Origin of the sequence: Streptomyces sp. NPDC045431 (assembly GCF_040646655.1) — a bacterium.
Classification (GTDB): domain Bacteria; phylum Actinomycetota; class Actinomycetes; order Streptomycetales; family Streptomycetaceae; genus Streptomyces.
The window spans coordinates 1-57,671 of the sequence record NZ_JBEZAQ010000015.1; the positions used below are offsets into that span (position 1 = coordinate 1).

At 71.1% G+C, this 57,671-nt stretch carries 43 protein-coding genes and 1 pseudogene (1 of these 44 running past the window's edge); 17 read left to right on the forward strand and 27 right to left on the reverse strand.

Annotated features, from left to right (window positions below; genetic code table 11):
* Window positions 1–128: 128 nt before the first annotated feature.
* On the forward strand, window positions 129–650 hold the full coding sequence (locus AB0A69_RS25445; protein WP_361426371.1) for a hypothetical protein: 522 nt from the start codon (window positions 129–131) through the stop codon (window positions 648–650).
* Between the two features lie 138 nt (window positions 651–788).
* Complete coding sequence (locus AB0A69_RS25450) at window positions 789–1,181, forward strand: Imm7 family immunity protein (protein WP_361426373.1); 393 nt, start codon at window positions 789–791, stop codon at window positions 1,179–1,181.
* On the opposite strand, the pseudogene AB0A69_RS25455 reads toward AB0A69_RS25450, so the two are convergent.
* From AB0A69_RS25455 to AB0A69_RS25465, 3 genes and pseudogenes are all read right to left on the reverse strand, one after another.
* A pseudogene (locus AB0A69_RS25455) lies at window positions 1,117–1,416 on the reverse strand (hypothetical protein); the annotation flags it as partial. The gene AB0A69_RS25450 and the pseudogene AB0A69_RS25455 overlap by 65 nt on opposite strands.
* Before the next feature lie 7 nt (window positions 1,417–1,423).
* Window positions 1,424–2,101: a restriction endonuclease gene (locus tag AB0A69_RS25460; protein ID WP_361426376.1), complete on the reverse strand. Its 678-nt coding sequence runs from the start codon at window positions 2,099–2,101 to the stop codon at window positions 1,424–1,426.
* A 47-nt stretch (window positions 2,102–2,148) separates the two neighbouring features.
* The gene (locus tag AB0A69_RS25465; RefSeq protein WP_361426378.1) at window positions 2,149–2,358 is read right to left on the reverse strand and encodes a hypothetical protein; all 210 of its coding nucleotides are present in this window, start codon (window positions 2,356–2,358) and stop codon (window positions 2,149–2,151) included.
* Window positions 2,359–2,656: 298 nt separating this feature from the next.
* Here AB0A69_RS25465 and AB0A69_RS25470 point away from each other — a divergent pair, with 298 nt between their 5' ends.
* The gene (locus tag AB0A69_RS25470) at window positions 2,657–2,779 is read left to right on the forward strand and encodes a hypothetical protein (protein ID WP_361426381.1); all 123 of its coding nucleotides are present in this window, start codon (window positions 2,657–2,659) and stop codon (window positions 2,777–2,779) included.
* Between the two features lie 92 nt (window positions 2,780–2,871).
* Here AB0A69_RS25470 and AB0A69_RS25475 read toward each other — a convergent pair whose 3' ends face one another.
* Window positions 2,872–4,248, reverse strand: coding sequence for a S41 family peptidase (locus AB0A69_RS25475; protein ID WP_361426384.1), 1,377 nt, complete (start codon window positions 4,246–4,248; stop codon window positions 2,872–2,874).
* Between the two features lie 336 nt (window positions 4,249–4,584).
* Between AB0A69_RS25475 and AB0A69_RS25480 the strand changes: the two genes are divergently transcribed.
* Window positions 4,585–5,601 (forward strand): LacI family DNA-binding transcriptional regulator, encoded by a 1,017-nt coding sequence (locus AB0A69_RS25480; protein WP_361426387.1) that lies wholly within the window; start codon window positions 4,585–4,587, stop codon window positions 5,599–5,601.
* 58 nt (window positions 5,602–5,659) lie between these two features.
* Here AB0A69_RS25480 and AB0A69_RS25485 read toward each other — a convergent pair whose 3' ends face one another.
* From AB0A69_RS25485 to AB0A69_RS25495, 3 genes are all read right to left on the reverse strand, one after another.
* Window positions 5,660–6,574 (reverse strand): carbohydrate ABC transporter permease, encoded by a 915-nt coding sequence (locus AB0A69_RS25485; RefSeq protein WP_361426390.1) that lies wholly within the window; start codon window positions 6,572–6,574, stop codon window positions 5,660–5,662.
* On the reverse strand, window positions 6,571–7,485 hold the full coding sequence (locus AB0A69_RS25490; protein ID WP_361426847.1) for a sugar ABC transporter permease: 915 nt from the start codon (window positions 7,483–7,485) through the stop codon (window positions 6,571–6,573). Before AB0A69_RS25490 ends, AB0A69_RS25485 begins: the two co-directional genes overlap by 4 nt.
* Window positions 7,486–7,707: 222 nt before the next feature.
* Entirely contained in the window at window positions 7,708–9,027 is a 1,320-nt protein-coding gene (locus AB0A69_RS25495) for an ABC transporter substrate-binding protein (protein ID WP_361426393.1), read from the reverse strand.
* 280 nt (window positions 9,028–9,307) lie between these two features.
* On the opposite strand from AB0A69_RS25495, the gene AB0A69_RS25500 reads away from it, so the two are divergent.
* The gene (locus AB0A69_RS25500) at window positions 9,308–11,785 is read left to right on the forward strand and encodes a glycoside hydrolase family 2 protein (RefSeq protein ID WP_361426396.1); all 2,478 of its coding nucleotides are present in this window, start codon (window positions 9,308–9,310) and stop codon (window positions 11,783–11,785) included.
* Window positions 11,782–12,813 carry a LacI family DNA-binding transcriptional regulator gene (locus AB0A69_RS25505; RefSeq protein WP_361426399.1) on the forward strand — a complete coding sequence of 344 codons (1,032 nt, stop codon included), beginning with the start codon at window positions 11,782–11,784 and terminating at the stop codon, window positions 12,811–12,813. Before AB0A69_RS25500 ends, AB0A69_RS25505 begins: the two co-directional genes overlap by 4 nt.
* A 103-nt stretch (window positions 12,814–12,916) precedes the next feature.
* Here the strand turns inward: AB0A69_RS25505 and AB0A69_RS25510 are convergent, their stop codons facing one another.
* From AB0A69_RS25510 to AB0A69_RS25530, 5 genes are all read right to left on the reverse strand, one after another.
* Window positions 12,917–13,900: an acetylxylan esterase gene (locus tag AB0A69_RS25510; protein WP_361426402.1), complete on the reverse strand. Its 984-nt coding sequence runs from the start codon at window positions 13,898–13,900 to the stop codon at window positions 12,917–12,919.
* Between the two features lie 164 nt (window positions 13,901–14,064).
* The gene (locus AB0A69_RS25515; protein WP_361426405.1) at window positions 14,065–15,696 is read right to left on the reverse strand and encodes a cellulase family glycosylhydrolase; all 1,632 of its coding nucleotides are present in this window, start codon (window positions 15,694–15,696) and stop codon (window positions 14,065–14,067) included.
* A gap of 372 nt (window positions 15,697–16,068) precedes the next feature.
* Window positions 16,069–17,256 carry a mannose-6-phosphate isomerase, class I gene (gene manA / locus AB0A69_RS25520; RefSeq protein ID WP_361426408.1) on the reverse strand — a complete coding sequence of 396 codons (1,188 nt, stop codon included), beginning with the start codon at window positions 17,254–17,256 and terminating at the stop codon, window positions 16,069–16,071.
* A gap of 60 nt (window positions 17,257–17,316) precedes the next feature.
* Window positions 17,317–18,291, reverse strand: a complete 975-nt coding sequence (locus AB0A69_RS25525; protein WP_361426411.1) for an ROK family protein — start codon at window positions 18,289–18,291, stop codon at window positions 17,317–17,319.
* 273 nt (window positions 18,292–18,564) lie between these two features.
* On the reverse strand, window positions 18,565–19,479 hold the full coding sequence (locus tag AB0A69_RS25530) for a LysR family transcriptional regulator (RefSeq protein WP_361426414.1): 915 nt from the start codon (window positions 19,477–19,479) through the stop codon (window positions 18,565–18,567).
* Window positions 19,480–19,606: 127 nt separating this feature from the next.
* Here AB0A69_RS25530 and AB0A69_RS25535 point away from each other — a divergent pair, with 127 nt between their 5' ends.
* From AB0A69_RS25535 to AB0A69_RS25560, 6 genes are all read left to right on the forward strand, one after another.
* Window positions 19,607–20,605: a fumarylacetoacetate hydrolase family protein gene (locus AB0A69_RS25535; protein WP_361426417.1), complete on the forward strand. Its 999-nt coding sequence runs from the start codon at window positions 19,607–19,609 to the stop codon at window positions 20,603–20,605.
* Entirely contained in the window at window positions 20,584–21,558 is a 975-nt protein-coding gene (locus AB0A69_RS25540; protein WP_361426420.1) for a cyclase family protein, read from the forward strand. The genes AB0A69_RS25535 and AB0A69_RS25540 overlap by 22 nt, the downstream gene beginning before the upstream one ends.
* A 40-nt stretch (window positions 21,559–21,598) precedes the next feature.
* The gene (locus AB0A69_RS25545; RefSeq protein WP_361426423.1) at window positions 21,599–22,732 is read left to right on the forward strand and encodes an FAD-dependent oxidoreductase; all 1,134 of its coding nucleotides are present in this window, start codon (window positions 21,599–21,601) and stop codon (window positions 22,730–22,732) included.
* Window positions 22,729–23,748, forward strand: a complete 1,020-nt coding sequence (locus AB0A69_RS25550; RefSeq protein ID WP_361426426.1) for an amidohydrolase family protein — start codon at window positions 22,729–22,731, stop codon at window positions 23,746–23,748. Before AB0A69_RS25545 ends, AB0A69_RS25550 begins: the two co-directional genes overlap by 4 nt.
* Window positions 23,745–24,686: a VOC family protein gene (locus tag AB0A69_RS25555; RefSeq protein ID WP_361426429.1), complete on the forward strand. Its 942-nt coding sequence runs from the start codon at window positions 23,745–23,747 to the stop codon at window positions 24,684–24,686. Before AB0A69_RS25550 ends, AB0A69_RS25555 begins: the two co-directional genes overlap by 4 nt.
* A gap of 186 nt (window positions 24,687–24,872) precedes the next feature.
* On the forward strand, window positions 24,873–25,844 hold the full coding sequence (locus AB0A69_RS25560) for a fumarylacetoacetate hydrolase family protein (RefSeq protein WP_361426432.1): 972 nt from the start codon (window positions 24,873–24,875) through the stop codon (window positions 25,842–25,844).
* A 73-nt stretch (window positions 25,845–25,917) separates the two neighbouring features.
* On the opposite strand, the gene AB0A69_RS25565 is transcribed toward AB0A69_RS25560, so the two are convergent.
* Complete coding sequence (locus AB0A69_RS25565) at window positions 25,918–26,472, reverse strand: ABATE domain-containing protein (RefSeq protein ID WP_361426435.1); 555 nt, start codon at window positions 26,470–26,472, stop codon at window positions 25,918–25,920.
* Window positions 26,473–26,591: 119 nt separating this feature from the next.
* Here AB0A69_RS25565 and AB0A69_RS25570 point away from each other — a divergent pair, with 119 nt between their 5' ends.
* The gene (locus AB0A69_RS25570) at window positions 26,592–27,458 is read left to right on the forward strand and encodes an NAD(P)-dependent oxidoreductase (RefSeq protein ID WP_361426438.1); all 867 of its coding nucleotides are present in this window, start codon (window positions 26,592–26,594) and stop codon (window positions 27,456–27,458) included.
* A gap of 642 nt (window positions 27,459–28,100) precedes the next feature.
* Window positions 28,101–30,185: a SpoIIE family protein phosphatase gene (locus AB0A69_RS25575; protein WP_361426441.1), complete on the forward strand. Its 2,085-nt coding sequence runs from the start codon at window positions 28,101–28,103 to the stop codon at window positions 30,183–30,185.
* A 62-nt stretch (window positions 30,186–30,247) separates the two neighbouring features.
* Here AB0A69_RS25575 and AB0A69_RS25580 read toward each other — a convergent pair whose 3' ends face one another.
* Window positions 30,248–34,888: a tetratricopeptide repeat protein gene (locus tag AB0A69_RS25580; RefSeq protein WP_361426444.1), complete on the reverse strand. Its 4,641-nt coding sequence runs from the start codon at window positions 34,886–34,888 to the stop codon at window positions 30,248–30,250.
* A gap of 54 nt (window positions 34,889–34,942) precedes the next feature.
* Window positions 34,943–35,284, reverse strand: a complete 342-nt coding sequence (locus AB0A69_RS25585) for a trypco2 family protein (protein WP_361426447.1) — start codon at window positions 35,282–35,284, stop codon at window positions 34,943–34,945.
* A gap of 233 nt (window positions 35,285–35,517) precedes the next feature.
* Between AB0A69_RS25585 and AB0A69_RS25590 the strand changes: the two genes are divergently transcribed.
* Window positions 35,518–36,447: an alpha/beta hydrolase gene (locus AB0A69_RS25590; protein ID WP_361426450.1), complete on the forward strand. Its 930-nt coding sequence runs from the start codon at window positions 35,518–35,520 to the stop codon at window positions 36,445–36,447.
* 471 nt (window positions 36,448–36,918) lie between these two features.
* Here the strand turns inward: AB0A69_RS25590 and AB0A69_RS25595 are convergent, their stop codons facing one another.
* Together AB0A69_RS25595 and AB0A69_RS25600 are read right to left on the reverse strand one after the other, a co-directional pair.
* A complete protein-coding gene (locus tag AB0A69_RS25595) occupies window positions 36,919–39,117 on the reverse strand; it encodes a CehA/McbA family metallohydrolase (RefSeq protein ID WP_361426453.1) in 2,199 nt (732 codons plus the stop codon).
* Window positions 39,118–39,165: 48 nt separating this feature from the next.
* A complete protein-coding gene (locus AB0A69_RS25600; RefSeq protein WP_361426456.1) occupies window positions 39,166–40,143 on the reverse strand; it encodes a phytanoyl-CoA dioxygenase family protein in 978 nt (325 codons plus the stop codon).
* Window positions 40,144–40,344: 201 nt separating this feature from the next.
* Here AB0A69_RS25600 and AB0A69_RS25605 point away from each other — a divergent pair, with 201 nt between their 5' ends.
* Window positions 40,345–43,503 (forward strand): family 78 glycoside hydrolase catalytic domain, encoded by a 3,159-nt coding sequence (locus AB0A69_RS25605; protein WP_361426459.1) that lies wholly within the window; start codon window positions 40,345–40,347, stop codon window positions 43,501–43,503.
* Between the two features lie 51 nt (window positions 43,504–43,554).
* On the opposite strand, the gene AB0A69_RS25610 is transcribed toward AB0A69_RS25605, so the two are convergent.
* Window positions 43,555–44,457, reverse strand: coding sequence for an AraC family transcriptional regulator (locus AB0A69_RS25610; protein WP_361426462.1), 903 nt, complete (start codon window positions 44,455–44,457; stop codon window positions 43,555–43,557).
* Between the two features lie 116 nt (window positions 44,458–44,573).
* On the opposite strand from AB0A69_RS25610, the gene AB0A69_RS25615 reads away from it, so the two are divergent.
* Complete coding sequence (locus tag AB0A69_RS25615) at window positions 44,574–45,317, forward strand: phytanoyl-CoA dioxygenase family protein (protein ID WP_361426465.1); 744 nt, start codon at window positions 44,574–44,576, stop codon at window positions 45,315–45,317.
* A gap of 17 nt (window positions 45,318–45,334) precedes the next feature.
* On the opposite strand, the gene AB0A69_RS25620 is transcribed toward AB0A69_RS25615, so the two are convergent.
* The 9 genes from AB0A69_RS25620 to AB0A69_RS25660 form a co-directional block, all read right to left on the reverse strand.
* Window positions 45,335–46,201, reverse strand: a complete 867-nt coding sequence (locus AB0A69_RS25620) for an AraC family transcriptional regulator (RefSeq protein WP_361426468.1) — start codon at window positions 46,199–46,201, stop codon at window positions 45,335–45,337.
* A gap of 76 nt (window positions 46,202–46,277) precedes the next feature.
* A complete protein-coding gene (locus AB0A69_RS25625; RefSeq protein ID WP_361426471.1) occupies window positions 46,278–48,452 on the reverse strand; it encodes a hypothetical protein in 2,175 nt (724 codons plus the stop codon).
* Window positions 48,449–50,602: a glycoside hydrolase family 36 protein gene (locus tag AB0A69_RS25630; protein WP_361426474.1), complete on the reverse strand. Its 2,154-nt coding sequence runs from the start codon at window positions 50,600–50,602 to the stop codon at window positions 48,449–48,451. The genes AB0A69_RS25625 and AB0A69_RS25630 overlap by 4 nt, the downstream gene beginning before the upstream one ends.
* Before the next feature lie 37 nt (window positions 50,603–50,639).
* Window positions 50,640–51,389, reverse strand: a complete 750-nt coding sequence (locus AB0A69_RS25635; RefSeq protein ID WP_361426477.1) for a hypothetical protein — start codon at window positions 51,387–51,389, stop codon at window positions 50,640–50,642.
* An 11-nt stretch (window positions 51,390–51,400) separates the two neighbouring features.
* Window positions 51,401–52,084, reverse strand: coding sequence for an SUMF1/EgtB/PvdO family nonheme iron enzyme (locus tag AB0A69_RS25640; RefSeq protein WP_361426480.1), 684 nt, complete (start codon window positions 52,082–52,084; stop codon window positions 51,401–51,403).
* A gap of 49 nt (window positions 52,085–52,133) precedes the next feature.
* Window positions 52,134–55,391 (reverse strand): hypothetical protein, encoded by a 3,258-nt coding sequence (locus AB0A69_RS25645; RefSeq protein WP_361426483.1) that lies wholly within the window; start codon window positions 55,389–55,391, stop codon window positions 52,134–52,136.
* Window positions 55,392–55,490: 99 nt separating this feature from the next.
* Complete coding sequence (locus AB0A69_RS25650; protein ID WP_361426486.1) at window positions 55,491–56,414, reverse strand: carbohydrate ABC transporter permease; 924 nt, start codon at window positions 56,412–56,414, stop codon at window positions 55,491–55,493.
* The gene (locus AB0A69_RS25655; RefSeq protein ID WP_361426489.1) at window positions 56,398–57,297 is read right to left on the reverse strand and encodes a sugar ABC transporter permease; all 900 of its coding nucleotides are present in this window, start codon (window positions 57,295–57,297) and stop codon (window positions 56,398–56,400) included. Before AB0A69_RS25655 ends, AB0A69_RS25650 begins: the two co-directional genes overlap by 17 nt.
* A 71-nt stretch (window positions 57,298–57,368) precedes the next feature.
* A protein-coding gene (locus AB0A69_RS25660; RefSeq protein WP_361426492.1) for an extracellular solute-binding protein crosses the window boundary here: on the reverse strand, window positions 57,369–57,671 show its end. The gene runs 1,263 nt beyond the window's last position; only the last 303 of its 1,566 coding nucleotides appear in the window; its start codon lies off the right edge, out of view; it ends in the stop codon at window positions 57,369–57,371.

Sequence of the window (57,671 nt, forward strand, 5' to 3'; positions counted from 1 at the left end):
GGCATCGCCCGCCTGCACAACCTCGTTCTCGCCGGATGACGGGCAAACGAGCAGGCCATGCAGACGTCAAAGATCATTTACGGGACAGCCCTTAGGGCGTGTGTCGGAAGTGCTCTAGGTTGGCCGACGTGAGCGGATGGGGGCGGAGTTATCGATATGTCGGACCCGGCGAGCTGAAGGCTGCGTTCCGACCTGGTAGCGGCGGGCGCCGGATCCGCTCGGCGGCTGACTTCGGTGACTGGATCATGGAGCAATCGGCGGCGGAGCTGGCCGAACCGTTCACCTTCGTGGTCGGTGTGGACGGTGTACTTCGGCTCGCGCCGCGACGAAGCGAGCATGTGGCCTGTGCCGGCGGAGACATGGTTCTGAGCGCCGGCGAGATCAGCTTCATGCGCGAGGCAGACCGATGGACCGTAAACGAGGTCAGCAACCAGTCCACCGGGTACTGCCCGGACGTCAGCTCTTGGGCGGAGGTCGCCCGTGCCCTGGATGCTGTAGAGCTCCGGCGGCCTTCGGGCTTCACCCACGAGGTGGTGTTCCGGCGGTGCCCCGAGTGCCAGGAGCACAACATCGTGCGCGAGGACGACTTCGTCTGCGTCTTCTGCGGCAGCGACCTTCCCACGGCGTGGAACGTGGACCCCACCGCGTGACAGGTGAGGGTCACAGCCACTCACTGATTGCAGCGATGAGGACGGTCGCCTGAAGCGGACCGCGAGCTAAACACTGTCCGGCGGATCATGCCGTGGACGGGGCTGCTGAGGCCCAGCTGACCTCACTAGAATCGCGGTGTGTTCGAATACCACGGCTGGATCACCGTCAGGGAGACCGCAGTTAATGACGACGATGACGTCCGACTGCGGCAGGTCGTGGATGAGCTTCGGCTTCGCATCACCCGGATCGCTAGTCCCTACCTCCTTGACCTCAGGTGGATGAACGGCGAGCCGTTCATCCACCTGGGGGGCCATTCCAATCACCGCTCGTCGCTTGATGTCGTCGGTCTGTTCGAGCATGTCGCAAAGGTTGCCCCCGGCTCCTACGGGCTGCTGCACATTCGCGACGACGAGGACCCAACCCATGAGAACGAGGTACGTGTACTGAGACTCGCTCGGGGCACGGTCACCGAGCACACGGAGACACTGCTGTCCCCATGCATCCCGACGCTCGAAGACCCCCTTCAGTGATTAGCAGCCGGAGCCATAGGCGGATCACCGCGACCGAGATGGTGCCGTGAAAGACGAAAGGCCTCTTGTCGAAGCGGGCTGCGATGGCCCGGGACTTCTTGAGTCGGTTGATCGTTCGCTCGACCTCGTTGCGGCGTTTGTAGATCGCGCTGCCGAAACCGGCGGGTCGGCCGCCGTTGCTGCCGCGCCGCTTGCGGTTGGCCCGCCGGTGCTTCGATTCGGGGATGGTGTCTCGGGCAGCTTCAGGAAAGGGCAGTCGGCCTGCGGGGCGGCGGGACGGCGCGGAGCAGCTCCCAGAGGGGGCGTGAGCCGGATGCCCACGTTGCGAGCGTGTGGCGGTCGACCACGTAGAGGTGCTGCTGCTTGGCGAAGGCCACGGCCGGCTTGGTGACCCGGCCGTTCGTGACGATGACCGCGACGTCCGCGCCGTGGACCTGGCGGGCGGTGCCGTTGAGCACCTGGAGGTCAGGGGTGCCCACCGCTGAGCCGGCGAGGCCGTTGCGGCGGTGTTTGCACTGGATCACCCAGCGGCGTCCGTAGGGGTCGGTGGCTTTCACGTCGGCGCCCAGGTCGCCGCCGCCCCCGACACGGGCCGCGTCCTGGCAGCCGTCGCGGCGCATCAGGTCCCGTACCGCGTCCTCGAACTGGGAGTGGTGCAGGCCGTCCAGTTGGGACAGTGCGTACCGCAGACCCTGCGCACGGACCGCTTCCCACCGCGCTTGCTGCTGTTTGTGGTGGAGCCAGGCACCGCCGGCCAGCAGCGCGAGCGTGCCGATGACGATCAGGACCCACCAGTGGGTCAGCAACCAGTTGACGACGGCCACCACCAGGCCGACGGCCAGGGCTGTGACCACGAGGATGCCGATGAGCCGGTCCTCTGCATGCAGCTGCCTGCTGGTCCTGCGGGTGCGACGCCGCACCGGCGGACGCCTGCCGGCCGGCCTCCGGCCCCTGCGCGCGCGGGAGTTCACCGGCTGGCCTGTGTGACGCCGCTCGCGACCTGTCCCAGGAGATCCATGATTCCCTGGCCGACGGGGGTGGGCGCCAGCAGGACACCCAGCGCCAGGACGAGGATTGCAGTATTCCTTTCCTCCACGCGGCTGCGGGCTTGCGTACGGCGCCGAAGCCGGAAGAAGACGATGACTGCGAGCAGCACCGCCACGTTGATGGTCAGCAACCGTCCAGACCTCCCCCAACGATCTGCCTTCAGAGACGGGGCGGCAGTGCGCCACCCCAGCGTCCTTGTGTAGCCGGGCGTCATTGATGTTGGAGGCGGGTTGCCGACGAATGGCACAAAGGCATCGGACCTGGCCGGATATCGCGCGGCGCGTCTGGCGGCGATACCCATGCTGGCGTGGGCACCAGGGTCACGGCCGGCACCCCAACCGGGCTTTCGCCGCACGACCTGGCTGCCTTGGCTGTCACCACGATGCACGCGTCACCTACAGGCCGCCCCAGGGAGACGGCACCTCATCATGCTGGTCTCCGGCTGGGGTGCGTTCATCGCAGACGGCCTCGTCGCTATGTACTACCTCGGGCACGCGCTCTGGCCCGCCAAGACCGACCGTACCGCCGACAGCAGCGGCGCGGAGGCCTAGCCTCTGCAAATGCACCGGGCGAATTCGCGAGTGAGCAGGGTAGTGACTTTCCGTGATCTCCAGCGGGTTGCCCCCGTCGCGCTGCTCTTGGGTCAGCTCCTGGTGCCGCCGTAGTTCCGCAGGACGTTCAGAGCCCTGTCGAAAGCCGAGTCCCTCTTCTCGTCGAACTCCTCCTTCGTGAAGACCGGCTCTGTGAGGTGCGGTGGAATGCCCGTGCCGTCGAAGGTCCTGCCCGACCGGGTCAGGAACTCCTCGTTCGGCAGCCAGGCCGACATGCCGTTGGGGAGCTTGCGCAGCATGACGTCCGAGAAGACCCCCTGTGTGGGCTGGCCGATCCGGACCGTCTTGCCGGGCCGGTCCATGAGGGCCTGGGCGAAGGACTCCCCCGCGCTGACGGTCGAGCCGCCGGTCAGCACGGCGATCGGCCCGGTGTAACGGGGGCCTTGGGCGGGCGTGACGTACGCGGGCTGGGGGCGAGTGTGCCGGGTGGGGTCTGTGGGGTCGTTGCGGGCCCGCTTGGAGTAGGCGACGTAGGGGATGTCGGTGAGGCGCTCGGCGATGTGGATCCCCAGTGCGTCGGAGCCGCCGCCATTGATCCGCAGGTCGATGATCAGACCCTTCAGGCGCTGGGTGCGCTCCTGGCTGAGGACCGTATCCAGCGCCCTGTCGAGCTCTGCCAGCTGGGCGGCGTAGGGGGCGCCACCGCCCACGTATCCGCCGAAGCCGGAGATCCGCACATAGCCCTGCCCGCCGGGTAGGTCGGCGTAGGTGATCCGCCCGTTGGCGAAGTCCTGGAGGTTCCGGGCGTCCTTGAGGTCGCGCTCCACGATGAACTTCTTGACCTTGGTGTCCAACTCCCCGGTCGGCAGGACGGTGCCGGGCCGAACCTGCGCGAAGATGCGGTCACCGTCCTGAACGGCGACATGGGAGTCGTACAACGGCTTCACCATCTCGCTGAAGACGGCGAAGAGCTCGTCCTTGGTCGTCTTCGCGTGCACCTTGGGCCGGTACCGGTCGCGTACGGCGTGCCAGTCGATGCCCTTGGCGGAAAAGAAGGGGTAGTTCTCCTCGAAGGACTGCCAGAAGACGTCGAAGGCGGCGAGCGGCCCCTCGGGGGCCGGACGCGTGCAGGCGTCGGGCAACGCCTGGATCGGGCGCAGGTTCCGGTCGCCGACGGAGCCGTCCACCCGCATGGATCCGCGGTCGCGGCCTCCTTGGGTGCGCACCGTGAGGACAGTGCCGTCAGGCTTGGTGTAGGTGCCGGGGCCGGTCCGCTGCGCGGAATCGCCCTTGAGACAGCTGACGGCGGTGGTCTGGTACTCCTGGAAAGTTCCGTTCCGGATGGACAGGACTGTGCCGTAGCCGTCCATGCGCCAGATTCCGTCGGTGGTCGGCTGTTGGGCGGTGGCTGCCGGCGCAGCTCCGCCGACGAGGGCCAATGCGACGGCGGTGGCCGTGACAATGCGCACGATCTTGCCTTCTCTGTAGGCGACTTGCTCGGTACAGCCCCACGATCGCCGACACGGCGTTCTCCCGGCCATCCGGCTGTCCGGTTGATCTTGGGTGGGGCCAGCCCCCCGTTACCGGCGGTACTCGGGGCCGACGCTTGGGGAGTGCAGACGTGGTCGGCGCGGAAGGGCGGGCCCGCCCGAGGGCATGGCATCCGGTGGGTCCGCGAGGTCCGGCCGGCCCATGATCTCGTCGGGGATTGGACCGTGCCTCGGCGAGCGGCATGAGGATCTCGCCGCCGCCGGGAGAGGTAAGGTCACCAAGAGGTGAGGACCTGTTCAGGGCGGGAGTGACGTGTGAAGCGGCCGACGATAGCGGACATCGCACGCCGTGCCGGGGTGTCCAAGGTGGCCGTCTCCTACGCGCTCAACGACCAGCCCGGGGTCTCCGACGCGACCCGGGCCTCGATCAAGGCGATCGCGGAGGAGCTCGGCTGGCGCCCCAACAGCGCCGCGCGTGCTCTCAGCGGGGCCCGCGCCCAGGCCGTCGGACTCGTCGTACGGCGACCGGCGTCCACGCTCGGCACCGAACCCTTCTTCATGGAGTTCATCAGCGGGATCGAGAGCGTCCTCTCGGAGCGCTCGTACGCCCTGATGCTGCAGATGGCCGACAGCGACGAGCGCGAGCTGGAGGTCTACCGGCGCTGGTGGGGAGAGCGCCGGGTGGACGGCGTGTTCCTGGTCGACCTGCGGACCGACGACCCGCGCGTACCCGCGATCGAGGCCCTCGGCCTGCCCGGTGTCGCCATCGGTCCGCCGCACACCTCCGGGACCCTGACCGCCGTGTGGTCGGACGACGCGGCGAGCGTGCGCGAGACCGTGCTGTACCTGGCGGCGCTCGGTCACCGGCGCATCGTGAGGGTGGCCGGACCCGCGGGCCTCGCCCACACCGCCGTGCGGGACACCGCCCTCCGTACGGCCTGCGCGGAGGCCGGACTGTCCGAGCCGGAGATCGTCCACACCGACTACACCGGTGACGAGGGGGCCCGCGCCACCCGCCGCCTGCTCATCGCACCGGAACGCCCCACCGCCATGATCTTCGACAACGACATCATGGCCGTGGCGGCGCTGTCCGTGGCCCAGGAGCTCGGCCTCGGCATTCCCGCCGACCTGTCCCTCGTGGCCTGGGACGAGTCTCCCCTCACCCGGGTGGTCCGCCCTCCCCTGTCCGCCCTGGCCCGCGACATCCCCGCGTACGGCGCGGGCGCGGCCCGCGCGTTGCTCTCGGTCATCGCGGGTGAGGAGGTCGCGGACGTGGAGGAGGAGTACGCGCGCTTCGTGCCGCGCGGCAGCACCTCCGCTCCGCCCGCCTGACCCCCGCCCGCCTGACCCCCGCCCCGGCGGCCCGCTCGGTCGGCGGACCACGCGGGCGCTACTTCGTGGCCCCCTGGGCGAAGCCGTTGTAGATCCAGCGCTGGAGCGACAGGAACACGACGAGCGTCGGCAGGATGACGAGGATCGCGCCCGCGGAGATGGCCTCCCAGTGTGCTCCGAAAGGCCCCTTGAAGCGGAACAGCGCGGTGGAGATGGTCCCGAGGTCCTCGGAGTGCAGGTAGAGGAAGGGGATGTAGAAGTCGTTGTACGTGGTGATCCCCTTGATGATGACGACGGTGGCGATCGCCGGCTTGAGGAGCGGAAGGATGATCTTCCGGTAGATCGTGAAGGCGTTGGCGCCGTCGAGACGGGCCGCCTCGTCCAGCGATGTGGGGATGGAGCGGATGAACTGCAGGAAGATGTACACGGAGACGATGTCCGTGCCCATGTAGAGCAGGATCGGGGCCCAGCGGGTGTCCACCAGGCCGAAGCCGTTGATGACCTGGAAGGTCGCGACCTGTGTGGTCACCCCGGGTACGAGGGTGGCGACGAGGAAGAGCGCCATGACCGCCTTCTTCGCCCGGAACGCGAAGCGGTCGACCGCGTAGGCCGTCATCGAGCCGATGACCACGGTGCCGCCGATGGAGAAGAGCAGGATGAAGGCGGTGTTGCCGAAGGCCGCGAGCATGTTGCCGTCGGTGAACGCCGTGACGTAGTTGTCGACGTTCAGCCAGTCGCCCGGCAGCGAGAGCGCTCCCCCTTCGGTCACCTCCCTGGACGTCTTGAGGGAGGTGAGAAAGACGACGGTCAGCGGCAGCAGGACGACCACCGCCGCGGCGACCAACGACAGATAGGTCAGCGCGGTCCCGATGGGGAAGCGGCGGCGCCGACTCGCCGGAGCCGGGGCGGAGATGACGTGGGGAGTCGTGACATGGGGGGTCGTGACATGAGGGGTCGTGACATGGGGGGTCATACGAGGTCCACCTTGTCGTCGGGCACGAGCCGGCGCTGGATCCAGGTGATCAGCAGGATGATCGCGAGCAGCACCACGGCTGCGGCCGAGGCCAGACCGGTCTTGTTGAACTGGAAGGCGAGCTTGACCGTCTGGATGACGAAGGTCGAGGTGCCGGTCGCGCCGCCGGTCATGATGTAGGGGATCTCGAACACGGACAGGGAGCCGGAGATCGCCAGGATGATGCTGAGGCTGAGTACCGGCTTGATGCTCGGGGCGATGATGTGGCGGAACTGCTGCCACCTGCCGGCACCGTCCAGTTGGGCCGCCTCGTACAGCTCGGCCGGGATGGACTGGATGGCGCCGAGGAAGAGGACGAAGTTGAGTCCCGTGAAGCGCCAGACGGAGACTCCCGCGAGGGAGACGTTGGCGGAGGTGGGGTCGCCGAGCCAGGGGTGGTCGGTCGTCACGCCGAGCCAGGACAGTACGGAGTCGAGGGTCCCGCCGTCCTGGAAGAAGTAGAGGAAGACGAAGCCGATCGCGACACCGTTGATGAGGTAGGGGAAGAAGAGGATCCCCTTGAAGAAGGTGCGGAACCGGAGGTTGAAGCTCAGAACGGTCGCGAAGTAGAGCGCGACGACGATCTGGAAGGCGGAGGCGGCCAGGTAGTAGCCGCTGACGAAGAAGACCCGGAAGAGTTCGGGGCGGGTGAATATCCGGACGTAGTTGTCGGTGCCCGTGAAGTTCCGGTCGGGGCTCACCCCGTCCCAGTCGGTAAAGCTGTACGAGATCATGCTCGCCACCGGGACGTAGGTGAACGTGATCAACAGCGCCAGCGGCGCCGCCAGGAAGAGCCACGGGGTGGCCCGCCGGAGCGGGGAGCGGCGCCAGGAGCGCCCCGAGGCGCTTCTGCCGCCGTCGCGGCGCTTCACGGGCGCGACGTCCGTCACGGGCCCGGCTGCGTGAACGGTCGCGCGTCCCGCCGCGGGGTCGGCGGGGCCCGGTGGGTGGTCGTGTCGCGTCGGGCGCGGCCTCTTCACGGACGTCGTCCGGGAGGAGGGGGGAGGTGTCTCGGTCATGTCGGCCTTTCGTGTCCGCGGCTGCGGGAGGTGGGGCCCCGGCCTCCCATACGGCCGGGGCCCGCTCCGCCGGTGTCAGGAACCGGCGGTCTTCGCCGCCTCGTCCCACCGCTTGTTCAGATCGGCGAAGAAGCCCTGGAGGCCGCCCTCCTCTGTTCCGCGCGCGGTGTCGATGAGCTTCTGCCGGTAGTCGGGCTTGTTCAGGCCGATTTCGGCGGCGTTGTCGATGTCGTTGACCGCGGCCGTCTCGGCCTCGGAGCGCTCCACGAAGGTGACATCGTTGTCAACATAGTCCTTGAGGGTGGTCGGCATGGGAGCCGACCTCACCACGGGCACCGCACCCTCCTGCTCCGAGTAGCCCGACTTCTCGGTGAACCAGTCGATCCAGGCGCGCGCCGCGGACTTGCTCTTCGAGTAGGCGCTGACGGCCTGCTGGTAGTCGGAGACCAGGGTGGCGCAGAACGCGCCGTCCTTCTGGACGGGGAAGGGCATGAAGCCGATGTCCGCCGGGGAGCCGCCGGCCTCCTTCGCCGCCCCCTGCATCTGGGTGATCGCCCAGGACCCCAGCATCATCGTGCCGATCCTGCCCTCGGCGAGCAGCGCCTTGGAGGTCTCCCAGTTCGTGGTGGTGGGGTCCTTCTCGGCGAGTCCCTGTCGCACTATGTCGTGGACCAGCGTGTCGATCGTGTGGAGCTCACCTCCGGCCTTCCAAGGGGAGACCGGGCCGGCCAGCTTGTCGGTCGCCTTCGCGTCGCAGGTCACCGACCCCACGTTCGACGTCCACTGGACGAGCGGCCACCCGTCCTTGAAGTTCGTGTAGTACGGGACGGCGTCCGTCTTCTCCTCGATCGCCTTCAGGGCGGCGGTGAACTCCTGCGGCGTCTTCGGCCACTCGGTGATCCCGGCCTTCTTCCACAGCGCCTTGTTGTAGACGAAGCCGTTGGCCGTGCCGAACTGGGCGATACCGTAGACCTTGCCTCCCACGTCGGTCTTGTCGCTGAAGCGGTACTTCTGCGACAGCTCGGCGGTCGTCCCGAGAGGGGCGAAGAACTTCGGGTAGTCGTTCTTGGCGACCGCCGCGGGGATCATCAGCACGTCGCCGTACGCCTTGGTGTTCATGCGGATCTTCACCTCCCCCTCGTAGTCGGTGATGCCCTCGAACTCCACCTTGACCTTGGGGTAGGTCTTGTTGAAGGCCGCCGCGTACCGCTTCATCGTGCCGTTCTGGACGAGGTCGGTGCGATGGGTGAGGACCTTGATCTCGCCGGAGACCGCGTTCGGGTCGGCGGGCGCCGCCGCGGTCTCGCCGGAGGCGGTAGCGCCGCCACTGCATCCCGCCACGGTCAGCGTCGCGGCGGTCAGAAGCGCGCCCGTGAGCGCCTTCGTCTTCCCCATGTGCCCAACTCCTTCAGGGTTACGGCTCAGGTCAAAGCGGGATGTCGGCACTATGGCAGGGACGATGTGAACCGGTAAAGCTCTTGATTCCAGCGCGATGCCCAATCGTTACCAGAGGAGCCGGGATTCGCTACGGAGCGCCTGATGGGACACCTGTCTACGCAGACAGTCAGTGATCACCTTCGGAGCTTTACCGGTTCATAGACAGTGGCCGACCGGACGGCTAGGTTGTCGGGGTCGTATACGCACCGGCCGCAGACAGGCGATTGGAGCCGCACACATGAAGGACGTCACCCAGCTGACCGAGGGCTGGAGCCTGCGCCATGGGGACGCGCTGCTTCCGGCCCGCGTCCCCGGCTGCGTCCACACCGATCTGCTCGCCGCGCGGGTCATCCCCGACCCCTTCATCGGGCGGAACGAGACCGAGGTCGCGTGGGTCGGCCGACAGGCATGGTCCTACGTCACCGCGTTGACGCACGACAGCACCCACGAGCGCACCGAGCTCGTCTTCGAGGGACTGGACACCGCCGCGGAGATCACCCTGGCCGGCGACGCCCTCGGCGCGACGCGCAACATGCACCGCCACCACCGCTTCGACGTCACGGGCCGCGCGGGCCTCCTGGAGGTCCGTTTCGCCTCGGCGTACGAGGAGGCGGAGCGGGTCCGCGCGCTCACCGGGGAGCGGCCGAACGTCTACCCCGAGCCCTTCCAGTACATCCGAAAGATGGCCTGCAGCTTCGGCTGGGACTGGGGCCCGACCGTCGTGACGGCGGGCATGTGGCGCCCGGTGCGTCTGGAGCACTGGTCGACGGCCCGGCTGGACCAGGTCCGTCCGCTCGTCACGGTCGACGGCGCGACCGGTCACGTCGAACTCCGGCTCCGGGTCGAGCGCACCCGGCGTGACGCCGGCCGCCCGCTGACCGCTCGCGCCTCCCTCCGGGCCTCCGCCCGGGCCTCCGTCCGGACGGACGAGGGTGCCTTCGAGACCCGCGTCCCCGCCGCGGAGGGAGAGGTCCTCGCCGCAGCCGAGGTCTCCTTCGACGCCGACGAGGCCGTGGTGCGCCTGACGGTGCCCGAGCCGCGGCTGTGGTGGCCGCGCGGCTACGGCGACCAGCCCCTGTACGAGCTCGACGTGACGCTGCTGGACGAGGAGGAGGGGCCGCTGGACGTCTGGCGGCGCCGGATCGGCTTCCGCACGGTCGAGCTCGACCGCTCGGCCGACGCGCACGGCACCGGCTGCACCTTCGTCGTCAACGGCGTACGGATCTTCGCGCGCGGCGTCAACTGGATCCCGGACGACGTACTGCCCTCCCGCGTGACGCCCGAGCGCTACCGGACCCGGCTCACCCAGGCCGCCGAGGCCAACGTCGACCTGATCCGCGTCTGGGGCGGCGGCATCTACGAGGACGACGCCTTCTACGACGTCTGCGACGAGCTCGGGCTCATGGTGTGGCAGGACTTCCTCTTCGCCTGCGCCGCCTACCCGGAGGAGCAACCGCTGCGCGGGGAGGTGGAGGCCGAGGCGCGTGACAACGTTGTCCGCCTCATGGCGCACCCCAGCCTGGTCCTCTGGAACGGCAACAACGAGAACCTCTGGGGCTTCCGCGACTGGGACTGGGAGGCACCGCTCTCGGGTGACTCCTGGGGCGAGGGGTACTACCTCGGCGTGCTGCCGCGGATCGTCGCCGAACTGGACCCGACCCGCCCGTACACCGCCGGCAGCCCCTGGTCCGGCTCCTGGGACCACCATCCCAACGACCCCCGCCACGGCACCCACCACTCGTGGGAGGTGTGGAACCGCCAGGACTACGCCGAGTACCGGGCGAGCGTGCCGCGCTTCGTCGCCGAGTTCGGCTGGCAGGCCCCGCCCGCCCTTGCTACGCTGCGCCGCGCCCTGCCCGGCGAGGAACTCGCCCCGGACTCCCCCGGCATGCTGCACCACCAGAAGGCCGAGGACGGCAACGGCAAGCTGAACCGGGGCATCGAACGCCACTTCCCGCTTTCCGAGGGCGACTTCGGCCGCTGGCACTATCTGGCCCAGGTGGTGCAGGCCCGGGCCGTGGCGGCGGGCATCGAGCACTGGCGGGCGAACTGGCCCGTGTGCGCCGGCACGGTGGTGTGGCAGCTCAACGACTGCTGGCCGGTCAGTTCGTGGTCCGCGATCGACGGTGACGGCCGCCTGAAGCCGCTGTACCACGAGCTGCGTCGGGTGTACGCGGACCGGCTGCTCACCCTCGTCCCCGGCGACGGGGGCCCGCTGCTCGCCGTCGACAACCAGTCGGGCGCGCCCTGGCACACGTCGGTCGTCCTGCGGCGGGTCGACGCGGACGGGACCGTCCTGCGGGAGGCCGTGGTCGAGGTGGAGGCCGACGCCCGCTCGGTCGCCAAGCCGGCGCTGCCGGCGGAGCTGCTGCCCGCGCCGGGGTCCTCCAAGGAGTTCCTCGTCGCCGACGCCGACGGGCTGCGCGCGGTCTACTTCCCGGTCCCCGACAAGGAGTTCGCCTACCCGCCCGCCCGGTACGAGGTCCGGCTGGCGGCCGTCCCCGGTCAGGATGCGGCCGTCGACGTCGTGGTGACGGCACGGACCCTGGTGAGAGACCTCCTCCTCCAGGCCGACCGGCTCGGCCCCGCGGCGAGCGCGGACCGCGGGCTGCTCACGCTGCTCCCCGGCGAGGAGGCCACCATCCGGGTGAGCGGATGCACGGACATCGGCGTCGAGCGGGTGCGCGCGGCCCTGTTCAGCGTGGATCCGGCGTGAACGCCCCAGCCCAGCGCGTCACCATCAACGACGTCGCCGCGCGGGCCGGTGTGTCCAAGGGCGCCGTCTCGATGGCGTTCAACAACCGCCCGGGGGTGTCCCGGGCGACCCGGGAGCGGATCTTCGAGGTCGCCCGTGAGCTGGACTGGACCCCGCACCAGACCGCGCGGAGCCTGTCCGGCCGGCGGGCGGGCATCGTGGGCCTGGCGATCTGCCGCCCGGCCCGGCTGCTGGGTCTCGAACCCTTCTACATGGAGTTCATCTCCGGCATCGAGAGCGTCCTGACGCAGCGCTCGTGCTCGCTGCTGCTCCGTCTGGTGCGGGACCTCGACGAGGAGATCGCCCTGTACGAGGGGTGGTGGCGGGGCCAGACGATCGGCGGGGCGATCCTGGTCGACTTCCACCAGGCCGACCCGCGGGTGGCGCCCCTGCGGGCGCTGGGACTTCCCGCGGTCGCCGTGGGGCATCCGTCGCTGACCGGCGGATTCCCCTCGGTGTGGACGGACGACGCCACGGCGGCCGCGGACGCGGTGAGGTACCTCGCGGCGCTCGGCCACCGGCGCATCGCACGCGTGGGCGGCCCGGCGGGCCTCGGGCACAGCGGAATCCGCGCCGAGACATTCGAGGCCACCATGGCGGAGCTCGGTCTCGACGGCCGCCGCCAGGTGTCGACCGGCTTCTCCGGCGAGGAAGGCGCCCGGGCGACCCGCGGGCTGCTGCTGGCACGCGACCGTCCGACGGCGATCGTGTACGACAACGACATCATGGCCGTCGCAGGGGCCGCCGTGGCAGCGGAGATGGGACTGGTGGTGCCGGACGACGTGTCGTTGCTGGCCTGGGACGACTCTCAGCTGTGCCGGCTCACCCACCCGCCGCTGTCGGCCATGAGCCATGATGTCCACCGCTTCGGCGAGGAGGTCGCGCGCGCTCTTTTCGGGGTGATCGAAGGCACGCACAGCGGAGCGCTCCAGGTCCCGACGCCGTCGCTGACCCCACGGGGCTCCACGGGTCCGCCCCGGCGTGCGTAGCCCGCGCGCCTGACAAGAGGCCGTACCTCCCCCGGGGGGGTACGGCCCCTTTCCTCGCGCTTCGGTCGGACCCGCCGCCCGCCTCCGCCGGATCCCCGTCGGCTCACCGCCGCACGGGGGCGAGTCCCCGACGGCGCAGCCAGCGCAGGTGTTCGACGGCGGTGGCACTCCCGCCCCCCGCGTGGTCGCCGAAGGGCCACTCCTTGAGGTCCTTCTCCCCCGCGTAGTTCCGGAAGGCCGCGAGGACGGTGGACGGCGGGCAGACGGGGTCCATCAGGCCGGCGCTGAACAGGGCGGGAGCCGTGGCGCGGCGGGCGAAGTGCACACCGTCGAAGTAGGCGAGGGTGGCGAAGACCCGGTCCGCCGCGTAGGGGGCCTGATGGCGCAGGTAGTCGACGATCTCCGTGTACGGCCCCTCGGTCGCGGTCTCGGCGCCGCGCCGGATGTGGCAGAGGAAGGGTACGTCGGGCAGGGCTCCCGCGATGTGGTCACCGGCGAGTCCGGCGACCGCGAGGGCGAGCCCGCCCCCCTGGCTGGCGCCCTGGACCACGATCCGGTCCCGGTCGACGTGGGGCATCGCGCGGGCCGCGTCGACCGCGCGGACGCAGTCGGTGACGAGGCGCCGGTAGTAGTGGGAGTGCGGATCCTCCGCTCCCCTGGTCATGTAGCCGTGGACCCAGTGGGTTCCGCTGTCCGGGTGCGGGTCGGGGGTGTCGTGGCCCTGACCGCGGCTGTCGACGACGAGGTGGGCGTATCCGGCGGACGCGTACAGGAGGTGGTCGGTGGCCGCGCCCCGCCCACCGCTGTATCCGATGTACGTGATCACCGTCGGCAGGGGGTCCTCGGCCTCCGAGGGCACGGCGAGCCACGCGGCGACGGGCTGGCCGGCCCAGCCGGGGAACCGCACGTCGTAGGTGTCGAGGGTGATCAGCGGCGAGTCGGGCACCGGGCGGACCTCCGGATCGCCGCCGGCCCCCCGGGCCGTTCGCAGCGTCTCGTTCCAGAAGGCGTCGAAGTCCGCCGGCTCGGCCGGGAGTTCGGCGGTCCGGGCCGCCGGATGGTCCAGGGGCAGGTCGGTGTACGGCACCGGGGTGGGCTCCTCGGAGTGCGGGCCGGCCCGCGCCCGCCCGGGGAGGCGGCGGGGCCGGCGGTTTTCGGGTGGTACGGAGCGGCCCCCACCGGCCGGGACCGCGCCGGGGGAGGCCGCCGGTGCGCCCCTGCGCGGCGTGGGCCCGGCAGGGACGCGGTGGGTCAGCCCTTGGCGCAGGCGGCGCCGTTGAGGAGGAAGGCGGCGGGGACGCCGTTGCCGCCGGTGGACGAGGCGCTGAAACCGAAGCTCACGGTGGCGCCGGGCGCGACGGTCTCGGTCCAGGACTCGTGTGTGGCGCGGACCTGGTTGCCCTGCTGGACGACCTTGGCGTTCCAGGCGGAGTTCACCGTCTGGCCGCCCGGGAAGGCGAAGTCGAGCTGCCAGCCCTTGATGGTGTGGGTTCCGGTGTTGCGGATGGTGACGTCGGCGTTGAAGCCACTGCCCCAGTCCTGCAACCGGTACGCGACGGTGCAGGTGCCGGTGGCCGGCCCGCCGGTGGTCGTGACGGTCGCGGCGGCCGAGCGCGCGGAGCGGTTCCCGGCGGCGTCGCGGGCGTACACGGCGAAGGTGTAGGCGGTGGCGGGGGTCAGCCCGGTGAGGGTGGCGTTCGTCGTCGTCGTGCTGGTGACGGGGGTCTCTGCCGTCCCGTTGACGCGGACGACGTCGTAGCCGGTGACGCCGGTGTCGTCGGTGGCGGCGGGCCATGTCAGCCGGGCCCCGGTGGACGTCACCTCGGACGCGGTGGGGGCGCCGGGGGCGGTGGGCGCCTGGGTGTCGCCGCCGCCTCCGGTGCCGCCGTAGACGCTCGCCTCGCGGGAGGTCTGCCGGACGCCGTCGGGGCCGTTGAAGAACCGCTGCCCCCAGGGGGTGAGCCGGCTCGCGTCGAAGCCGGTGGCCAGGTCGAGGTACTCGACGCCGCCGCCGTTCCCGCTCCAGGACCAGCCCAGGTAGCCGAGGTCCAGCCGCCGGGCGGTGGCCATGATGGCGTCCTCGTCGGGGTTGCCGTCCGAGTGGTCGTCGCCGAACTCGCCGACGACGATCGGGAGTCCACGGGAGACGAACCGGTTCAGGTAGTCCTCGACCTCGGCGGCGGTGTCGTAGACGCCGTACATGTGGATGGAGAAGACGGTGTTGCGGTCGGGATCGGCGGCGAAGACGGCCGGCGCGTTCTCCCGCATGGTGTTCGACCAGTCCTGGCCCCAGTTGGGGGCGTCCACCATGAGCGTGTGGTGGAAGCCGGCGGCGCGCAGGCGCGTGATCGCGTCCTTGGTGTCGTGCGTCCAGGCGGTGTAACCGGTGTTGCCGTGCGGCTCGTTGCCGAGGTTGACGACGACGTACTTCTCCTGGCCCTTGACCGCGTTCGCGACCTCCAGCCAGTAGTCGACCGCCTCGGAGAGGGAGACGGCGCCGCTCTGCTCGCCGTAACCGGTGGTGTCGTGTGCCTCCAGGACGCAGACCAGCTTGTTGGTCTTGCACTGCGTGACGATGTTCGCGACGTCGGCCGCGTCGTTCTTCGTCCATCTGTCGCCCGTGCTGAGCACGACGCGCACGGAGTTGGCCCCCAGCGCCTTGATGTCGGAGAGCGCCTGACGGGTCCTGGTGGGGTACCAGGTGTGCGCGTGGTTGACGCCCCGGAAGACGAAGTCCTGCCCGTTGGCGTCCAGAAGACGGCCGTTCTGGACGTGGAAGCCGGAGGCGGACGTATCCGCGGCCCCGGCGGCGACGGGCGCGGTCAGCAGCGCGGCGGCGACGGCGAGCAACGCTCCCGCGGCGGTGGCCAGTTTCCTGTTCATGTGGTGGTGTCCCAACTCGGTCGCGCGCGCCGCGGCACGGAGTCCGGGGCGTGCGGCTTTCCTGACATGGAGGGTGTGGTGCTGCCGGCCCCGCGCAGCGGCGGGTCGTACGACGGGGGGCCGGCGCATGCCCGCTGCTCGGAGGTGTTTCCGCGGCTCTCGCCGAGCGGCGGGAGAAATGTTCACCGAAGGGGGATGAGATTCCCTTACGGCCGTGACTTGGGCGGGTTGGTGACCCACCCGGCGACCGAGAACGAGGCTAGAGGCCGTGTACGGCCAAAAACAATAGCGTGGGCATAACCGGTTAAGTTTAGTGGGCTGTTCTGTTTCAGCGGAACGCCCGTTGCCCTGGCGGGCGGTGTGCGGGCCGGTTCACACCCCGACGGTGGCACGGAAGACCGTGCCGCTCCCCGCCACCCGGACCTCCTCGACGGCGGGGACGTAGAGCGAGCGCCCGGGCCCGATCCGCAGGGAGGCGTCGGCCGAGACCACCTGTGCCTCGCCTTCGGTGCACAGCAGGATCTGCGGGGCTCCGGCCGGCAGGGGGCGCGGCGGCTCGCCCGTACGGAGCCGGAGCCGCGACAGCCGGAAGTCGTCGACGGGGGCCGGGTAGACCTGCTCGCCTTCCTCGTCCCGGGGGGTGAGGACGCGGGTGGGCCTCGCCGTGAAGCGGACGACCTTCGCCAGTTCGCCCGCGTCGACGTGCTTGGAGGTCAGCCCGCACCGCAGGACGTTGTCGGAGCTCGCCATGATCTCCACTCCGAGGCCGGAGAGGTACGCGTGCGGGATGCCGGCACCGAGGAACAGGGCTTCCCCCGGCGCAAGCGTGATGTGGCGCAGCATCAGCGCGGGCAGCAGCCCCGGGTCGCCCGGGCGGGCCCGCGCGATCCGCTCGTAGGCGAGGAGGTCGGCCGGGTACGGGCCGCCCGGTTCGGCGGCGGCCTGCGCCGCGACGGCCTCGGCGACGTCGTCGACAAGGCCCGCCGGCGGGTGGAGGAAGGTGGTGAAGACCTGCGCGAGGGCCGCCTTCTCGGGGAGGGCGCGCAGTGCCTCGGCGTGGGCGCGCAGCCCGGGCACCCGCAGGGTGTCCAGCAGCTCGGCGCACCGGCGGGGTTCCCGGAAGCCGCACAGCCCGTCGAACGGGGTGAGCGCGACGATCATCTCGGGCTTGTGGTGGGCGTCCCGGTAGGTGCGGTGTGGAGCGTCCGGGGGGACACCGAGGGCGTTCTCGCGCGCGAAGCCGGCCTCGGCCTGGGCGAGGTCGGGGTGGACCTGGACGGAGAGAGGGGCGTCGGCGGCCAGCAGCTTGAGGAGGAACGGCAGCCGGGGCCCGAACCGGCGCAGGGTCTCGGCGCCGAGCTCCGCCGCCGGGTCCGAGGCGATGACCCGGTCCAGGGGCAGCGGCCCCTGGGCGCGGTCGACCCGGGAGGGCGCGGCGGGATGGGCTCCCATCCACAGCTCGGCCTGGGGCTCACCGGTGGGCGCTGTCCCCATGAGGCGCGGCAGCGCGGTGGTGGAGCCCCAGTCATAGGACTGGACGGTGTTGGAGAGGAGTTCCACGAGTTCTTCCTGAGTGCGTCGCTGGGTCGGAACCGGGATGCCGGGGGCTTGACGCTCAGCTCACGAGACGGCCGGTGTGGTGGCGCAGGAGCCCGCCTTCGACAGACCGGCCGCCGAGGCACCCGCGGCGGCGGCCCCGATCAGCCCCGCGTCGAGCGCGAGCCCGGCGGGCACCACCGGTAGGCCACGGGTGAAGTCGAGGACCGCGTACGAGGCCAGGTGGCGCCGGAGCGGGCCGAAGAGCACCTCTCCGGACTGCGCGACGCCGCCGCCGACGACCACGAGGTCGAGTTCGACCAGAGCCGTCGTCGCCGCGACGGCCGCGGCCAGAGCCCGCCCGGCGCGGTCGAACGCGTCGAGCGCGCGCGGATCGCCCGCACGGGCGGACGCCTCGACCTCCTTGGCCGTCGTGGGGGCGCCGGACGGCGGGGTCCAGCCGGACTCCAGCGCGTGGGCGGCGATCGCGGGGCCACTGGCGAAGCGCTCCACGCAACCACGCGCCCCGCACGGGCAGGCGGGGCCGTTCTGCTCGACGGTGATGTGGCCGATGTGCCCGGCGTTACCGGACCTTCCCGCGTGGAGGGTTCCGCCCAGGATCAGCCCGCCGCCCACGCCGGTGGAGACCACCATGCACAGCGCGTTGTCCACGCCCTGGGCGGCGCCCAGCCAGTGCTCGGCCGCGGTCATCGCCACCGCGTCGCCCACGAGTACGGGCCGGATCCCGGCCGGTACCGACGGGTGCGCCCGCACCCGGTCCACGAGGGGGAAGGAGCGCCAGGCGGGGATGTTGACCGGGCTGACCGTACCCGCCACCGTGTCGACGGGGCCCGCGCTGCCGATGCCCAGGCAGGCGAGAGCGGCCCACTCCGGGTGGGCGGACAGCTCGCCGAGAACCCAGGACACGGCCGCCATGAGCTCCTCCGCGGAGCCCTGCGCCGGGGTGGCCGACTGGGACCGGACCAAAAGGTGCCCGTCGGTGTCGACCAGAGCTCCGGCGATCTTCGTGCCCCCGATGTCGAGCGCTCCGTACACCATCGCTTGCAGCCTTTCCGTAGCAGCGAACTGGGATGCGCCGGTCACTCTGCCTGCAGGGTGACAACGTTGTCTAGTTAACGGGTTCAGTTCAGTCCGGGTTTAGTAAAACCCTCCCTGATAGGGGATCACCACCTGGACGGCACGGTTCGATTCGCTTCATGCTCGGCCCCGAGGAAGACCTCTCCCTCGTCTCGGCCCCGATGGATTTCCTCGGCCTCCTACCACTGGTACAAGTCGGTGATCGCCGCTTCACTCGTAGCGCGTGGGAAGACCTCAGGATGACGCGTCGGCGAGTCGGCGGCCGACCCTCGCCGCGGTCTCCCTGAGCCAGATGTGGGCGGCGTCGTGGGTGTGAACGGGGTGCCACCACAGGGCTTCTCGCAGCGGGACGGCTTCATAGGGCGGTTCGAGGACGCGTACGGCCGCGATGGGAGAGAGCAGGCGCGCGAGACGGGCCTGGACCAGGGCGATGCGGCGGGTACCGGCCACGAGGGCGGGAAGCGCGTGGAAGCTGTCGACGGAGACCTCGACGCGGGGCTCGATGCCGAGCATGCCCAGCTGGCGCACGGCGGGGGCGTCGTAGGTGCGCTGGTAGGTGACCCAGGGCAGGCGGGCGAGGTCCTGCCGGGTGAGACGGTCCTCGACGCCGGGGTGGTCCTCGGCGACGACGAAGACCCAACCGTCCTCGTAGAGGTCGGTGGCGGGGAAGCCGCTGATGACACCGTGGGGCATCAGGAGGCCGTCGGTGGCGCTGAGCAGGCTCGCCGTGTCGTCGACGACGGTGACCGGGGTACGGGTGAAGCGCAGACGGATGCCGGGGGCCTGCTCGTGGACGGCGCGGGCGAGCGCGACTCCGAAGACGGAGACGGCGTAGTCGGAGGCGAGGATGCTGAACTCGCGGGTCTCCGTGGCCGGGTCGAAGGCGGCCTGACTGGTGAAGAGCCGCTCCAGGACGTCGTACGCGGTGGCCGTTCGGTCCAGGAGGACCTGGCCGAGCGCGGTGAGCTCGTACTGGCTCCCGACGCGGGAGAGGAGCTCGTCACCGAAGTGACGGCGCAGGCGGGCCAGGGCGGCGCTCATGGCGGGCTGACTGAGGCCCACACGCTGCCCGGCCCGGGTCACGTTGCGTTCTTCGAGCAGGGCCCGGAGGGCGACGACGAGGTTGAGGTCGAGGCGGGCCAGATTCACGAGGCGGGATCCCTTCCGGAACGACACTGCCTGCGGCTATCCACCAGAGCGATGGTACAGATCCACGGAATCGATTTCCCTGATTGCTTGATGCGGTCCAGATTGGTCCCATCGCAGTCAGGAGGACATGTCGGTGACACCCCCATCCACCTCTGATCTCTTCGCCGGGCCTTTCGCCCTCGGCACTCTCTCCGCGGACGACCACCCCGCTTTCCCCGCCCTCGTCGACGGCGGGGGGCAGGTACTGGACCTTCGGTCGGCCTTGGCCGACCCTGCGTTGACGATGCGGACCCTGCTGGAGCAGTGGCCGACCGTGCTCCCGCGCCTCCGCGCACTCGCCGTCGAGCCGGGACATGTACGACGCCCCGTGTCGGAGTTCCGCATCCTCGCGCCGGTCGAACCGCGGCAGGTCTTCCAGTCGGGTGCCAACTACCGTCAGCACGTCATTGATCTGCACGTCGCACACCGTGCGCCCGACGACGAGCGGTCCGAGGAGGAGCGGCGGGCCGAGGCGGCCGAGATCATGGATCGGCGGGCCGCCGAGGACCTCCCGTACGTCTTCATCGGCCTCCCCGGCTCGATCACGGGCCCGTATGACGACGTGACGCTTCCGGCTTGGGCGGCGAAGCCGGACTGGGAGCTGGAACTGGCGGCGGTGATCGGCCGGCCCGTGTACCGGGTTCCGCCCGGGGAAGCGCTGGAGTGCGTCGCGGGCTACACCATCGCCAACGACCTGACCGACCGGGCGACGGTGTTCCGGCGGGACATGCCGCAGATCGGCACGGACTGGCTGCGCAGCAAGAACGCGCCCGGGTTCACCCCGCTGGGCCCGTGGATCGTGCCGGCCGAGTCCGTCGGCGACACCGGCGACCTGCGGCTGACCCTGAAGCTCAACGGCGAGGTCATGCAGGACGAGTCCACCAAGGACATGATCTTCGGCGTGGCCCGCATGGTCGCGTACGCCTCGCAGACGGCGCGGCTCCTGCCCGGTGACCTCGTGCTCACCGGCTCGCCGGCGGGCAACGGCATGCACTGGGGCAGGCTGCTGCGCGACGGCGACGTCATGGAGTCCTCCATCACGGGTCTGGGCGCGCAGCGCACCCGATGTGTCGCGGAGGGGAGGTGAACCGCACCGACCCCGAGGGCGCCATCGCGCGGGCTGCCAAGGAGTGCTCCAACTGGGGCCGTTGGGGTGCGGACGACCGTCTCGGCACCGTGAACTTCCTCAACGACGCCAAGCGCCGCGAAGGCGCCGCGCTCGTCCGGCGGGGAGTCAGCTTCTCGCTCTCCCAGCGCTTCGACATCAACGGCCCCCAGAAGGGCTGGCGGCGCCGGACCAACCCCGTCCACACCATGCTGGACACCGGCACGGACGCGGCCCTGGGCAACCAGGGGCTCCCCCACGGCATCGGCGGCGCCGACGACGTGATCGCGATGCCGCTGCAGTGCTCCACCCAGTGGGACGGGCTGGGCCACATCTTCGACCACGGCAAGGCCTGGAACGGCCGGCCCGCCGAGCGGGTCGTCACCTCCGACGGCGACCAGGTCACCGGCATCGAGCACCTGGCCCCGCACATCGCGGGACGCGCCGTGCTCCTCGACGTCGGCCGCACCGCGGGCGAGAACGGCGAGCTTCCCGACGGTTTCGCCATCACCGAGGAGCACCTGACGGCCGCCGCCGAGGGCCACGGCGTCACCGTCGGCCGCGGCGACATCGTCCTCGTGCGGACCGGGCAGCTCGCCCGGGTCCGCAGGGACGGGTGGGGCGACTACGCGGGAGGCGCCGCCCCCGGTCTGTCCTTCACCACGGCGTCCTGGCTGCACGGCAGTGAGATCGCCGCGCTCGCGACCGACACCTGGGGCTTCGAGGTGCGGCCCAACGAGTTCGACCACGCCTTCCAGCCCCTGCACCAGGTCGCCATCCCGCACATCGGTCTGCTCATCGGCGAGATGTGGGACTTCGAGGCCCTCGCCGAGGACTGCGCGGCCGACGGCGTGTACGCGTTCTGGCTCACCGCGGCCCCCCTGCCCATCACCGGCGCCGTCGGTTCCCCCGTCAACCCCGTCGCCGTCAAGTAACCCCGGGGCCCACCCGGCCCGAGGAACAAGGGAGTTCCCCATGAGCAGCGCACCCCGCAGAGTCCTGGTCGTCGGCGGCGGAGCGGCCGGCAACGCCGCCGCGATCCTGCTGCGCCGCGGCGGGATCGACGTCGACCTCGTCGAGGTGAAGGACGACTGGAACGCCACCGCGGGATCCGGCATCACCCTCCAGGGCAACGCCCTGCGTGTCCTGCGCGAACTCGGCGTCTGGGAAGAGGTGAGGGCGTCCGGCTTCCCCTTCGGGTCGGTCGGCATCACCGCTCCCGACGGCACCGTCCTGCACGTCCAGCGCGACCTGCGCACCGGCGGCGACGACCTGCCCGCCACCGTCGGCATGCAGCGCCCCCGGCTCCAGCAGATCCTCATCGACGCCGTCCGCGCCAGTGGCGCGACCGTCCGTCTGGGCACCACCGCCGCGATCGTGGACCAGGACGCCACCGGTGTCTCGGTCCGCTTCAGCGACGGCGGCGAGCACCGCTACGGTGTCGTGATCGCCGCCGACGGCCTCGGCTCCGCCACCCGCGCGCAGATCGGCATCACCGACGAGCCCGAACCGACCGGCATGGCCATCTGGCGCGTCGCCGCCCCGCGCCCCGTCGGCGTCGAGCACACCGACCTCACCTACGGCGGCCCGGCGTTCATCGCCGGCTACTGCCCCACCAGCCCCACCACGCTGTACGCGTACGTCGTCGAGAAGAACCGCGACCGTTCCTCCATACCGCCCGAGTCCTACGCCCAGGAGATGGTCCGCCTCACCTCCGCCTACGGCGGCGCGTGGCCGGAGATCACCGCGACGATCACCGACCCCTCGAAGGTCAACTACGCCTGGTTCGACCGGCTGCTCGTCGAAGGCTCCTGGCACCGCGGGCGGGTCGTGCTCGTCGGAGACGCCGCGCACTGCTGCCCGCCCACCCTGGCGCAGGGCGCGGCGCTGTCCCTGGAGGACGCCTGGGTCCTCGCCCGGATGCTCACCGCCTCCGACACCTGGGACGAGGAGCTGCTCCAGGCCTACCACGACCGCCGGATCGCCCGGGTCCGCCCGGTCGTGGAGGCATCCGTCCGCCTGGGCCGGTGGCTGCTCGACGGAGTCGGCGACGCCGATGTGCCCGGTCTCATGGCCCGCACCATGACCATGCTCCGGGAGCTGCCGTGACCGCGCCCACCGTGGACGTCCACGCCCATGTCCTGCTGCCGGAGATCGACGCGCTCGTCGCGGGTCTGCCCGGGAACGCCGAGGCCGCGGCGCTCGACGCCCGCCGCAACGGCTCCGCCGCGCTCGCGGTCAGCGGCCCCATGGTCCGCGACCGGATCCCGGCCCTGACGGATCCCGCCGTCCGGCTCGCCCGGATGGACGCCCAGGGCGTCGACGTACAGCTCGTGAGCCCCTCGCCGTCGCACTACCACTCCTGGGCGGACGCGCCCACGGCCGAGAAGGTCTGGCGGCTGGCCAACGAGGCCACGGCCGCGCACTGCGCCGCGGCGCCGGACCGGCTTCGCGGTCTGGGGCTCGCTCCCCTGCAGCACCCCGGCCTCCTCGTACCGGCCCTGGACCACGCCCTGGAGCACGGGCTCGTCGGAGTGGAGATCTCCAGCCACGCGCCCGGCCGGGAGCTGTCGGACCCGGCCTACGAGCCGCTGTGGGCGCGTGCCGAGGAGACGGGGGCGGTCGTGTTCCTGCACCCGTTCGGCTGCACGCTCGACGAGCGACTCGACCGGTGGTACCTGTCCAACACCGTGGGGCAGCCCACCGAGAACGCGGTCGCGCTGTCGCACCTGATCTTCTCCGGCGTCCTCGACCGGCACCCCGGGCTGAAGATCGTCGCGGCCCACGGCGGCGGCTACCTGCCCACCCACATCGGGCGCAGCGACCACGCCTGGCGGTCCCGGACCGATGCGTCCGCCGGCTGCGCCCGGCTGCCCAGCAGCTATCTGCGGCGCCTGTACTTCGACTCGCTCGTGCACGACCCGCGGGTGCTGCGGGCCCTGGTGGAAGCGGTGGGAGCGGACCGGGTGCTGCTCGGCTCGGACTTCCCCTTCGACATGGGGTCCGACGATCCGGTCGGCGCGCTCCGCGCGGCGGACCTGCCCGAGGCCGACTTCCACGCCGTCCGCGGCGCCAACGCCACCGCCCTGCTCACCCTCTCCCCCGCCCGAGGAGGCACCCCGTGACGAACAACCGGTTGCTCACCCACCTGCGGCACGTCGACCTGGCCGTGCCCGACTACGACAAGCAGCTCGACTTCTACGCCGGTGTGTGGGGGCTCACCAAGGTCGCCGAGGACTCCGGCATCGCCTTCCTCGCCGCCGAGGGCAGCCCGGAGCAGTACGTCGTCCGGCTCCGCAAGGCCGGGGAGAAGCGCCTCGACCTCGTCTCGTACGGCGCGGCGACCCCGGCCGACGTGGACACGCTGGCCGAGCAGCTCCTGGCCGGCGGCGTGCGGCTGATCTCGCGGCCCGGAGCCGTCGACACCCCCGGCGGCGGCTACGGCTTCCGCTTCTTCGACGTCGACGGCCGCACCGTCGAGGTCTCCGCCGACGTCGGGGTCCGCACGCACCGGAAGATCGAGGAGAAGGAGGCGATCCCGGTCAAGCTCTCGCACGTCGTCCTCAACTCCCCTGATCTGGGGCGCACTCGGGCCTGGTACGAGCGTCACCTCGGCTTCCGCCTGTCCGACACGCTCAGCTCGCCCCACGTGGGCGAGGTCATGCACTTCATGCGGATCAGCAGCCGGCACCACTCCATGGCCCTTGCCAAGGGCCCGCACACCTCGCTGCACCACATCTCCTTCGAGATGCGCGGCATCGACGAGTACATGCGCGGCTCGGGCCGGGTCCTGCGGGCCGGCCACACGAAGATCTGGGGCCCGGGCCGGCACATGGCCGGCGACAACACCTTCACCTACTTCCTCGACCCGCACGGCAACACCGTCGAATACACCACCGAGTTGGAGAACCTCGACGAGGACACCTGGCACCCCCACGTCTACGACTTCTCCCGGCCCGAGGTCACCGACCAGTGGGGCACCGCCAACCCGATGAACGAGCTCGTCGCCAGGGAGTCGTTCAACGACCCCGACCGCGGCTGCTTCGTCGCCCCGCCGGTCTGATCCTCCCGACCGTCCGATCCCCGGGAACGCGGCCGGCGGTGTCCCGCCCTGGCTCACGCCGCCGCGTTCCCGGCCCTGGTCCAGGGGCCCGGTCCACGGGGCCCGGACCGTCCGGCGAAAACCGGGGGCCTCCTGGCCGTCCCGGACGGCCCGGTTCCGTGTCCCCCCTCACCTGGGAGCCGCATCATGCGCTTCGCCGCTTTCGTACACCGGCACCGGACCCGTGTCGCCGTCGTCGAGGACGACGGCACGCTGTTCCCCCTGCCCGGGGTCACCTCGCTCACCGATCTGATCCGTGACACCGACGGCCTTCCCGGCCTCCTCGCCGCCGGCGCCGCGGCCCTGGACGTACTGCCCGGGCCGCACGTCTCCGAGGTCCGGCTGCTCTCCCCGCTCCAGCCGTCCTCCGTCAGGGACTTCGTCACCTTCGAGGAGCACGTCGAGGGCGTACGCCGCTCCGTGAGCGGCGAATCCGGGGTACCCGCCCGATGGTACGAGGCGCCGACCTTTTACTTCACCAACCCCCACGCCGTCTTCGGCCCTCACGACGACGTCCCCGTACCTCCCGGATCGTCCGTGTTCGACTTCGAACTCGAGGTGGCGGCGGTCATCGGCCGGGACGGCCGCGACCTCACACCGGAGCAGGCGCGGGACCACATCGTCGGATACACGATCTTCAACGACTGGTCCGCGCGCGACCTGCAGTCCGCCGAGATGACGGTGGGGCTCGGCCCGTGCAAGGGCAAGGACACCGCCACCACCCTGGGCCCCTATCTGGTGACCGCCGACGAACTGGAGCCCTACCGCGACGACGACGGGTTCCTGCGGCTGGCCCTGACGGCCGACGTCAACGGCGAGGAGGTCGGCAGCGACCTCCTGTCCAACATGAGCTGGACGTTCGAGGAGATGGCCGCCTACGCCTCGCGCGGCACCCGGGTCGTGTCCGGGGACGTCCTGGGCTCCGGCACCTGCGGCAACGGCGGCTGCCTCGCCGAGCTGTGGGGCCGGAACGGCGAACGGGTCCCGCCGCCGCTCACGCCGGGAGACACCGTGACCCTCACCGTGGAAGCCCTCGGTTCCCTCGTCACCCGGGTGGTCACCGGCACGGAGCCGGTCGCCCTGCCCAAGGGGCGGCGCCGCAACCGGGAGCGGCCCTGAACGACGGGCGTCTCGCGGGCTGTTGCGGGTCATGACGGTGTCGACGGCCCGCTCTGGTCGCGACGCTGCGGGGTCAGCTCGCGGCGAGTCGCGACTTCTTGACCTTGTTTCCGCAGGTGTTCATGGAGCACCAACGGCGGTTGGCTCCACGGCTGGTGTCGAGGTAGAGCCCCGCGCATCCGGGGCCTTCGCAGTTCTTGATGCGGCTGCGGTCAGGGCCGCCGAGGACGTGGATGGCGTCCGTGGCCAGGACGCCGAGGGCGTCACCGACAGGGGTCGTGTCCGTCAGGTGCCATTCCGCGCGTTCGTGTTCCAGCGCAGCCTTCGCGTGTCCAGTGGCAGCGATCGTGTTGAGGGTGCGGACGTCCTGGGAGTCCGGCTGTTCACCTGCGGCGATCGCCGACCCGATGCGGTAGATCGCCTCGCGCAGTTCGACGGCGTCCTTCAGATCGGTCGTCGACACGTCGGTGACGTCGAGCCCTGCGGCCTGCAGCCACATCTTCAGTCGTGCGGGGTCGGTCAGCCGCTCTCTCGGCTTCGCACCGGCTCTGTCGCTGACGGTGGCAGTGAACCGGAACGCCAGGACCTCGTTGTCCATCCGGAACACCCGCCGTACGTCTTCGGTCATGTCCCACCTCCGCAGTGCGACAACACCCCGCCGAACCAGCTTAGACGGTTCGACAGGGTGGTAGCCCCGTGACATCCTTGAACCGACTTGGACGGTTCAGCAGAAGGGGCGTGCTCTCCATGGGCAGCATCGCGGTCATCGGTCTGGGAGCGATGGGCAAGCCCATCGCACACAACCTCTTGAAGGCCGGCCACGACGTCGTGGTGTGGAACCGCTCCGACGAACCTGCGGAGCAACTCGTTGCAGCGGGCGCCCGTCGTGCCGCCTCCGTCTCGGAGGCCATGCAGGCGCCGGTGGTCTTCTCGGTCCTGTCCGATGACCGGGCCGTCGCCGAGACGTTCATCGACTCCGGCGTCCTCTCCCGGACTCCGGGCGGGACTGTTCACGTCAACCTCGCCACGGTGAGCGCCGACCTGGCCCGCCGGGTCGGCGCAGCGCACGCCGAGTCCGGTGTCGGGTACGTCGCAGCACCGGTCTTCGGCCGTGTTCCGGTCGCCGAAGCCGGGGCACTCAACATCCTTGCGGCCGGTGAGGACGGGTTGATCGACCGCGTCCAGCCGTTCTTCGACGTGATCGGCTCGCGGACGTGGCGACTCGGTGATCGTCCGGAGCAGGCCAACACCGTGAAGATCCTCGGGAACTACCTGATCGCCTGCGCGATCCAGTCACTGGGCGAGGCTGTCAGCCTGGCGGAAGGCGCCGGTGTCGACTCCGGCCGGTTCGTCGAACTGCTGAGCTCGACGCTCTTCCCGGGTCCCGTATACGCGGGCTACGGGTCGATGATCGCCGAACGGAAATACCAGCCGGCCGGCTTCACCGCGGTTCTGGGCCGCAAGGACCTCAACCTCGCGCTCGATGCGGCGATCGACCACGACATTCCGATCCCGATCGGTCAGCTGCTGCGGACCGTCTTCGATCAGGCCATCGCCGACGGTCGCGGGGCGGACGACTGGGCGGTCATCGCGGAACAGCAACCGCGGCTGTAGAGGGTCCCGGTCACCCGTGAGGTCCGCGCCACCCGAGAACGAGCCTTCCTCGCCGAGGCACCTGCCTGCAGCGGCCGCCCGTGGGGTCGGGCACGAGCCTTGCGTAGCGCGCCGTAAGCGGGATAGACCTGCGGGTGAGAAATGGAACGTCGGCTTCCGCTGTTGGTCGCCGGGCCTCGCGGCCCGGCGGCGTTCCACCTTCTGCCGCAGGACACCGAAAACATCGGGAGTCGCCCGTGACACTTCCTCCTCCGCGCTTCCCTGCGGGGTCCGCTCCAGCCGACTGTCGCCCGTGCGATCGAGGTCGTCGGCGCCAGACGCCTGCTGCCGAGGATGTACGCGGCGACCACTGCGGCAGCCGGCTCCCGGCCCCTGTGCGCGCGGGGCTGGTCAAGCCTTCCCTAGGGGGTGTCCTGCCGGGCACCGACGCACCGAGCCTCCGGACGGAACATGAATGACCTTCCGTGACGCGCCAGGTACCAGCCGCGGCGGTGCTCCATGTCACCTCTGTCCTTTATGTACATACGGCGCCTGCAGACCGCGTCATGATGGAGGTGTTCGCTGCCCAGTGGAGCCGTGCAGGCTGAATCGATTCTTTCGCCGAGCTGGGATCTTTCGCCGAGCTGAGAAGGGTGGCCGGTCATGGCAGTGGCAGACGGCTTTGATGCCGGGGCCCACCTGCGAGCAGTCGGCCGCGCAGAGGTGGCCGGAGGTCCGGCCGGTGGTCTCCTGGATGCCCTTGGGGTGGCACCGGTGGTGCTGGACCGGGACGGCCGCATCGTTCTGTGGAGCCCGCAGGCCGAGGCGCTCCTTGGGTACCGCGCGGATGAGGCCCTCGGGCGGTACGCCGCCCGATTGCTGGTCGCTGAGCAGGACCGCGATCAGGTGCTGACCTTGTTCGGCAAGGTGATGCACGGCGGTGAGACATGGGCCGGCGTCTTCCCGGTCGTCCACAGGGACGGCAGTGTCCGCTGGCTCGAATTCCGCAACATGCGGCTGCAGGATGAACACGGAGGCCGGTACGCGCTGGGCCTCGCGGTCGATCAGAGCGTGCTGAGGCAGGTCGAGCAAGATCTGGCGCTATCCGTTCGGTTGATAGATCAGTCCCCGATCGGTCTGGCAGTGATCGACACCGACCTGCGCTATGTGACGGTCAACGAAGCCCTGGTGCACCTCAACGGCCTGTCGGCGGCCCAGCACCTGGGCCGCCCGGTGCGCGAGGTGCTCTCCTTCCTGGACACCGACGCGGTGGAATCCTCGATGCGGCTCGTCCTGGCCACCGGCACGCCTCTGCTTGATCAGTACACCGTCGGCCGCGTACCGGCGGACCCCGCCACCGAGCGCGCCTGGTCGGTCTCCACCTACCGGCTCGAGGACTCCGCCGGCACCGTGCTGGGCCTGGCCACCTCCGTCGTGGACGTCACCGAGCGGCACCGCGTCGCAGCGGAAGCCGAGCGCGCCCGGCACCGGCTGGCCGTCATCGCCGATGCCTCCGCCCGTATCGGCACCACCCTCGACGTAGAACAGACCGCGCGGGAACTGGCCGAGGTGGCGGTGGGCGAATTCGCCGATCTGGCCGCCGTCGACATTCTCGACACCGCCCTGACCGAGGTCGCCTCCAGCACGGCTACGGAGTCCATGGTCTTCCGGCCTCTCATCGTGCACACCGCCTACCCGACCCCCGCCGCCCTGGCCGCCGACCCACCCGGGACTCCGGTGCGCTACGGCCCTGACCGGCTGATCAGCCGATGCGTACGCAGCCGCCGGCCCGTCCTCGTCGCCCACGTCGACGATCGCGACCTGGCGCGCATCGCACCCGACGAGCAGGCCGCCGCCGTGCTCGCCCGCGCGGGTGTCCACTCCTACCTGGCCGTTCCGCTGATCGCCCGAGGGGAGATTCTGGGCGCCGTCGACTTCCTGCGTGCCCGCAACCCCATGCCCTTCAGCGACGACGACCAAGCCCTCGCCCTGGAACTCGCCTCACGGGCCGCCGTCTGCATCGACAACGCCCGCACCTACCAGCAGCAGCGCCACGCCGCCCTCACGCTCCAGCGCAGCTTCCTGCCCCGCATCCCGGCCACCGTGCCGGGGCTGGACATCGCCTGCCGCTACCAGCCCGCCGGATCCGCCGCCGAAATCGGGGGAGACTGGTACGACGTACTCCCCCTGACCAGCGGCGGTACGGCACTGGTCGTCGGTGACGTCATGGGCAGCGGCATCCAGGCAGCCGCCGCCATGGGACGGCTGCGCACCGCCACACAGACCCTCGCCGAGCTCGACCTCGCGCCCGATCAGGTCCTGCAACACCTCGACCGGATCACCGCCACCCTCGAACCGTCCATCGCCACGTGCCTCTACGCCGTGCACGAAGAGGCTTCCTCCCGCCTGCGCATCGCCGTCGCCGGCCACCTCCCCCCGGTCCTGTGCCGCACCGGCCAGGCACCGATCCTGCTGGACCTGCCCGCGGGAGCACCACTCGGCGTCGGTGGCGTGCCCTTCCGCACCACCACCATCCCCGTGGGGCCCGGTGATCGCCTGCTCCTCTACACCGACGGCCTGGTCGAAACCCGGCGCACCGACATCGACGCCCGACTGCACAGGCTTCTCGAACTCCTCGCCACCCCGGACGCCGACCTGGAGGCCACCTGCGACCGCCTCCTGGCCCGCCTGCACCACACCGAAGGCCATGACGACGTCGCCCTCCTCCTCGCGCAAGTACAGCCCTGATCTTTCCCCGTCACACCAGGGCCCTTACGGGTCGACGTCGAGCGGTTGGCAGCCCTCGGGCATCATGTGTGCAGCCGCTTGTGGACCTCCTCCGCTTCATCGGCTCGCCGGGCCATGGCCAGTGGCTGTTCCTGCACGAGTACGCGGAACAGCGCGACGGCTTCGGTGGATGCGGCGCGGGCGGCATCCGAGTGTTCGCCCGCTGCCCACCGGGCGCGCGCGGAGGCGGCGAGGGCGTGTGCGAGGACTTCTCGGTGCGCGTGCGGTTCCTGGGAGGAGAGAAGGCGTGCTCTCCGGACCGCGTCCTCGGCGACTTCCCCGGCAAGCTGCGCTTGTCCGGTCATGGCGAGTCCCCGTGCCTGCTCCGTGAGCATCTCGGTCAGCGCGAGGCCCATCACGGCAGGCCCGTCGGCGTAGCGGCGCAGGATGTCCACGGCCTGCTCGTTGGCCGCGACGCCGTCCTCCTTTCTGCCCGGCACTGCCACCGCCCACTTGGCGAATGCGTTCAGCGTGCCGGCGCGCAGCAGTTCCGCCGAGAGGTCTTCCGGGAGTGCCCGGCAGAAGTCGACGGCCTCGTCGAGCAAGGGCAGGGAGGCTTCGGGCGCGGCGGTGTCCGAGATCGCCGCCACTTCGGACAGCAACATGGCCCGGTGCATCAGGGCGTTGCCCAGCACGGTGTCGGCGAGCAGTGGTTCGGTGTCGGTGCGGGCGATCGCGACGGCCTCCTCGACGGCTGCGACGGCGCCTGCCGGGTCACCGGCGCGCCACAGCAGACGGGCTCGCTGCAACAGCGCGGTCGACAGCTCGGCTCGAAGGCCCGGCGGATCAGAGGCGTGCTGTGCACGGAGTCCGGGGAAAGCCCTTTCCAAGGGCTCCAGGGCGTCCGGCCAGCGACCGCAGGACTCCCGTAGTTCGGCCAGCAGTGCCTCGGAACGTGCCCAGGCGAGTCGGGTGGCGTCGTCGCCTCGATGCTGGTGTTCGGCGCGCCGGTGTGCGCACGCCTCGTCCGCGGTCGCGGCCGCCTCCGTCACACGGCCGAACAGCCACAGCTGCCGCGCATGTGCTTCGAGACCATCAGCCTGCTCGGTGCGGTGCGGGCCGGAGTTCCGCCGTATCCAGCGGTCTCTGATGTTCAGTGCTTCGCGGGAACGCCTGAGAGACTCCTCGTACTCCTTGTCGGTCCACAGCAGGCCGCTCGTGGCCGACAGAACGGCCCACAGATCGGTCTCATAGCGTGCGGGTGCCTCGACGCTGAGCGTACGCAGCCGTCTCAGGGCTTCCTCGCCTGCGCGGCGCGCCTCCGCGAACTCCCCCAGGACGCAGTGGCTCCGGAAGACGATCAGCCAGTTCCTGAGCATCGGCTCGGCGAAGGCCGCCGGCTGGTCCGTCTCCGCCGCGCTGTTGACGTCCATGGATTGTTCGACGGTCTCCAGGGCCTTGTGCGGTTCGCCGAGCAGGAGGTAGGTGCTCGCCAGGTTGTTGAGACAGGTGGCGAGGTCCGGGAGGTGGGCGCCGGGTGCGGTCTCGGCCAGGTCTTGAAGGATGTCGGCTGCCTCGCGTAGGTGGCCGACCGCGTCCGCCGCTTCCTGTGGTCTCTCCTCGGACTTCAGTGTGCCCGCGAGGGTGATGAGGGACATGGCCAGGTGGTTGCGGAAGGCGTCCGGCTCGAGGCGGACGAGTTCGCGGTACCAGTGGACGCTCTGCTTCGCGATGCGGTGCGCCCGGCGGCGGTAGCCGTTGGCCTGGCGTTTCAAAGCCAGGGTGTTGAGTGCCAGGGCCAGAGGGAGCCTGTAGATGTGCGGTTGTTCCTCGACCAGGTCCCGGTAGAGCCGCACCGATTCCTCAGCGGCGTCGAGTGCCTCGTCGAGGTGTCCCAGATTGTCGAGGTCGATGGCGAGACTGTTGAGGGCGTTGGCGAGGTCTGCCTGGTACGCCCGGGGGCGCGCCTCCGCGAGGCGTCGGCGGATGGTCACGGACTCACGCATGTGGTCCAGCGCCTCGCCGTGAAGTCCGGCCCCCTGTGCGGCGGAGGAGGCGGTGGCGAGGACGAGGGCGAGACCTGCCAGCTGGGTGTCGGGATCGTCCTCGGCGAGCCGTCGTTGGAGTTCGACCGCTCTACGGGTGGACTCCAGGGCGCTGTCGCGGCGACCCGATTCCAGCGCCACGATGGCGTGGTTGTTCAGGTGGTTGACCAGGAGAGGGGTGTGCGCCATGGGGTCGCCGGCCTGGAGGGCCTCGCACAGTCGCCTGCACTCCTCGGCCACGCGCCACGCGGTGTCGTGGTCTCCGTTGGCGCCTGCGGCCACCGCGAGCGTATCGAGGGCTTTCACCAGGTTCACCCGGCTTGCGGGGTCGTCGGGGCGCAGGGCGGCGCGCAGGAGGACCACGCCCTCCTCCGCGGCCCGGTACGCATCCCGTCGGCGGTCCACATTGCCGAGGAAGATGGACGCGTTGACACGGCAGGCTCCCCGTTCGGCCTGGTGGCGCGGGTGGTCCGCCGGGATCTCCTGCCACAGGTCGTGGGCCTCCTGCACCGTGCGGAGACATTCCTCCCGCTCGCCCATGGACGACAGGCGTTTGGACAGTTCCCGCAGTGCGACGGCGAGGCCCGGGCGTGCCGCGGGGTCGACGGCGGCCTGCAGCCGGCGGTCGCGGACGATGCGCCGGTGCAGGTCCAGTGCCCAGGGGGCCAGCAGGTACGTATGGGCCGGGACGGCTGCGGCCAGTTGCTCCAGCTCGTCGAGCGTGGTGCCGGGGTGATCGGCAAGGGCCTCCAGTGCGGCCAGCAGGGGGCCGGGATCCTCCAGTCGGGAGGCCAGGGCGATGGCCGCCGGGCCGAGCACCGCCGGGTGGTGCAGGCACCAGTCGGTCAGTTGCTCGGTGCTGGGGCCGGCTCCCCGTACGGAGGCCCGGGTGACGAGGGTGAGGAATCTGGCGGCCTGGTCGGATGTCACGGCCGGCAGCAGCGCGTCCACCAGGCTCGGGCGGTCGCGGAAACGCCCGCCCACCAGCCGTTCGGCCAGCCGGTCGGGTTGCAGGTGCCCGACGGTGCCCGCATCGGTGGGCAGTACGGACAGGAGCCAGGCGTGCACGGCACGGACTCCGCCGGGCACCCCGCCGCCGTTGCCGTCGCCGAGCACTGCGGCCAGCACGGCGGTGGTCTCGCGCGGCCCGCGCGGCCCCAGGGCCACGACGGCGGTCACCGCGTCCTCCAGCGTGTCCCACAGCAAAGAGGGATGGATCCGATGTGCCCCGGCGGTGCCGCGCCAGTGCACGCGCTCATGTGCCAGGAGAGCGTTCTCGATGGCCGGGGTGTCACCCGCGGTGGGCGCCACCCCCTGCGCCGCGTCCAAGAGGTGCACCAGGGCGGCCATGTGCAGAGTCAGAGGGGAGCCGAGCGCGCTTTCCGTCAGGGCGGGCGGGGTGCGGCCGGCGTACTCGGCCCAGTCGGGCCCTTCCTCTCCGAAGAGTTTCTTAAGGGCTGCGGCAAAGGCGCGGGCAGCGGTGAAGTAGCCGTCGAGGCCGTCCAGCGGCAGCGCAGGAAGCTCGCGGACCCACGCGGTCGACAGCATCGATCCGAGCTGCAGTGAATCCCCGGTGACCTCCTCGAGCCAGTGTCCGGCGGAACGGGCGAGGAGGACGGTCTTGACCGGCGTATCCCGATACCGTGCGGTGAACTCCAGGACGGAACGCGTCTCCTCGATGCGGCCGTCGGCACCGTCGACCACCAAGAGCAAGGGCAGGCCGGGCGCGGAGGTTCCGGGTTCCATCCGCGCACCGGGCCGCAGCCAGACGACGGACCACTCGGGTGGGAGGCGGCGGGCGAGTTCCACCACGAGCCGGGTCTTGCCCCGGCCACCGGGGGCGTGGACCACCGCGACCGCGCCGTCGGACTGCTCCGTCCACGCGGTCAGTGCGCGCAGTTCCTCCTCCCGGCCGTGGAAGGGGACGACCGCCCGGGCCGGATGCAGCAGTTCCACGACCGAGCCGGCAGTGTGCTGCGTTGCGGCGTGGTGGTCGGGGTGGGCGAGAGTGGCGTATTCGACCGGCTGGGGGACGTGTGGTCCGTGAGCCCCGAACTCCTCCAGGGCGGCGAGGAAAGTATCGTCATGCAGAAGGGTGACGGCCCGCTCAGCCTCCAGCCGCGCCGGGATGCGGTCGGGCACGTCATTGACCACGACGCCCACGACGAGGTCGCCGCACAGCACGGCCGCCCCTGACATACCCCTCCAGGACGAGTCGCTGGTGCCTCGGCCGCGGTAGGTCGTGCAGTCCAGTACGTACATGCCGCCGACGAGCCCGCTGAGGGGACTGATCTTTCCCTCCGCCTGCTCCGACTCCCGGGACCGCCGCTCGGAATGAGGGAAGCCGGTGGCACGCCACTCGACGGACGTGCTGTCCCCGGCGATCCGGCCCCACAGCACCTGGGTGGGGGAGGCAGGCTTCCAGTCATCGGCGGAGATGTGCACCAGCGCGGCGTCCACTTCGGGCGCATCGTCCTCGGTGGCGTCCTTCGGCATCCCCCGCCACACCACGTGCCCCGGGTAATCGGTTTCCTCTTCCTCCCCGAGCGGGGAGACCGCGACCGGCGAGCCCAAGGCTGCCACGGCGTGCGCGGCCGTGAGGATCAGACCCGGGGCGATCTCGTAACCGGCCGCCCAGCCACCTGCCGCCGCCACGCGCACGACGCGCTTACCGCTCAACAGACCTCCCCGGCTCGTATGGGTCCTGCCACGGCAGGAGGGACACGTGTCCTGTCACCGCGGCCGCCGAGCGCGCACCCGGTCGTCCGGAGCCTCACCGTCGGCTGCCGCACCCCGCCCGTCCGCGGAGATCTGCACCGGGCCGCCCCCGCGACGCGGCGTGAGGGTCACCAGCACACGGTGGCTGCGGCTGCGCGCCGCGGAGCCCTCCGCATCCGCGGTGACGACCCATGCCCGGAAACCGGCTGTGCCCCGGGCCTCCTGGCGGATCTCGACGAGGAACTCCATCTCGATCTGGCCGACGTCGAAGGTGATGTCCCGGCCCTCGCCGCTCACAGCGGCCTCCATGAGGCTGTCCCGCAAGGCGGTGACGGCGTCCCCGAGTTCGATGTTCATGCAGCCCCCCAAAATCCCGCGCGGCCTCAGAGGCACGCCGTGTACGCGCCCCGCTGGGCGCTCGCCAGAAGCGAACCGACTTTAACCAAGGGGCACTTGATCTGTCCGGCGGATCGGAAAGGCGAACAATGTTCCGCGGAAAGAAACGCCCGCCCATATTGGCAGGGGCATGCCAGTGTGTTGAAGTGGCATACAGCGTTTCTCTCTCCGATACCCCCGAGGAGGGCAACCCCGTGCTACGCACCCTTCTGCGCGCCGTCCCCGCCATCATGCTGGCCGTCGCCGCCACCCTGACCGCCCCCACCGCCACGGCGGCCACGCCTCACGCCGATCTCGCGGCCGATCCCGCCGCCCCCGGCCCCCACCCCGTCGCCTACACGGACCTCACCGTCTCCGCCTCGGGCCGCTCCTACAGCGCCCGTGTCTGGTACCCGGGCGCGGCCGCCGGGGCCAACGCCCCCGTCGCCCAGGGAGTCCACCCCGGCCTCGCCTTCGGACACGGCTTCCTCCAGAACATCTCCACGTACGAGAGCACCCTGCGCCACTACGCCTCCTGGGGCTTCATCACCGTCGCCCCCAAATCCCAGGGCGGCCTCTCCCCCAGCCACAGCGGGTTCGCCGACGACCTGAACGCCGCCCTCGCCTGGCTCACCACGCAGAACGCCACCACCGGATCCCGCTTCGCCGGCGCCGTCGACACCAGCCGCTACGCCCTGGCCGGCCACTCCATGGGCGGCGGTGCGGCTCTCCTCGCCGCCTCCCGTAACCCGGCCGTCAAATCCGTCAGTACGCTCGCCGCCGCCGAGACCAAGCCCTCTGCGGTCACCGCCTCCGCGGCCTTGTCCGTCCCGGTCCAGTACGTCGGCGGCAGCAAGGACACCATCGCGGGCGTCGACGGCCATCAGCGCAGGATGTACGACGCGAAGCCCGCTCCCACCCAGCTCCGCGTCATCACCGGCGGCTTCCACTGCGGCTTCACCGACAGCAGCGGATTCGGCTGCGACAGCGGCTCGATCACCCGCGCCGAGCAGCAGCGTCTCACCCGCTCCGTGACCACCTCCTACCTCCTGTACACGCTCGGCCTCGACGGTTCCCTCCACGACCAGGTGTGGGGCGCCGCGGCGCGGAACCTTCCCGGCGTCGTGTACACCGCAAAGCCCTGACCCCGCCCGAACCGATCTCGCTGTCCGGAGGAGCACCCCGAGCGCCCCCATCCCCCGCGGCGAACCCGGCCGCGAGCGGCGGGCGTTCACCATCTCCTCCGGGCGGATCCCCGGTCACCGTCCGCCGCGGCACACCCGCGCCGTTCGGATGGTGGCCGGTCGTGCGGAACCGACGGACTCGTCGAGGACCTCGTCCGCGGTGAGCTCGGCACCGGCCACCAGCGCGTACATCCGGCTGCCACTGCCCCATCCTGCGCGGGCCCCGGATCTCCGAGGCCTACGACCTCCTCCGCCGGCTCCCCGACATCCCACCGTGGACAGAGTTCACCCAGTCCGACATGGACCAGTGGATGGCGGACGCCGAGAGCTCGGTTCCGCCGGAGCAGCCGCGGCCGTCGGGGACGTGAGCAGCGCCGCCGCGCGGCGTCGGGACGTGCTGCACTCCGGGCACCGTTCGCCGAACGCCGACGGTCAAGGCCGGTCGCGCAAGTCGACCGGCGCAGCGGTCACCTCGCTCGCACCCTCGGGACCGGAGGCGTAGAAGGGGCGGGCGGCGTCGACGGCGGCGAGCACATCGATCCGCTGCCGGCCGTCGCGGAACCGGCCGTGCTTCTGCACGAAGCCCGCCAGCAGGTCGAGCCACCGACGGCAGAAGGCGAGGTCGGGCTCGCGCCGTACGCCGGCTCCGTCCACGTCCAGCCATGTGGCACCGGTGTGCGACCATGCCCGCTCGGCCAGTACCCCGGGGTGCGCTCCGCCCGTACAGCGCGCCGCCACCCAGGTCGGCTCCCGCACCTCCAGGTCGAGCGACACCGCGAGCGGCCCGTCGCCTTCGGCGGAGCCGAGCACACGGCCGCCTGCCGTGACCACTTCGAGCCGGCGTGCCTGGGGCCCGTACGCGGCTGCCGACAGGTGAACGCTCCGCCCGGCCGCGCCGTCGATCCGGCTGCCCTCGTCCTGTCCGTCCACCCGCAGCCGGACCCAAGGGCCGTTCGTGACGACGACGGGGCCGCTGCGCAGAGCGCGGCTGAACGCCTCCGGGTCGTGGTCGCCCCCGGTCCACGCGTAGACCCGTCCGGAGCCCGGCGGGCCGGAGAAGGCACCGGCCCGGCTGAAGGACAGGAAGACGTCGGTCCCGGCCGTCGGCGCGAGCCGCAGCCCGCAGCCCAGCAGGCGGTACCAGAGCTCGGCCGGGCCGGAGGGGTCGACCGAGAAGAGCAGGTCGATGCTGTCGACCAGGCCGAGCGCGGCGTCCACCACCAGCTCCCGCGCCTCCACCGACCGGATCACCCAGTCGAAGAGATGATCCGGCGCCGACTCGGCATCCGGGGGGAACGGGCGGACCACGGGGTGGCAGTAGCCGATGGCCGCGCCTCCCGCGCGCAGCTCGGCCGCCGTCTCCGCGTTCGCGGGCCAGTCCCAAGGGTGCGAGCCGCCCTCGTGCCCCGTCGCCCAGCGAGCGGGTGAGGTGTGCCCGCCCGTGGCGTGGAAGTGGCCCAGCAGGTCGTTGCGGAACTCGACCCCGAAGGCCGTCGTGCCGTGCTCGTGCCGCAGCGGACGGCCCAGCCGGCTCTCCACGAGTGCCTGGTCGTAGATCTCGTCGCCGTGCCAGTTGCCGGCGACCAGTCCCATCAGATCCAGCCCCTCGCCCTGCTGCATGAGGACCGCGTCGTGCAGCGAGACCACCTGGTCACCCGAGTAGTTCGCGTGCACGTGCAGGTCCGCGCCGGTCCAGCCGCCGCCGTCGCCGTCCCACCAGCGCTCCGGCTCGAGGTGCAGCCGTGTCGTGCCGCAGGCAGGCAGCTCGGCCCGCTCCGAGACCGCGGTGTACTGCGCACCCCGCGCCGCCGTCACCCGCACCACGCCGGCCGGCACCTCGAGCGTCGCTTCCCGCGCGTGGAAGAACGGCCGGTCGTGGACGTCGTACTTCAGCCGGCCTCCGGTGGGCGCCCACGGCTGCCCCGCCGCGTCGACGACGCTCCATCGGACGGGCGTGGTGGCCGAGAGCTCCAGCACGGCCGGCGGCACGCGGCGCACGGCGGCCGACAGGTCGACCGTCACCGCACCGGCGCGCAGCGACGCGAGACCCGGCTCCGGCTCCAGCTCCATCCGGCCGACCGCACCGGCCGCCACCGTCCACGCACCGGCCGCGCCCCTGACGTCCACCGCATGGGGCGAGTCGTTCACGACGACCACCACCACACCTCCGGGACACCAGGTCACGGGACCGCGGGAGCCGTCAAGCACGTGCAGCGGTTCGCCGTACCGCACGGTCCCGGTCAGGACGTCGACGACGACGACACCGGGAGGCAGCGGCGCGTCCGCGCTCACCAGCAGCCGGAGGGCGGCGGCGCGGTCGACGCGCCGGTCCTCCCCCATGGCGGCGAGGACCGGGCCGAGCGCCGGCACACCCCAGCGGCGGGCCAGATCCAGGACGTCCAACATGACGTCGGGCGCTTCGGCCCCCCAGTCCAGCGGGGATTCCGCGAGCAGCGCGCGGTAGCGCGCCAGCGCCTCGCCGACCGCGGGGGGCAGCTCGTCGTCGCAGCACATGGCGGTCCCTCTCTTGCCGGGCGTGACTTGCGGGATCAGGGCAACTCGATGATGTCCCGCGAGGACCGGCCGGTTGAGCGCGGGCGCGGCCTCCTCGCACACGGGGAGCGGCCGCATGCGACAGTCGGACGATCGGGCGACCGACCCTCCAGCCAGGGCTGTTGGTCAGCAGATTCTGCGGGCGCCGGGCTCGAGAAGCGATTCGTCCCACGGGACGTACGAGAGCCGATTCGGGTCCCAGTAGTACATCAAGTCCGCGTTCTCGCTTGACCATCCCTGGTAGATCTCGTCCCAGGAACGCTCCGCATGGTTCGTCAGGGAGCGGGCTTCGATCACGTCGTCGCCGCGCTGGTAGCGCACGTCCATCGAGATGCGGACCTCGTCGCGGACCACCGCGGGCAACGACTGATGGACCGTGAGGCTGGGAAACGTCACCACGTCGCCCACGGCGAAATCGCCGCCGACCCAGTCGGTCTCGTGCGCGCACAGCTGCGCCCCCCAGTTGGTCCAGTAGCCGTCACTGTCCCCGGTTCCCACCGGCAGGCGGCCCTGCCGGTGGGAACCACGCAGGATGACGAGCGGACCGCTCGCAAGACCGCAGTCCCCGACGGGGAACCAGCAGGTCCACGTTTCGGTACTGCCCTGAACGAGCGGGAAGTCCTGATGCGGTGGGGTCGCGCCCGTCGACGGGTGCGCCGTCATGGCGCGCATGATGTGCCGCGGATGGACGAACACGTCGTCGGTGCCGAAGAGCTTGCGATAGAGGTCCAGGAGCGCCGGCTGGTGCGGCAGCCGATGCAGCTCGGGCAGCCTCTGCAGGGCGGCGTAGAGCTCCGCGGTGACGCCGATGTCGACCCGCATCCGGTCGGCGGGCAGCTGGTTGAGCCGGGCGAGATCCAGTTTCCCGTCGAGCGGACCGGCATCCGGCGCCCGTAGACCATGCTCCGACAGTACGTCGAGGACTTTGGAGCGTAGCTGCAGAATCGGCTCCGGATCGAGCAGTCCACGGAAGAACAGATACCCGTCGCGCTCGGCTCGGGCTCGCAGCTGGTCAGGGTGGCCGAGGAGTTCGGTGGATTCCTCGAATGGCGTCAGATCAGCGGCTTGGAGCTTCACCGGAACCGAAGACATGGTTTCGCTCATGGCCCCAGGCTAGGAACGCGCTTCCTCGCCGCGCCATGTGGAAAACGCTCCGTTCATGGACGATCCGATCAGCGCCGGGCGCGCGGCCGCTCGAAGGCTTCGGGGCTTGCCGGGGTTGACGCGTCGCAGCGCACCCTCCTAGCGTGCCTGAAACGATTCACCTTCGTGCTGTCGGCGCTGCCGTCCGAGAGGGGCACTCCCGTGGGGGTTCTGCACGTCGTCAAGCCCACCGTCGAGTACGCCACCTGCCCTCTCGGGCTCCACACGCAACGGCCGCGGCTGAGCTGGCAACTGCTTACCGACCGACCGGATCAGGCGCAGAGTGCCTACCGGATACACGTCGCGACCAGCGTCGACCTGCTCGACAACCCTGATGTCTGGGACAGTTCACGGGTGACGTCCGACCAGTCGGTGCTGGTTCCCTACGCCGGTGCCGCGCTTGCCCCCCGCACCCGATACCACTGGTCGGTGCGGGTCTGGGACGCGGACGGTGTGGCGAGCGAATGGAGTGAGCCCTCCTGGTGGGAGACCGGACTCATGGACGGCTCGGACTGGACCGGCCGCTGGATCGGCGCCCCGGCGACCCTGGTGGACGCGGCGGCAGCGGCCCCGCTGCCAGGGGTGCCGACCCTGGAAGGGGCCCAGTGGATTCGCCTGGCGGACAGCAGCGCGCGGGGCCGGGCAGGGACCGGAGCCTCCGCCGCGATCCGCTGGTTCCGCGTCGTCGTCGACGTACCGCCGGGTGTCCGCCGGGCCTGTCTGGTGCTGGCCGCCGACGGCGGCTTGACCGCCTACGTCGGCGGCACCCAGGTCCTGCACACGGTCGCCGATCCCACCGCGGAGAACTGGCGCCGGCCGGCCGTGGCCGAGGTCACCGCCCAGCTGCGGCCGGGACGCACCGCCGTAGCGGTCCGCGTCGACACGAGCAGCACCGGATCCGGGGAGGCCGGCCTCCTCGGAGTGCTGGAGTTCACCACCGCCGACGCGGTACGCCACGTGCGGACATGCCGTACGTGGAAGACCACCGGTGGCGAACCCGCGGGGGACTGGTCGGGCCCCGACTTCGACGACAGCACCTGGGCGGCCGCCGACGAGTGGGCGGCCTGGGGTACGGCCCCGCGAGGGGCGGTGGCCCCCGCCGCATCCCCCGCCTTCCAGCTGCGGCGCGAGTTCCGCCTCCCCGCGCAACGGATCGCCCGCGCCCGTCTGTACGCCACCGCCCTCGGGCTGTACGAGGCGCACCTCAACGGCCGCCGCGTCGGCGCCGACGAGCTGGCCCCGGGCTGGACCGATTACCGCAAGCGGGTGCAGTACCAGACGTACGACGTCACCGACCTGCTGCGCGGCGGCGCGGCCAACACGCTCGGCTTCCACCTGGCGGACGGCTGGTACGCGGGCACCATCGCCTCCTTCGGCCGGCACCACTACGGCGAACGCCCCTTGCTCCTGGCGCAGTTGGAGGTGACGTACACCGACGGCTCAACCGAGCGGATCGTGTCGGACCAGGCGTGGCGGGCGGCGGCGGGCCCGCTGGTCTCCGCGGACCTGATCGGGGGCGAGGACTACGACGCCCGGCGGGAGACGGACGGCTGGACACAGCCCGGCTTCGACGACTCCGGGTGGCAGCCGGCGGAAGCAGCGGCGGTCACCCCACCACCCGCGATCGTGACCCAGGCCGATGCCCCGGTCCGGGTGGCGGGCGAGCTCCCCGCCCGGCGGGTCACCGAAGTCGCCCCAGGGGTCTTCGTCTTCGATCTGGGCCAGAACATGGTCGGTTCGGTGCGGCTGAAGGTCTCCGGCTCGGCGGGCACGGTGGTGCGGCTGCGCCACGCGGAGGCGCTCAACCCGGACGGCACGCTCCACACCGCCAACCTGCGGTCGGCCCGGGCCACCGACACCTACACCCTCAGAGGCGGGCCGGTGGAGGTCTACGAGCCGCACTTCACGTTCCACGGCTTCCGCTACGTGGAGGTGACCGGCTACCCCGGGGTGCCGCCCCTGGACGCGGTGACCGGCCGGGTCATGCACACCTCGGCCCCGTTCACCATGGACTTCGAGACCGACGTACCGATGCTCAACCAGCTGCACTCCAACATCACCTGGGGCCAGCGCGGAAACTTCCTGTCCGTCCCCACCGACACCCCGGCCCGCGACGAGCGGCTCGGCTGGTCCGGGGACATCGGCGTCTTCGCCCCCACCGCGGCCTACGTCATGGGGTCGGCGCGCTTCCTCACCAAGTGGCTGCGGGACCTGTACGACGCCCAGCGGGCGGACGGCGCGTTCCCCGATGTGGCGCCGCAGATCGGCATGGTGGGCGCGGGCACGCCGGGCTGGGGCGATGCCGGCGTCTCCGTGCCGTGGGCGCTGTACCAGGCGTACGGGGACACCCGGGTCCTCAGGGAGGCGTGGGAGCCGGCCAGGCGCTGGCTGGACTACCTGCACCGGCACAGCGACGGCTACCTGCGTCCCGCCACGGGCTACGGTGACTGGCTCAACGTTCGCGACGAGACGCCCAAGGACGTCCTCGCCACCGCCTTCTTCGCCCACAGCGCCTCCCTCGTCGCCGGCATGGCGCGGGCTCTCGGTGAGGACCCGGCCCCCTACGAGAAGCTCTCCGCCACCGTCCGCGGCGCCTTTCGCGCGGCCTATGTCTCGCAGGGCGGCGCCCGTATCAAGGGCGACACCCAGACCGCGTACGTACTCGCCCTGTCCATGGATCTGTTGCCGGAGCCGGATCGCGGCCGGGCCGCGGACCGCCTGGTGGAGCTGATCGAGGCGCGGGACGGGCACCTGTCGACCGGCTTCCTCGGCACGCCACGGCTGCTCGGGGCCCTCACCGCCGCGCGGCGCACGGACGTGGCGTACCGGCTGCTGCTCCAGGAGTCGTTCCCCGGCTGGGGCTACCAGATCGCCCGCGGAGCCACCACCATGTGGGAGCACTGGGACTCCGTGCGGGAGGACGGCGGCTTCCAGGACCCGGGGATGAACTCCTTCAACCACTACGCCTACGGCGCGGTCGGTGCGTGGATGTACGCCACCGTCGCCGGCATCGCGCCCGCCGCGCCCGGCTTCCGGCGCCTGGTCGTCCGCCCCCGTCCCGGCGGTGCGGTGACGGCGGCGCGCGCCCGCTTCGACTCGCTGTACGGCCCGGTCACCACCTGCTGGAAGGCGGGCGGCGGCGGCTTCACTCTGCGTCTCGGCCTGCCGGTGGGCACCGCCGCCGAGGTGTGGGTTCCCGCCCGCGCCGCGGCGGATGTCAGTGCCGGAGACACGCAGTTCCTGCGGATGGACGACGGCTGCGCGGTCTTCGCCGCCGGTTCGGGCCGTCACCTGTTCCGTACCGGACGACATGCTCGATGAGCGTCGCGGCGGCCCCCGGCACCGTAGCGGTGTGGCGCGCGTCTCATCCCGTCACCCCGCGTCGTCTCCCGCCGCGCGGTAGGCGGTCGGGCTGAGGCCGTAGTGCGTCCGGAACCGGCGGGAGAAGTAGTTCGGGTCGGGCCAGCCGACCGCGGCACCGACGCGCGCCACGGGCTGTGTGGTGCCCCGCAGCAGCGCCGCCGCGCTCTCCGCCCGCGCGCGGGCGAGGTACGCCATCGGCGGGAGCCCGATGTGGCTGGTGAACATCCGGGAGAGATGGCCTGTGCTGACCGCGAGTTCGGCGGCGAGCCGGGCCGGGGTCCAGGCCTGTGCGAGATCGGACTCCAGCAGCCGTACGGCGCCGAGTACGAGCGGGTGGGCCGAGGGTGCGTCCGCCGTGACGGTCGGAGCGGGTGCCTGCGGTGCCGCCGCGGCGAGAGCGTCGAGGAAGACCGCGAGGCGGCCGAGGACACCGATTCTGTGGACCGGGCCGTCGTGCCCGGCGGCCGCGGCCAGTTCACCGAGGAGCGACAGGCACCGGGTGTGGTGTTCCGCATCGAGCCGGAAGCCGAAGACCCCTGCGCTGCCCGGCGCGCTCGGCCCGCCCCACAGCAGGTGGTTGACGGCCGGTTCGGTGCGGATCCAGGCGAGGTCGGCGCGGAGCAGCTCGGCCGCGAAGCAGCAGTTGACCACGGTGAGACCGGTGCAGTCCACGTAGCCGTGCCAAGGCCCCGGCCGGAGCACGATGACGTCCCCCGCTGCGAGCGGCCGGCCCCCGGCCGCGGTCAGGTGCCGCCCCCGCCCGGAGACGATGAGGGCGATCTCCAGGAAGTCGTGGCTGTGCCCGGGCACGTCGCCGGTCAGCCGGTGCCGGCCGGTGTGCACCGGAACCCGGGCGGGGAACAGGCCGGTGCCGTGCAGCAGGCCACCGGACTGGGCGTCTTCGTACGGCACATCAGTATCGTGCTAGCCCGTGCGAGTCGTTGGCTAGCCCCGCGGCCACCGGGGCGACCAGCATGAGGGGTATCGCTGAGACCCCCTTGCGAGGGCCGATGAGGCTGAGGAGCACGATGGAGCTTTCCGAAGAGAGCGTGGAGCACTACCGGCGGCACGGTTTCGTGCGCGTGCCCGGAGTCCTCTCGGCGGCCGAGGCCGCCGGCTACGCCCGCGCCGCCGCCGAACTGCCCGGTGCGTCGTCGACCGGCCCGGAGATGCGGGCCTTCCGGCAGTACGTCAACGTCTGGCGCACGAGCGCGGCGTTGCGCGCGCTCACCCTGCACCCGAAGCTCTCGGCGCCGGCGCATTTGCTGGCCGGTGTGCCCCTGCGTCTGTGGCACGACCAGGTGCTCGTGAAGCCGCCGCACCACGAGACCGCGACCGAGTTCCACCAGGACCACCCGTACTGGCCGCACCGGACCTGTCGGCACGCGCTGTCCGCCTGGGTGGCGCTGGTCGACGTACCGGCCGAGCGCGGCTGCATGACCTTCCTGCCCGGCTCCCACACGCACACGGGGCTGCGGCCCCAGGACCTGCACAAGGAGGGGGACTTGTTCGAGATCGACCCCGAGCTGCGGTGGAGCGAGCGGGTCACCGTCCCGCTGCGCGCGGGGGACGTCACCTTCCACAACAGCTACACCGGGCACATGGCCCTGCCCAACCGCACGGACGCGGCACGGCTCGCGCACGTCGTGATCTATATGGACGCGGACACGGTCTACGACGGCCGTCCGCACCCGGTCACGGACGGCGTCGGCCTCCTGCCCGGCGACCGCCTCGACGGCGACCTGTTCCCTCCGCTGACGCCGGCCGCTTGAGCATCCGCCCTTCGCGGTCACAGGACGTGCTGGGCGCTTCGCCACTCCCGTGGTGACTGGCCGACGTGCTGCCTGAACAGGCGGGAGAAGTAGTACGGGTCGGCCACGCCGCACCGCCGGGCGACCTGGCCGACCGTGAGGCCGGTCGTGCGCAGCAGCTCCTGTGCCCGGGCGATCCGCCGTGCGGCGACCCAGCCCATCGGCGAGGTGTCGAGGTGCCGGCGGAAGCGGCGCGTGAGTGTCGCGACGCCACAGCCCGCCACGCCGGCCAGCTCGCCGATCGTGAGCCGGTGGTGCAGCTCCTGGTCGACGTACTGCAGCACGCGCCGCAGATCGTCGGGGACGAGCGCCCCGTACCAGGGCCCGGCCGCTCCGAGCGACTCCGACAGCTCGTGGAGGAGCAGCGTCCCGAGCGCCCGCATCAGCCCCTCGTCCGGCACGCCCCGCCGGAACACCTCGACCGCGTACAAGGAGACGTCCACCAGCCGCGGGCGTTCCTCGGCGGAGGAGACCACGACCGAGCCGCCGGGAAGGACCGTACCGTCGCGCCGCCACCCGCAGCCCGTGAGCGGGTGGTCGCGGTCGTGCGGCACTTCGGCCACCACCCGGTGCCCGGGGTCGTGCTCGGGTACGAGGTGCGCGCCGGCGAGCAGGAACGGGTCCAGCACGTCGGCGGCATAACGGATCGACCGCCCCCACGGCAGGATGAGGAGCACGCCGGCCCTCATCACATGGCGCTGTCCGTTGACCCAGACCTGGCCGCCTCCTCTCCGGCACAGGAGGACCATGCGTGACTCCACCCGCGCGTGCCGCAGCCGCCCGCCGGGCTGGAACTGATACATGTTCGCCTGGCTCACGACCGGGAACGGCGTCCCACCGACCATGAGCGGATTGTCCGGCAACCGTGCGTCCGGCGTCATCGCCCAGGCGCACGGCGCCGCGGAGGTGTGCGACGGAGGATCACATCGGCAGGACGAGGTTCAGCTGCGCGCCGGGCTCCAGCGTGTGCACGAGATCGCCCTGGCGCAGCTCCACGTGTCCGGTGGGACGAGCCGACCAGCGTATCGCCTTGTCGTCCCGCCGCCACGACACCTCCACCACTCCCCCGCCGGGAAGCGGCAGTCGACCGGACGCCCCGCACTCGCCGGCGAGCAGCTCGAGGCGCAGCCCGCCGTCGGGATCCACCCAGAGTCCGAGCAGCATCCGCGACAGCAGCCACGTCGGGGTTCCGGACCACTGGTGGCACCGGCTCCACCGGGGGTCGAAGTTCTCCCACCATGTCGTGGCTCCCTGGTCGAGCAGCCAGCCGTAGAGCCCCTCGATCCGTTCGAGCACCTCGTGCGCCCGGCCACGGCGGGCCAGCTCGATGAGCGAGAAGTGCAGGAAGTACGGCGTCACGAAGCGCTCGCCCGTGGCGAGGTGGCTGGACAGCCGTGGTCCGGTGGCGTCGAGGGGGAAGCAGGAGTCGAGGTGGTCGAGCACCAGCTGCACGGCGGCCGGCTCGGCGCTCGGCGGCAGGACTCCGGCGCGGAGCGCCAGGGACGCCGCGTGGTAGCCGAGCGGTTCGGCGGACGTGCGACGGGTCAGCGTCTCGCGCAGCGCCGCGGCGGCCTCGTCGACGGCCGCGGTGGCGCTGTGTCCCACCTCGCGCAGCCAGCGGGCCGAGGCGTCCAGTCCGTCGAGGGCCAGCAGTGAGATCGACAGGCCGTCGTCGGCGGCGCCCCAGTCCACGAACGGCCACGGCAGAGGCCCCTCGATCCCCTGGGGACCGAGGCGGGCGCAGAACGCCGCGGCGTTGCGTGCCGCGGCCGGTGCCAGCTCGCCGAGCAGCTTGCGGCTGCCGGTGAGCGCGGCATGCCGCAGCACCGCCCCCGGCCACAGCGCGGAATACGACGCGAGGTGCCGGACGGCGCCGGGCCCCTGACCGGCCACGAACCCGTCGTCGTCGGCGCAGCCGGCCGCCATCCGCAGCGTGCGCTCCACGATCCGCAGGTCCCCGTGTGAGACGGCGGCGATCTCCATGCCGACCACGGCATCGCCCAGCCACTGGCCGCGCTCGCGGACCGGGCAGTCGACCAGGGCGTCCTCGGAGCAGGCCCGCAGCGTGTCGACGCCGACCTGCCAGATGCGATCGAGCCGGGGAGAGCCGGTCGCCAGACTGCCGACCGGGTCGGCGGGGGCGCTGCTGCGCTCGTCGAAGCGCAGCTCCCCGATGTGGACCGGCGAGCCCTCGGCCAGCACGTGCACCTCGACCCAGCGCCCGGCGCGGGGGGTCACCGGGCCCAGCCGCTGCCGCCCGTCGGCGGCGACGTAATGGTCGAGGTTCGCCGACAGGCCGTTGCTCATCGAGATCCAGGGCGTGACCCGGCCGTCGACGAGGTCCTCGCTGTAGAGCAGATCGACGGTGGCGCCCGGGGGCGCGCTGATCTCGACGCTCGGGCGCCCGAGGCGGACGCGGCCGAGGTCGAAGCGCGCCCACACGCCCTGCGCGGGCCCCTGTCCGTCCGGCGCCAACTGCCGGGCGAACACCGTGGCGGCCGGGTCGTCCTCGGGAAGCAGCAGGCGCTCGACGAACTCCCCCTGCGCCACGCGTACGGCGGTGAGGGGCGTGAGGGACACCGGTGGGCCCATGTCGGGAGCGGGGGCCGGCAGGCCGGGCACCGGTACGGCGGGCGCCCAGGTGTCGGCGGCGGTGCCGGGGCCTGTCCACGCCGGCAGCTCGCGCGTGTCGCACCACTCGACGAAACCGAGGTTGCCGTTGAGGCGGCGGACCCCCGGCCGGTACGCCCGCAGCGGCGCCGCCCGCCAGTCGAGGTCGGGGTGTCCCTCGACCTCGACCCACAGGTGCGGCGCCACGACCGCCGCCTGTTCGGTCGGCACGCCCGGGTGCACGACGTGGAACGCCAGCACGTGCGGACCGGGAGCGAGGTCGAGCGCCGTCTCCACGTGCTCCGGGTGGTCGGCGGGGGCGCGTGGCGGTCCTTCGGCGACGGGCTCGCCGTCGACGTGCAGCACCGCCCACCACGAGGCGGAGAAGCGCACGACGAGACGGCGCCGCTCCGGCAGGTCGACCACCGCGCGGATGCCCACGTGCGCGTCGATCTCAGGCGCGCCGTCGGTCCACAGGTGCGTCATGTCGCCTCCCGGCAGTCCGTGTCGACAGGTCGTACGGCGACGGCGACGGCGTCGAACCGGTCGGGAAGGTGGAGCGTGAGCTCCCTGCCGCCCGTCAGTTCCCGCGGTGCCGCTCCCGCCGGGAAGGTCTGGACGTGGTAGCGCTGTCCTTCGCGCAGCCCGTGCGGGCGCACCCGCAGCCGGTCGTCCTCGGTGTTCTGCCGCCACACCCCGAGCAGGCAGCCGGCCGGGGAGAAGACCTCCAGAGCCGTCAGCGCCTCGGTGCGGTGCGGCGGCTGCTCGGGGCCGTGCCGGCGCACCGACGCGTTCGCGAGCAGGTCTGCCGAGGCGTTCGCGAAGGCCACCGCCTCGACCATCAGCGCCCGTCGGTCCTCGTCGAGGCGGTCCACGGGCCCACTCAGGGTCATGCGCCCGAGCAGCCCTGTGACCAGTCGGTAGCGCGTCTCGGCGAGGCTCAGGCCCGGCTCGAGCACGGCCCAGCTGACGGCCTGCGACGGGTGCAGTACGTCCAGCACCGCACGCAACACGTTGGGGAAGCTGCGCCAGCCGCCGTTCCAGTGGCCGTGATCGCTGACGCTGCCGAGGTGTGTGCGCGACAGCAGGCCGTAGCTCGTACGCCCGCCGCCGCTCGCGCAGTTCTCCAGGACGACGTGCGGATGCCGGGCGCGCAGCCCGTCGAGCACCGCCTGCCAGCCCGCGGCGAGCTCCAGCGCACCCTGCCCCGGTCCGTGCGGTGTCGCATCCGGTCCCGGGACGACCTCGGTGTTGTAGTCGAACTTGAAGTACGCGTAGCCGTGGTCGACGAGCCCGTCCAGCACGCCTGCCAGGTGGTCGCGGACCTGTGGCTGCCGCAGGTCGAGGAACGCCCGGCCCGCGTCGAGCAGGGGCCGGCCGTCGCGCTGCAGCAGCCAGTCCGGGTGCTCGGCCACGAGGCGCGAGGCGACCCCGGCGACCTCGGGTTCGAGCCAGATGCCCGGTACGAGCCCGGCGTCGCTCAGGTCTTCCGCCAGGGCTTTCATGCCCGCGGGGAAGCGGCTCTCGTCGTGCGTCCAGTCCCCCGCCAGGGTCCACCAGGTGGCGATCTCCCCCTCGGGCGTCTGCGGTGCGTACCACCCGGCGTCCAGGACGAAGGTCTCGACGCCCGTGCCGGTCAGCGCGGCCGTCTGGGCCGCGACGGTGGAGGCGTCGAGCGTGTTCATCGTCGCGTGGTACTCGTTGTAGACGACGCCGCGACGCGGTTCGCGCGGTGCCTGGTGCAGCCGGCGGTGCCGGTGGAAGGCGTCGACCACCTCCGCGCGGTCACCTTCCACGGCACCGACCACGACCGGCACCGTCTCCAACCGCTCGCCCCTGCCCAGCACGTGGCGCCAGTGGCCACCGGCGTAGTTGGGGCCGCCGGCCTGCGTGTAGACGGTGCCGGAGTCGGCGCCGACCTCCATGCGCCAGCCGGCGGAGGCGTCGACCTGCACGCCGTACGAGATGCCCGCCGCGCGGTCCTCGAGCACGTAGAACGGCAGCAGGTGCTTCGACGGCCAGGAACCGGTCGTCTCCACCGACCAGGCGTTGATACAGGATTCCGGGTACAGCGCGATGTCCGTCACCGGCCGCGACCGCAGGGTCCCCTCCCAGCACCAGCCACCGTCGTAGGTGTGCAACCACAGGGCGTCGAAGTCGCCGTGCGTCGCCAGGCCGCGCAGCATGCCGCTGCTGACGTGGTCGACGGTCAGCGGCACCTCGGTCGCGCGGACGCTCGTCCAGCGGGTCAGGCAGGAGGAACCCGGCCTCGCCAGGAAGTGCAGGTCCATCTCCAGCCCCTGGTCGCCCGACGAGCTGAGCACCACGTGCAGGCCACCGTCCCCCAGCCGTTCGGCCCGGTGGCTGTGGACCGTGGTGCTCTCCGTGCTGCCGCAGCCCGTCCACCGGGTGCCGTGCTGAGGGAGCGGGCGGTCGTCCCCGGCCAGCTGCAGCTCGGCCTCGGCGCCGAGCCGGCCGCCGCGCAGCTGCTTGAGTTCCTCGGCGCCGAGCCGGTGGCCCGGGCCGAACGCGACCTGCCGCGCCGTACCGGCGATGTCGACCGCGTGCACCACGCCGGCGGTACTGAGCAGCAGGAGCGACCCGTCGACGTCGAGCTCGGGGCACGTCACGGACACCGCCCCAGGCTGGCGCCGCGGCCCGTCACCGGGAGCCTCATACCCCCACCTCCCTCGAGGAGCGCATGCGGGTCAGCGCGTCGGCCGGCGGCGCGTCGAGGAAGAACATGTCGTTGCCCGCGGTGGCGGACCCTCCCGGCGCGATGGCCCCGAAGCCGCTGGCCGCGTGGATGCAGGAGTACTCCCTGTTGTGGAACAGGAACGCCGCCGGACGGCCGACGGTGGCGACGGTCCGGCTGCCGTCGCGGCTGCACACCGCCAGCCACGGGTCGAGGACGACATCGGGCGTGGCGTGGAAGGCGGAGACGAACGGCAGGTCCGTCGCGGGGGGCGCGCCGGCCGTCGAGTAGAACTGCACGGTGGGTCGGGTGCTGTGCCGGCGCGGGACGGAGAGCAGGGGCACGGGTTCGCCGGCGATGCCGGTGAAGTGCCGTTCGCAGTCGTGGTCCCTGACGTCCCGGGCACCGCCGCAGGACAGGCAGTTGAAGGCCAGTGCGTTCTCCCAGTGGCGGTCGCTCTCGTTCTCCACGGTGTACGACACCACGACGGCGTCGTCCGAGGACAGGTCGACCGTCATCTCGTAGGCCAGCTCACCGGGTCGGCGTCCGGTGGCCCGCCATATACGGGCCTCCTGCCGCTCCCACCGCGGCACCAGCGTCGTGTACCAGACGGCGGATGCCGCATCGCCGATGGCCTCCGGAAAAGCGAGCGAGAAGCGGGCACCGGGAAAGGCGGGCACCTCGCTCAGCCAGGCGCTCATGGTCCCTGCGACGGGCTCGAACTTCATCGTTTCACTCCTCAGCGGCTTCGCGCGACGCGGAAGCCGATGTAGTCCGTGCGGTTCAGCGCCCAGCCCGACTGCCCGACCGCGGCCACCCGCAGGTTGGCCGGCACCGTCGTGACCCAGCTGCCGCCCTTGACGATCGCGGTCGCGGCGTCGGGCTGGTCGGCGGTCCACTCGGCGACGTTGCCGGACAGGTCCAGGACGCCGAACGGGCTGGCTCCTGCCGGCAGCGATCCCACCGGGGCGGTCCCCTCGGCGTCGTAGTGGGCGTGCGACGGCTCCATCTCGTCGCCCCACGGGAAGACGCGGTGTTCGTCGGCCCGTGCGGCGCGCTCCCATTCCGCCGCCGACGGCAGGCGCACACCGGCCCAGGTGGCGAAGGCCTGGGCGTCGTGCAGGTTGACGTGCGTGACGGGGTGGTCGGCCAGGTCATCCGGCGGGGTGGGGCCTCGCCACCAGTCGGGTGCCTCGCCACCGCCGTCGGCGACGAAGAGCGCCCACTGCCCGTTGGTGACGGGCGTGCGGCCGATGGCGTACGCGGGCAGCTCGACCCGGGCGCCGGGCAGTTCGCCGTCGAACCAGGACGGGTGTACTCCGAAACGCTCGGCCAGGGCCTCGACCTGCGTGCTCGGCGTCCCGGTCTGCGCGGTTCCCGGCGGGATGGGGACCAGATCCAGCTCCAGCTTGCTGCTCGGCACGGTGCTCCTTCTCGTACGGTGACCCACAGGGTTCGGTCCTTCGCCCGCTCTAGTAGTCGATGGTCAGCGTCGACTGCTGGGCGTGGCGCATCTTGATGAACGTGGTGCCGTTCGCGACATGCTTGAACCCTTCCGGCGCGGCGTCGAGGTCGGTGACCGGGCCGAGTCCGCGACCGTCGACCTGGACCGAACGCGGGGCGGGTATCCCGGTGATGAGCAGCTGTGACACCTGCCCCGGGAAGAATCCCAGCCTGGCGGTCAGCCTCGATGAGGTGCGCTCGGCACCGAGCACGTCGGCGGCGGTGGAGATCCGGGTGTTGGGGTGGATCAGCGCGGTCTGCACGTCGACGGGGTGGCCGAGAAGCATGACCATGGGTTTGAGGATGTCGTCGGGGTTGAGGTCGAAGTCCTTCACCGGCGTGTTCGGGACCAGGAGCCAACTGTCCGGGTAGCCGCCCTTGTACGGCTCGGTGGTCCGCTGCTGGTGCAGCGCGCTGATCACGATGGCCTCGGCTATCCGGCGCCACGGGAACCCGCCGATGTCGGCCGGCAGGTGGAACGGCTTGGTGCAGCTCGGGTCGGCCGAGGCGTCAAGGAGACTGAGCAGGAAGTAGGCGTACACCAGGCCCACCCACTGCACCGGCCGGCCGAACCACGGGATGGTGAACATCGTCGCGCCGTAGTCGGAGATGGACGCGTACGGCATGTACGGCCGGTCGGGCGCCGACCACGTGTACAGGAACGGCAGTCCGGTCCGCGCCCAGTAGACGGCCCGGTTCAGGTACCGGGTCTCGCCGGTGAGCCGGTACGCCTCGGTGTAGGCACCGATGCCGTACGCGGAGCCGAGCAGCGTCGGCGTGTGGAGGGGCATTTCCCAGACGCCCACGGCGCGTGGCACGTTGAACTGCTCGATGAACTGGAGAGCCCGCATACCCGCCTGATGGGCAACGGTGTCTCCGGTGAGCCGGGCATAGCGCAGGAGGCCCTGGGCGTGGACGGTCGAGACGCCCATGATCTCGGTTCCGCGTTCACCCAGGATCTCGTCTTCCGCTTCCTTGGGGTTGAAGGCCCAGCCGCCGGACGGCAGTTGCGTGCGGATTCTGGCGTCCCTGTTCTTCTCGAACTCGGTGATGGCGCCTTCGAGGTTGCCGAGGTAGAACGGCGCGTGGAACCAGCCGCTGTACGTGCCGTCCGTGTTGCCGAGCGCGGTGCGGCCTTTGGTGGTGAGGAGGTTGACGACGAATTCGTGCACCCGGTGGAACACGGCCGTGCGCTCGTCGGCGTTCGTGGTCAGCAGTCCGGCGATATGCAGGTTCACCCCGTACGGCACGTAGGGGAATGCCTTTTGACCGGACCACGCCGCCCACCCCTTGACCTCCGGATCCCAGAAGGACGTGAGGTAGGCGTGCCGGACGAGCGCGAGCTCGTCCTCCCAGCTGAAGGGCATCGTGGCGGGCTCGGGGACGCCGTGCAGTGAGTACCAGTCCTCGACGGCGGTGAGCACGTCGTCGGAGGGGTTGACGATGAAGTCGGCCGTGACGGAGAGCGGCCGGCCGGCTGCGGCGGAATGGGGCGCCGTGGCCCATGGCGCGTTCTCCGGGACCGGGTTGGGGACAGCCGGGACGAACAGCGAGAGCAGATGGTTGGCCTGCCCGGCGAGCCAGTTCGGTGAGGCGAACCGTGCGCTGGGGTACCGGTTCTGGCCGTCCCACCGCTGGTTCGTGTCCCAGGCGACCGACACGGTCGACCCGCCGCCGGAGATCGCCATCACCGGGACCGTGATCCTCAGCGGATGCGGTGCGATACGGAGGTGGTCCGGTGGCCAGACATCGAGGGTGCTCGACGATCTCTCCCCCGCGACGAGCCATTCCAGCCCGGGGAAGAGCCCCATGTGTTTGGGCTTGCCGAAGCTGCCCTCGCCGGCGGTGAGCGAGGGGCCGCCGAAGGCGAGCAGTCTCGCCTGCCGATCGGGCGTGATCGAGTACGTGGCCTGGACGGCGCGTGCGGCTGAGCCGGCGTCGTCGGACACGGGCCTGACGGCGAGCCGCAGGTGCGAGGACCATCGCACGCCGTCGGCGTCCGTCACCTGCCCCGTCAGGACGACGTGATCGGCGGCCAGTTGAGCGGTGTCCGGGACGATCGGCATCAGGCGGACGCCGTCGGCAGCCGGACCGACGAGGTAGCTGAGCGGCTGCGACGTCGCCATCCGCTTCCACTCCTGGCCCGTCCGGACGTCGAGGAGGAGCTGCGTATAGCCGCCGGAGCCGCGAACGACGATCGCGCGGACGTTCTTGTTCTGCAGGTGCACATGCCCTGCCTGGTCCTGGAAGACGTGTACACCGCTGGGCCACCAGTGGGCGGACGGGGGCGGCACCGGGACGATGGGCAGGATCGCGCCGAACTGCTGGCGGCTGCCGGGTACCTCCATGGCGAACGTGGCCACACCGGGTACGTCGACCGTCGGGCGCGCCGTCCACAGCAGTTGGGCCGTGCCGTCGGGTGCGATGACGGGAGCCTGCTGGGTCGCGCCACCGGTGACGAGGTTCACCCCGCTCGGCAGCGTGATCGTCGCGGGGAAGGCCGTGGACGGTTCGCCGCCGACGTTGGACAGCTGGACCGCCAGGGTGACCTCTTCACCGGGGCGTACCGAGCCCGGCCGTACGATCAGTGGCGCGACCGCGATTCTGGCCCCGAGCCGTTCGATACGGATGTAGTCGAACTCGATCTGGGCGCCGTCGGCGCCCGGCGGCTCCCGGTCCAGGCGGAACACCTGCACCGTTCCCTGCTGCCACCGCGCGTTCTTCGCCGCGAGATCCACCGTGTATTCGTGGAACGTGCCGTCGGCCTTGATCGGTATCTCGATCAGCTTGTCCACGCCGAGCGTCGGGGACTTGTCGGTGGCGAAGTAGACCGAGACGCTCTCACCGGCGGTCGCCCGCATCCGGAACCGGAGGATGCGGTCGCGGATGCCGTTGAGGTTCAACGGCGGTGCGGTCATGTAGGGGTCGAAGCCGGTGACGCTGGTGCTGAGTGTGCCACCGCGCACGACGAACGGCGCCAGGCCTTTCGCCGCCGTCCATCCTTCGGCGTCGCCGTCCTTGTTGAATTCCCACCCCACGGCTGTGCCGGTGGTGGTGATCGGCTGGATGAACAAGCCCCGAGCCGAATCGAACTCCCAGGGCCCGGTGTCCGCGCGCTCCGCGGCACCGGCCGGTGTGACCCGGAAGAAGCCGCTGCCGAGCACGGCGACCGTGCCGACAGCGCCGAACTGCAGGAATCGTCTTCGTCCGATGCCGTTGGTTCCCATGGTGCGGTCCCTTCGTTTTCAGACTGGCTGGAGCCGTCCCGGCCGCGGGGCCGGCGGGGGTGGCCGTTCGGCCCGCGCAGATCAGCCGAGGCCGGGGTTCTACTTTCCGGTGCCGCCGCCCGCAAGGCCGCCCTGCATTCCGGCGAGGAAATGCTTGGACAGGAACACGAAGAGCAGCAGCAGCGGGATGCTCGCGATGGCGTATCCCGCGAACAGCGGGCCGTATTCCGTCGCGTGCTGAGTCTGGAAGAACTGCAGACCCGCCGACACGGTGCGCAGATCGTTCTCCGTGACGGTGAGCAGGGGCCAGAAGAAGTCGTTCCACACGCCGATCACGGTCACCAGCGCGACGGTTCCGACGACAGGAAGCGACAACGGAACCATGATGGAGACGAACATCCGCAGTCCGCCGGCGCCGTCCACGCGCGCGGCGTCGAAGAGCTCCTGCGGCAGCTGCTCGACAAACGTCTTCATCAGCAGAGTTCCCAGCACCGCGCCGCCTACGAGGTGCGGGACGACGAGCACGATGCGTGTGTTGAGCAGCCCCATGTCGCGCATGAGCACGAACATCGGGATCAGGCTGGAGATGCCCGGCACCATGAGCAGTACCGCGACCAGCCCGAAGAGCACGTTCCTTCCGAAGAACTCGTAACGGGCGAAGACGAACGCCGCCACCATGCACAGCGCGAGCGCTCCGACACTGGAGGCGATCGCCACGACCACCGAGGTGACCAGGTACGGCTGGATCTGCTCCCAGGCCCTGGCGTAGTTGTCGAAGTGGAACGGCAGGCTGGGCAGCCACCACGACTCGTAGTACTGCTGGTTGGTCTTCAGCGACGTCATGAGCATGAAGAGGAACGGGAAGAGCCCGACGAACGCGATGACACTGAGCACGCCCTTGATCGCGAGCTGGTCGCCTCGCCGGCGTCCGCGCGACGTGGCCGGCCCCACCGTGGTTCGCCCCGGTTCGCTCCGGTCCGGGGCGCTGTGCAGGCGGAGCTGGACCTCAGAGTCGACGGACATCGGCCCGGTCCTCTCTTCTGACGAACACGATGACGATGCTCAGCAGGATCGTCATGGCGAACAGCGTGGTGGACAGCGCGGCGGCATAGCCCCACTCGCTGCCCTGGAACGCCACTCCGAGCATGCGCAGCACCGGTACCTCGGTCGCGTTGTCGGGCCCGCCTCCGGTGAGCAGGTACGCCGCGAAGCCGTATTGCAGGACGTTGATCGTCGCCAGGAACACCAGCAGTTTGAGCTGGCTCGCCATCAGCGGAAGGTCGATCGCGAAGAACCGCCGCAGCCGGCCGCAGCCGTCGAGGGCGGCCGCCTCGAACACCTCGGCCGGGACGTTCTGCAGGGTGGTGAGGAACACCAGGAACGGAAGTCCGGCGACGAAGGGGAAACCGATGAACAGCAGCGACAGCAGCGCGAACTGCGGATCGCCCACCCAGTTCTGTGCCAGAGCGTCAAGTCCGACGGCTCGCAGGAGGCGGTTGACGACGCCGTTGTTGGGTTCGTACATCGCCGCCCAGAGCAGGACCGTGACGACTCCGGGAAACGCCATGGGCGCGATCAGGGCGGTGCGGAAGAAGAACTGCGCGCGCTTGCTCTTCAGGCTGATGATGAGCTCGGCCGCGAGCAGCGGAATGGCCCACGCCACGGTGATGCCGAAGACGAAGATGACACCGAGATTGCGGAACGACCGCCACCACAGGTCGTCGTCCAGCATGGCCCTGTAGTTGTCCAGTCCGACGAAGGGCGAGTCGAAGCCCGGCCGCCATTCGTAGAACGAGTGCCAGATTCCACTCGCCGCCGGGTAGTAGGCGAACACGGCCAGCGTCGCGAAGAGTGGTACGAGGGCCAGATAGGCGAACCAGGGAACGCTCTTCCCGCCCCTCGTCATCACTCCTCCTTCCGGGCGTCGCGCCTCGTCCTGTACCGGCCGGATCGCCCGCCCGCTGTTTCCGCCGGTCTTCACTTCGCCCAAGGCTCGTTCCCCCACTTGCCGTCCTTGACGGCCTGGCGTTGCCCCTTGATCCACAGGTCCTGGAGGTAACGCTGCTGCTCCGGCAGTGACTTCGTGCCCAGCAGCCATCCCTCGACGAGGCTGAGCCTGGTCACACCCGGCGGCCCGATGGGCATGGCCAGGGGGACCGGGTCTCCCCAGCTGCCCTCGGCGAACATCTTCGTCTCGTCGGCGCCGGAAGCGCCCTCGACCGCGGGGATGCCACCGGTGGCCTTCAGCCAGGGCTGCACGTTCTCCGGCGAACTGACGAA

What these genes read in the sequence shown, in the direction of transcription:
- AB0A69_RS25470 (WP_361426381.1), top strand. Translation starts at nt 2,657, where the DNA reads ATGCTGGTCTCCGGCTGGGGTGCGTTCATCGCAGACGGCCTCGTCGCT.
- AB0A69_RS25485 (WP_361426390.1), bottom strand. Translation starts at nt 6,574, where the DNA reads ATGACCCCCCATGTCACGACCCCTCATGTCACGACCCCCCATGTCACG.
- AB0A69_RS25495 (WP_361426393.1), bottom strand. Translation starts at nt 9,027, where the DNA reads ATGGGGAAGACGAAGGCGCTCACGGGCGCGCTTCTGACCGCCGCGACG.
- AB0A69_RS25500 (WP_361426396.1), top strand. Translation starts at nt 9,308, where the DNA reads ATGAAGGACGTCACCCAGCTGACCGAGGGCTGGAGCCTGCGCCATGGG.
- AB0A69_RS25515 (WP_361426405.1), bottom strand. Translation starts at nt 15,696, where the DNA reads ATGAACAGGAAACTGGCCACCGCCGCGGGAGCGTTGCTCGCCGTCGCC.
- AB0A69_RS25525 (WP_361426411.1), bottom strand. Translation starts at nt 18,291, where the DNA reads ATGGTGTACGGAGCGCTCGACATCGGGGGCACGAAGATCGCCGGAGCT.
- AB0A69_RS25535 (WP_361426417.1), top strand. Translation starts at nt 19,607, where the DNA reads ATGTCGGTGACACCCCCATCCACCTCTGATCTCTTCGCCGGGCCTTTC.
- AB0A69_RS25540 (WP_361426420.1), top strand. Translation starts at nt 20,584, where the DNA reads ATGTGTCGCGGAGGGGAGGTGAACCGCACCGACCCCGAGGGCGCCATC.
- AB0A69_RS25545 (WP_361426423.1), top strand. Translation starts at nt 21,599, where the DNA reads ATGAGCAGCGCACCCCGCAGAGTCCTGGTCGTCGGCGGCGGAGCGGCC.
- AB0A69_RS25560 (WP_361426432.1), top strand. Translation starts at nt 24,873, where the DNA reads ATGCGCTTCGCCGCTTTCGTACACCGGCACCGGACCCGTGTCGCCGTC.
- AB0A69_RS25565 (WP_361426435.1), bottom strand. Translation starts at nt 26,472, where the DNA reads ATGACCGAAGACGTACGGCGGGTGTTCCGGATGGACAACGAGGTCCTG.
- AB0A69_RS25570 (WP_361426438.1), top strand. Translation starts at nt 26,592, where the DNA reads ATGGGCAGCATCGCGGTCATCGGTCTGGGAGCGATGGGCAAGCCCATC.
- AB0A69_RS25575 (WP_361426441.1), top strand. Translation starts at nt 28,101, where the DNA reads ATGGCAGTGGCAGACGGCTTTGATGCCGGGGCCCACCTGCGAGCAGTC.
- AB0A69_RS25585 (WP_361426447.1), bottom strand. Translation starts at nt 35,284, where the DNA reads ATGAACATCGAACTCGGGGACGCCGTCACCGCCTTGCGGGACAGCCTC.
- AB0A69_RS25595 (WP_361426453.1), bottom strand. Translation starts at nt 39,117, where the DNA reads ATGCGGCCGCTCCCCGTGTGCGAGGAGGCCGCGCCCGCGCTCAACCGG.
- AB0A69_RS25600 (WP_361426456.1), bottom strand. Translation starts at nt 40,143, where the DNA reads ATGAGCGAAACCATGTCTTCGGTTCCGGTGAAGCTCCAAGCCGCTGAT.
- AB0A69_RS25615 (WP_361426465.1), top strand. Translation starts at nt 44,574, where the DNA reads ATGGAGCTTTCCGAAGAGAGCGTGGAGCACTACCGGCGGCACGGTTTC.
- AB0A69_RS25620 (WP_361426468.1), bottom strand. Translation starts at nt 46,201, where the DNA reads ATGGTCGGTGGGACGCCGTTCCCGGTCGTGAGCCAGGCGAACATGTAT.
- AB0A69_RS25625 (WP_361426471.1), bottom strand. Translation starts at nt 48,452, where the DNA reads ATGACGCACCTGTGGACCGACGGCGCGCCTGAGATCGACGCGCACGTG.
- AB0A69_RS25635 (WP_361426477.1), bottom strand. Translation starts at nt 51,389, where the DNA reads ATGAAGTTCGAGCCCGTCGCAGGGACCATGAGCGCCTGGCTGAGCGAG.
- AB0A69_RS25645 (WP_361426483.1), bottom strand. Translation starts at nt 55,391, where the DNA reads ATGGGAACCAACGGCATCGGACGAAGACGATTCCTGCAGTTCGGCGCT.
- AB0A69_RS25650 (WP_361426486.1), bottom strand. Translation starts at nt 56,414, where the DNA reads ATGTCCGTCGACTCTGAGGTCCAGCTCCGCCTGCACAGCGCCCCGGAC.
- AB0A69_RS25655 (WP_361426489.1), bottom strand. Translation starts at nt 57,297, where the DNA reads ATGACGAGGGGCGGGAAGAGCGTTCCCTGGTTCGCCTATCTGGCCCTC.